This is a genomic window from Grimontia indica, assembly GCF_000333895.2.
Taxonomy (GTDB): Bacteria; Pseudomonadota; Gammaproteobacteria; order Enterobacterales; family Vibrionaceae; genus Enterovibrio; species Enterovibrio indicus.
Window position 1 is genome coordinate 57672 of record NZ_ANFM02000030.1, and the last position, 57671, is coordinate 115342.

The 57671-nt window shown below is 49.1% G+C and carries 54 protein-coding genes and 1 other annotated feature (2 of these 55 cut by a window edge); of the genes, 31 read left to right on the forward strand and 23 right to left on the reverse strand.

Annotated elements, in window-relative coordinates; all coding sequences use genetic code 11:
• Positions 1–1661, forward strand: the 3' portion of a protein-coding gene (locus tag D515_RS16530) for a methyl-accepting chemotaxis protein (protein WP_002540163.1). The gene continues 292 nt to the left of window position 1, outside the view; 1661 of the gene's 1953 nt are visible here — the last part of the coding sequence; its start codon lies beyond the left edge, outside the window; the stop codon is at positions 1659–1661.
• A gap of 22 nt (positions 1662–1683) precedes the next feature.
• Here the strand turns inward: D515_RS16530 and D515_RS16535 are convergent, their stop codons facing one another.
• From D515_RS16535 to D515_RS16560, 6 genes are all read right to left on the reverse strand, one after another.
• A complete protein-coding gene (locus D515_RS16535; RefSeq protein WP_002540164.1) occupies positions 1684–2193 on the reverse strand; it encodes a M48 metallopeptidase family protein in 510 nt (169 codons plus the stop codon).
• Positions 2194–2244: 51 nt separating this feature from the next.
• On the reverse strand, positions 2245–3297 hold the full coding sequence (locus D515_RS16540; RefSeq protein WP_002540165.1) for a LacI family DNA-binding transcriptional regulator: 1053 nt from the start codon (positions 3295–3297) through the stop codon (positions 2245–2247).
• Positions 3298–3509: 212 nt separating this feature from the next.
• On the reverse strand, positions 3510–4478 hold the full coding sequence (locus D515_RS16545) for a sugar ABC transporter substrate-binding protein (protein WP_002540166.1): 969 nt from the start codon (positions 4476–4478) through the stop codon (positions 3510–3512).
• Between the two features lie 123 nt (positions 4479–4601).
• On the reverse strand, positions 4602–5414 hold the full coding sequence (locus D515_RS16550) for an ATP-binding cassette domain-containing protein (protein WP_002540167.1): 813 nt from the start codon (positions 5412–5414) through the stop codon (positions 4602–4604).
• Positions 5415–5449: 35 nt separating this feature from the next.
• Positions 5450–6583: an ABC transporter permease gene (locus tag D515_RS16555; protein ID WP_002540168.1), complete on the reverse strand. Its 1134-nt coding sequence runs from the start codon at positions 6581–6583 to the stop codon at positions 5450–5452.
• Between the two features lie 73 nt (positions 6584–6656).
• Entirely contained in the window at positions 6657–7556 is a 900-nt protein-coding gene (locus tag D515_RS16560) for a TIM barrel protein (protein ID WP_002540169.1), read from the reverse strand.
• 306 nt (positions 7557–7862) lie between these two features.
• On the opposite strand from D515_RS16560, the gene iolD reads away from it, so the two are divergent.
• The 8 genes from iolD to D515_RS16600 all read left to right on the forward strand — a co-directional run bounded on the left by iolD (position 7863) and on the right by D515_RS16600 (position 15793).
• The gene (gene iolD / locus D515_RS16565; RefSeq protein WP_002540170.1) at positions 7863–9716 is read left to right on the forward strand and encodes a 3D-(3,5/4)-trihydroxycyclohexane-1,2-dione acylhydrolase (decyclizing); all 1854 of its coding nucleotides are present in this window, start codon (positions 7863–7865) and stop codon (positions 9714–9716) included.
• 20 nt (positions 9717–9736) lie between these two features.
• Positions 9737–10912, forward strand: coding sequence for a Gfo/Idh/MocA family protein (locus D515_RS16570; RefSeq protein ID WP_002540171.1), 1176 nt, complete (start codon positions 9737–9739; stop codon positions 10910–10912).
• Positions 10905–11936: a 5-dehydro-2-deoxygluconokinase gene (gene iolC, locus D515_RS16575; protein WP_002540172.1), complete on the forward strand. Its 1032-nt coding sequence runs from the start codon at positions 10905–10907 to the stop codon at positions 11934–11936. Before D515_RS16570 ends, iolC begins: the two co-directional genes overlap by 8 nt.
• Positions 11937–11968: 32 nt before the next feature.
• Positions 11969–12829 carry a 5-deoxy-glucuronate isomerase gene (locus D515_RS16580; protein ID WP_002540173.1) on the forward strand — a complete coding sequence of 287 codons (861 nt, stop codon included), beginning with the start codon at positions 11969–11971 and terminating at the stop codon, positions 12827–12829.
• 39 nt (positions 12830–12868) lie between these two features.
• Positions 12869–13708: a class II fructose-bisphosphate aldolase gene (locus tag D515_RS16585; RefSeq protein WP_002540174.1), complete on the forward strand. Its 840-nt coding sequence runs from the start codon at positions 12869–12871 to the stop codon at positions 13706–13708.
• 2 nt (positions 13709–13710) lie between these two features.
• Complete coding sequence (locus D515_RS16590; protein WP_002540175.1) at positions 13711–14880, forward strand: Gfo/Idh/MocA family protein; 1170 nt, start codon at positions 13711–13713, stop codon at positions 14878–14880.
• Between the two features lie 149 nt (positions 14881–15029).
• On the forward strand, positions 15030–15401 hold the full coding sequence (locus tag D515_RS16595; RefSeq protein ID WP_002540176.1) for a hypothetical protein: 372 nt from the start codon (positions 15030–15032) through the stop codon (positions 15399–15401).
• A gap of 50 nt (positions 15402–15451) precedes the next feature.
• Positions 15452–15793: a thioredoxin family protein gene (locus D515_RS16600; protein ID WP_002540177.1), complete on the forward strand. Its 342-nt coding sequence runs from the start codon at positions 15452–15454 to the stop codon at positions 15791–15793.
• Here the strand turns inward: D515_RS16600 and D515_RS16605 are convergent.
• The 5 genes from D515_RS16605 to cobA form a co-directional block, all read right to left on the reverse strand.
• A complete protein-coding gene (locus D515_RS16605; RefSeq protein WP_002540178.1) occupies positions 15790–17589 on the reverse strand; it encodes a bifunctional protein-serine/threonine kinase/phosphatase in 1800 nt (599 codons plus the stop codon). The genes D515_RS16600 and D515_RS16605 overlap by 4 nt on opposite strands.
• A gap of 2 nt (positions 17590–17591) precedes the next feature.
• Positions 17592–19067: a NarK family nitrate/nitrite MFS transporter gene (locus D515_RS16610; protein ID WP_002540179.1), complete on the reverse strand. Its 1476-nt coding sequence runs from the start codon at positions 19065–19067 to the stop codon at positions 17592–17594.
• Between the two features lie 111 nt (positions 19068–19178).
• Positions 19179–19508, reverse strand: coding sequence for a nitrite reductase small subunit NirD (gene nirD / locus D515_RS16615; protein ID WP_002540180.1), 330 nt, complete (start codon positions 19506–19508; stop codon positions 19179–19181).
• Positions 19509–19518: 10 nt separating this feature from the next.
• Positions 19519–22059 (reverse strand): nitrite reductase large subunit NirB, encoded by a 2541-nt coding sequence (nirB, locus tag D515_RS16620; protein WP_002540181.1) that lies wholly within the window; start codon positions 22057–22059, stop codon positions 19519–19521.
• A gap of 9 nt (positions 22060–22068) precedes the next feature.
• Positions 22069–22851, reverse strand: a complete 783-nt coding sequence (cobA, locus tag D515_RS16625; protein WP_039850237.1) for a uroporphyrinogen-III C-methyltransferase — start codon at positions 22849–22851, stop codon at positions 22069–22071.
• A gap of 417 nt (positions 22852–23268) precedes the next feature.
• On the opposite strand from cobA, the gene D515_RS16630 reads away from it, so the two are divergent.
• Positions 23269–25980 (forward strand): nitrate reductase, encoded by a 2712-nt coding sequence (locus D515_RS16630; RefSeq protein ID WP_002540183.1) that lies wholly within the window; start codon positions 23269–23271, stop codon positions 25978–25980.
• 6 nt (positions 25981–25986) lie between these two features.
• Here the strand turns inward: D515_RS16630 and D515_RS16635 are convergent, their stop codons facing one another.
• Both D515_RS16635 and topA read right to left on the reverse strand, forming a co-directional pair.
• Positions 25987–26421, reverse strand: coding sequence for a VOC family protein (locus tag D515_RS16635; RefSeq protein ID WP_002540184.1), 435 nt, complete (start codon positions 26419–26421; stop codon positions 25987–25989).
• Between the two features lie 127 nt (positions 26422–26548).
• On the reverse strand, positions 26549–29170 hold the full coding sequence (gene topA, locus D515_RS16640) for a type I DNA topoisomerase (RefSeq protein ID WP_002540185.1): 2622 nt from the start codon (positions 29168–29170) through the stop codon (positions 26549–26551).
• Between the two features lie 519 nt (positions 29171–29689).
• Between topA and D515_RS16645 the strand changes: the two genes are divergently transcribed.
• The gene (locus D515_RS16645) at positions 29690–29935 is read left to right on the forward strand and encodes a YciN family protein (RefSeq protein WP_002540186.1); all 246 of its coding nucleotides are present in this window, start codon (positions 29690–29692) and stop codon (positions 29933–29935) included.
• A 74-nt stretch (positions 29936–30009) separates the two neighbouring features.
• Here D515_RS16645 and D515_RS16650 read toward each other — a convergent pair whose 3' ends face one another.
• Positions 30010–30426, reverse strand: a complete 417-nt coding sequence (locus D515_RS16650; protein ID WP_002540187.1) for a DUF805 domain-containing protein — start codon at positions 30424–30426, stop codon at positions 30010–30012.
• Positions 30427–30434: 8 nt separating this feature from the next.
• Positions 30435–31493 (reverse strand): protease SohB, encoded by a 1059-nt coding sequence (gene sohB / locus D515_RS16655; protein WP_002540188.1) that lies wholly within the window; start codon positions 31491–31493, stop codon positions 30435–30437.
• Between the two features lie 245 nt (positions 31494–31738).
• Between sohB and D515_RS16660 the strand changes: the two genes are divergently transcribed.
• A complete protein-coding gene (locus D515_RS16660) occupies positions 31739–32479 on the forward strand; it encodes a YciK family oxidoreductase (protein ID WP_002540189.1) in 741 nt (246 codons plus the stop codon).
• 77 nt (positions 32480–32556) lie between these two features.
• On the opposite strand, the gene rluB is transcribed toward D515_RS16660, so the two are convergent.
• From rluB to rnm, 3 genes are all read right to left on the reverse strand, one after another.
• Positions 32557–33552, reverse strand: coding sequence for a 23S rRNA pseudouridine(2605) synthase RluB (gene rluB / locus D515_RS16665; RefSeq protein ID WP_002540190.1), 996 nt, complete (start codon positions 33550–33552; stop codon positions 32557–32559).
• Positions 33553–33776: 224 nt separating this feature from the next.
• On the reverse strand, positions 33777–34397 hold the full coding sequence (locus tag D515_RS16670; protein WP_002540191.1) for an L-threonylcarbamoyladenylate synthase: 621 nt from the start codon (positions 34395–34397) through the stop codon (positions 33777–33779).
• Complete coding sequence (rnm, locus tag D515_RS16675; RefSeq protein ID WP_002540192.1) at positions 34394–35269, reverse strand: RNase RNM; 876 nt, start codon at positions 35267–35269, stop codon at positions 34394–34396. Before rnm ends, D515_RS16670 begins: the two co-directional genes overlap by 4 nt.
• A gap of 122 nt (positions 35270–35391) precedes the next feature.
• Positions 35392–35486, forward strand: a sequence feature (Trp leader region).
• A 54-nt stretch (positions 35487–35540) separates the two neighbouring features.
• Here rnm and aroF point away from each other — a divergent pair.
• The 11 genes from aroF (at position 35541) to gspS2 (ending at position 45150) form a co-directional block, all read left to right on the forward strand.
• On the forward strand, positions 35541–36554 hold the full coding sequence (gene aroF / locus D515_RS16680; protein ID WP_002540193.1) for a 3-deoxy-7-phosphoheptulonate synthase: 1014 nt from the start codon (positions 35541–35543) through the stop codon (positions 36552–36554).
• Positions 36551–38128, forward strand: coding sequence for an anthranilate synthase component 1 (locus D515_RS16685; protein ID WP_002540194.1), 1578 nt, complete (start codon positions 36551–36553; stop codon positions 38126–38128). Before aroF ends, D515_RS16685 begins: the two co-directional genes overlap by 4 nt.
• A 2-nt stretch (positions 38129–38130) precedes the next feature.
• Entirely contained in the window at positions 38131–38730 is a 600-nt protein-coding gene (locus tag D515_RS16690) for an aminodeoxychorismate/anthranilate synthase component II (RefSeq protein WP_002540195.1), read from the forward strand.
• Positions 38731–38752: 22 nt separating this feature from the next.
• Complete coding sequence (gene trpD, locus D515_RS16695) at positions 38753–39754, forward strand: anthranilate phosphoribosyltransferase (RefSeq protein WP_002540196.1); 1002 nt, start codon at positions 38753–38755, stop codon at positions 39752–39754.
• Positions 39754–41121, forward strand: coding sequence for a bifunctional indole-3-glycerol-phosphate synthase TrpC/phosphoribosylanthranilate isomerase TrpF (gene trpCF, locus D515_RS16700; protein ID WP_002540197.1), 1368 nt, complete (start codon positions 39754–39756; stop codon positions 41119–41121). The genes trpD and trpCF overlap by 1 nt, the downstream gene beginning before the upstream one ends.
• An 8-nt stretch (positions 41122–41129) precedes the next feature.
• A complete protein-coding gene (gene trpB, locus D515_RS16705; protein ID WP_002540198.1) occupies positions 41130–42320 on the forward strand; it encodes a tryptophan synthase subunit beta in 1191 nt (396 codons plus the stop codon).
• Positions 42320–43141: a tryptophan synthase subunit alpha gene (trpA, locus tag D515_RS16710; RefSeq protein ID WP_002540199.1), complete on the forward strand. Its 822-nt coding sequence runs from the start codon at positions 42320–42322 to the stop codon at positions 43139–43141. Before trpB ends, trpA begins: the two co-directional genes overlap by 1 nt.
• A gap of 154 nt (positions 43142–43295) precedes the next feature.
• Positions 43296–43841 (forward strand): septation protein A, encoded by a 546-nt coding sequence (locus D515_RS16715; protein WP_002540200.1) that lies wholly within the window; start codon positions 43296–43298, stop codon positions 43839–43841.
• An 85-nt stretch (positions 43842–43926) separates the two neighbouring features.
• Positions 43927–44325 (forward strand): acyl-CoA thioester hydrolase YciA, encoded by a 399-nt coding sequence (gene yciA / locus D515_RS16720; protein WP_039850239.1) that lies wholly within the window; start codon positions 43927–43929, stop codon positions 44323–44325.
• 86 nt (positions 44326–44411) lie between these two features.
• Positions 44412–44714 carry a YciI family protein gene (locus tag D515_RS16725; RefSeq protein WP_002540202.1) on the forward strand — a complete coding sequence of 101 codons (303 nt, stop codon included), beginning with the start codon at positions 44412–44414 and terminating at the stop codon, positions 44712–44714.
• Between the two features lie 34 nt (positions 44715–44748).
• Positions 44749–45150 carry a type II secretion system pilot lipoprotein GspS-beta gene (gene gspS2 / locus D515_RS16730; RefSeq protein WP_002540203.1) on the forward strand — a complete coding sequence of 134 codons (402 nt, stop codon included), beginning with the start codon at positions 44749–44751 and terminating at the stop codon, positions 45148–45150.
• Between the two features lie 26 nt (positions 45151–45176).
• Here gspS2 and D515_RS16735 read toward each other — a convergent pair whose 3' ends face one another.
• The 5 genes from D515_RS16735 to D515_RS16755 all read right to left on the reverse strand — a co-directional run bounded on the left by D515_RS16735 (position 45177) and on the right by D515_RS16755 (position 48787).
• Positions 45177–45431 carry a hypothetical protein gene (locus D515_RS16735; RefSeq protein ID WP_002540204.1) on the reverse strand — a complete coding sequence of 85 codons (255 nt, stop codon included), beginning with the start codon at positions 45429–45431 and terminating at the stop codon, positions 45177–45179.
• 17 nt (positions 45432–45448) lie between these two features.
• Entirely contained in the window at positions 45449–46396 is a 948-nt protein-coding gene (locus D515_RS16740) for a class I SAM-dependent methyltransferase (protein ID WP_002540205.1), read from the reverse strand.
• Positions 46393–46602, reverse strand: a complete 210-nt coding sequence (locus tag D515_RS16745; protein WP_039850247.1) for a hypothetical protein — start codon at positions 46600–46602, stop codon at positions 46393–46395. Before D515_RS16745 ends, D515_RS16740 begins: the two co-directional genes overlap by 4 nt.
• A 38-nt stretch (positions 46603–46640) precedes the next feature.
• On the reverse strand, positions 46641–47312 hold the full coding sequence (locus D515_RS16750) for a TIGR01621 family pseudouridine synthase (RefSeq protein ID WP_002540208.1): 672 nt from the start codon (positions 47310–47312) through the stop codon (positions 46641–46643).
• A gap of 128 nt (positions 47313–47440) precedes the next feature.
• On the reverse strand, positions 47441–48787 hold the full coding sequence (locus D515_RS16755; protein WP_002540210.1) for a sodium-dependent transporter: 1347 nt from the start codon (positions 48785–48787) through the stop codon (positions 47441–47443).
• Between the two features lie 434 nt (positions 48788–49221).
• Here D515_RS16755 and cls point away from each other — a divergent pair, with 434 nt between their 5' ends.
• From cls to D515_RS16795, 8 genes are all read left to right on the forward strand, one after another.
• Complete coding sequence (gene cls, locus D515_RS16760) at positions 49222–50682, forward strand: cardiolipin synthase (RefSeq protein ID WP_002540211.1); 1461 nt, start codon at positions 49222–49224, stop codon at positions 50680–50682.
• A gap of 378 nt (positions 50683–51060) precedes the next feature.
• Positions 51061–51489 (forward strand): MarR family winged helix-turn-helix transcriptional regulator, encoded by a 429-nt coding sequence (locus tag D515_RS16765; RefSeq protein ID WP_046308062.1) that lies wholly within the window; start codon positions 51061–51063, stop codon positions 51487–51489.
• Between the two features lie 220 nt (positions 51490–51709).
• On the forward strand, positions 51710–52012 hold the full coding sequence (locus tag D515_RS16770) for a hypothetical protein (RefSeq protein WP_002540214.1): 303 nt from the start codon (positions 51710–51712) through the stop codon (positions 52010–52012).
• Positions 52013–52125: 113 nt separating this feature from the next.
• On the forward strand, positions 52126–53052 hold the full coding sequence (locus D515_RS16775; protein ID WP_002540215.1) for a LysR family transcriptional regulator: 927 nt from the start codon (positions 52126–52128) through the stop codon (positions 53050–53052).
• A 127-nt stretch (positions 53053–53179) separates the two neighbouring features.
• Entirely contained in the window at positions 53180–53734 is a 555-nt protein-coding gene (locus D515_RS16780) for a porin family protein (RefSeq protein WP_002540217.1), read from the forward strand.
• A 27-nt stretch (positions 53735–53761) separates the two neighbouring features.
• Positions 53762–54250 (forward strand): hypothetical protein, encoded by a 489-nt coding sequence (locus D515_RS16785; RefSeq protein ID WP_002540218.1) that lies wholly within the window; start codon positions 53762–53764, stop codon positions 54248–54250.
• Between the two features lie 152 nt (positions 54251–54402).
• Entirely contained in the window at positions 54403–55323 is a 921-nt protein-coding gene (locus D515_RS16790) for a manganese-dependent inorganic pyrophosphatase (protein ID WP_002540219.1), read from the forward strand.
• A 516-nt stretch (positions 55324–55839) separates the two neighbouring features.
• Positions 55840–57671, forward strand: part of the annotated coding region (locus D515_RS16795) for a beta strand repeat-containing protein (protein WP_338035037.1) (this coding region is incomplete at its 3' end). 1392 nt of the annotated region lie beyond the right edge of the window; 1832 of its 3224 annotated nt are in view.

Genomic DNA, 57671 nt, shown 5'->3' on the forward strand with positions numbered 1-57671 from the left:
CAAATGAGACCGATTCAGAGCGCAAGGCTTGGCTAGAAGAGTCACGGACCTTGCTGGAAGAATACGCACAAACTTTTGCGTTAGTGGTACAAGATTTTCAGGACATGAATAATGTCGTCAAGCAACGCCTAGACCCCAATGGCCTGAGTATGTACCAGACCACCAAACAGATCATGACAAATGCCAAAGCCATCGGTGATGTAGAGGTCATTTTCTTCGCTTCTGAAGTTCAGGAAAAACTGCTCTTGGGACGACTTTTCACCGCAAAATATCTCATCAGCTACTCCCCTCAAGACTTGAATACAGCACTGCTCGAGCTCAATGCAGCACTCCAACCTTTTATTTCGCTAGAAGGCATTTTGGCGGGACAGGAGGACGAACTTTTAAACGCTTTTGCTGATGCCCATATGGACTATATTGTTGCACTACAAGACATCGCAAAAATCGTAAAAGAAGGCACGAACCGCGTCTTTAAAGTCATTGATGTTGTAGGGCCACAAGTCACCGGAAATCTCACTAACTACAAAATGTCGTCGCTCGAGTCTCAGAGTGTTTTAGGCGAACAAACAATAGAAAAAAGTGGCAATGCTTTAACAGCGGTGTTTGTTGTTTCTGGTATCGCCATCTTTGTTGGCATATTACTCAGCATTTTTATGACTAAAACCATCCGTAGACCTATTGGTGGCGAGCCCAGAAAAATTGAGGCCATGGCACGGGAAATTGCTGAGGGTATACTCAAGAAAGAACTCTCACCAGAGAAAAAGGTGACGGGTATATACGCAGCAATGCGGGAAATGACTGTGAACCTTAGGGATATCATTAAGCAACTCTCTCAATCAATGAAATCCCTGAATGTCGCGTCAACCACACTGGTAGAGGTCACCGATGAAACGGCTCGAAACTCAGAGTCACAGGCTGAACAACTCAATCAGACCGCAACTGCGATAAATGAACTTTCCAGTACGGTGAAGGATATCGCGCAGAATGCACAGTATGCTTCTGATCTTTCCAATCAAGCTGACAATGCTGCCCATGAAGGCCAATCCACGTTGGAGGCAACGCAAAACAGCATTGAAAATCTCGTGGGTAACATTGGCGAAGTAAGCCAGGTGATCGCCAACCTTGAAGTTGAAACGAATAATGTGGGCTGCATTTTAGATACCATCCGGGGAATCGCAGAGCAAACCAATCTACTCGCTCTCAATGCCGCTATTGAAGCTGCCCGGGCTGGTGAGCAAGGGCGTGGTTTTGCTGTCGTTGCTGACGAAGTGCGAAGCCTTGCCAGTCGCACTCAGCAAAGCACAGAAGAAATTCAGGAGCTGATTTCACGACTACAAAGCGAGTCGAAGCGTTCTGTTGAATCGATGCAAGTGAGTGCAAACGAAGCTAACGCGACATATGAAAAAGCGAATAAGGCTCGTGATGCCCTCACCACCATCTCCAGCACAGTTGCCAGTATCAGAGACATGAACCACCAGATTGCGGTCGCTGCCGAAGAGCAAAATACTGTCGTAACAAACATTAATCTGTCCGTAGAACATTTAAATGACTTGGGTAAGAGCACAGCTTCGGGCGCTGAGAAACTATCAAAAGAAGCGCATGGCCTCACCGCAATCACCGATAACGTCAATCAGATCGTTGGGCGGTTTTCTATCCAATAATTCCACAGATGGCAAAAACGCGCTATTTCAGCGCGTTTTTCTGGCTTTCCATATGAATCAGATACAAGCGCGCATCAAATTCCAACTGGTGATAATCCGGCTCCATATGGCAACAAAGCTGATAGAAGGCTTTATTGTGGTCTTTCTCTTTCAAGTGCGCCAGTTCGTGAACCACCAGCATTCGAAGGAAAGGCTCCGGCGCGTCCTTGAACATCGACGCTATGCGGATTTCATTCTTGGCCTTTAGCTTTCCGCCATGAGCGCGTGACACAAAGCTGTGAAGCCCAAGCGCATTGTTCACCACATGGATTTTGCCATCATAGGCCACTTTACTGATCGGCGAAGACTTCTTCAGGTATTGGTTCTTTATCTCCTGCACATAATCGTAAAGCGCTTTTTCAGACTTGATGTCGTGTTTGTGTGGGTAGCGCTGTTCCAGCCACGCGCCGAGTTTGCCGGTTTCAATCAAACGGGAAACTTGCTCAATAAGGTTTTCAGGGTAACCACCCAAATAACGGAGTGCAGGGTTCATGCTTTATAGGGTCTGTTGACTTTTGGGAACTGGGCAGAGTTTACACCGATATCAAGTGCGCGTCTTTTGCGTTGAACCGCGCACCACCGCTTCACACGGTAAGGTAATGGACTGTGGCGGTAAATGTGGATCAGCGATGTGCTCGAACAAGGCATCAATGGTACTTTGAATCATCTGCTCGTTCGGCTGACGAATCGTGGAAAGGTTGTAGGAGCGACTTTTCGCAAGGCGAATATCATCGACGCCGACAACACCAATATCTTCAGGCACACTCAGGCCAAGCTCATAACGCAGTGCATCCATACCACCACAGGCCATGATGTCATCGGCATAAAACAACGCGTCTGGCTTTTCTGTGTGCTGGAAAATACGCAAGGTGGCATCGTAGCCAGCGTCGTAGCTGAACTCTCCACCCTCAACGACTTGCCACTGATTGCAGCCGCGCTCCATCAGGCGACTAATAAATCCGCGTTGGCGGTCAATCGTCGCTGATGTACCAATCGGTCCTGCCACAAAAGCCGGTTTGGTATAGCCAGCATCGAGCAGCATATCTGCCGCCATATTTCCTGCCAGCACATTGTCACAACTCACTACAGTGACACTGTTTTCACTGGAGTCGCGACCAAAGATAACTGCCGGTGTATTCTGGGAGTGGCACGCATCAACAAGCTCTTGCGGTAGTGATGCCGACGTGATGATTAGGCCATCAACGTTGTATTCCATCACCAGCTCGACGGCTTCCTGAATATCCATCTCACCATCGACGTGGATAAGAAGGCTATGGCAGTTACGCTTTTGGATTTCAGTGGTAAAGCGGGAAAGAATGGGCAGATAAAACGGGTTGTTGAAGTCGGTCATCAGAATGCCGACAAGACTAGAGCGGGATTTAATCCCCCTCGCCAAACGGTTCGGTTTGTAGTTTAACGACGCTGCCGCTTTAAAGACTTTTTCGCGCAGTGGTCTGGAAATACTCGCATCAGGATTAAACGCGCGGGAGACCGCAGAGACAGAAACGCCTGCCGCTTCAGCCACTTCAACGACAGTGACTTTACGTTTTTTCTGAATCTGTGTTGCTGCAACGGCAACGTTGGTTTCTTTCGTCATACGCTTTCCTGCTTACAATGTCGTTCCTTCGCCCTCAGGTATATAGCCCCAGGCGCAACACCATAATAATGAAAATGTTTTCAGCTGCACAAGCTGGGCCGACGCCTTTTCATTAGAAATGACTAAAAGTGCTGGTCAGGTTCAGACAATTTCAAGTGAAGAAAGTCTGAAAAGAGCGCGCCCGGCGGAGGGTTGCCGGGCGCTTTTCATGGTTAGCGATATTCGCCAGCCAGTTTTTCTACCAACTCAACGTTCTCTTTAGTCACGAAACCTGGACCAGAGTTGATGTTGTTAGATGGAGAAATACCGTAACGGTTGTACAGAGTCAGCACCATAACAGGCACATAACCTTGCAGGAATGGTTGCTGGTCGATACCCCACTGGATATGACCGTCTTTGATGCCCTGAGCAATTTCGCCGCTCAAGTCAAACGTACCGAAGTAAATTTTGCCCAGCTGACGGCTCTTATCCAATGCACGGATAGTTGGGTGAGCAGATGTTGGACCCAGTGTCAGCACGGCTTCTGTATCTGGATTCGCACGCAGGTAAGCAGACACTTTCTTCTCGATGCCTGTTGGATCCTGACCCACATCGATCATCTGGCTGCCAAGCTCAACACCCAGAGCATCAGCAAAACCCTGACAGCGTTCTACAGAAGCTGGGTTGGTGATGTAGTGGTTAACACAGACAAAGCTTTTCACGCCGTCTTTTTTAGCACGTTTACCTGCGCCGTAACCCGCATCATATTCTGGTTGTCCAACGTGGAGAATTGCACCCACGTCTTCACTTTGCTGGTGAGTACCCGAGTTGATGGTGACAACAGGAATACCTTTTTTCTTCGCTTTTTCCAGTGGACCTTTCAGCACTTCATAGTCCGCGATGGTGGTGATAATACCGTCAGGATTGGACGCAACGGCCTGCTCGATGATGCGAGCCATATCAGCCAAGTCGCCGGTAGTAGGGTTACGGTATTCCACTTCTACATTGAGCTGTTCGCCCGCTGTACCAATCGCATTCTTGATGGTGTTCCACCAAGAATCTGAGTCCGGTGCGTGGCTGATCAGGACAAAGCGCTCACCATCGGCGAGTGCAGTACCTGGCAGCATTGCGGCCAAACTGGCTGCCATTGCTAACACAAGGACGGACGCTCTCTTTGCTACAGATTTAAGTAGGGTATTCATCCGGTGTCTCCAAGTTATATTATTTATTGTATCCATAGGGCGAGCTGTACAGCTGCCCACCCGGTTACAGCTAAGGGTTGGGCAGCGAACTGCCCCGTCACGTTAACTCTTCTTACTAAAAGCCTAATTCGCCGTGGCAGCATCTGCCCGCTGGAATTCAGCCAATTCTGCTTCGAGTGATTCCAGCTCTTGTCCACCAGCCATCATCTCGAGGATTTCTTCACGGGTAACATCTTTCTTCAACCAAGTACCCAGACTCTTACCGCGGTTCAGCAGCGTGAAACGGTCAGCGATGGGGTAAGCATGGTGAACATTGTGTGTAATCAGGATCACGGCAAGGCCTTTGCCGCGCGCCCTTGCAACGACTTTGAGCACGTTAGCAGACTGCTTTACGCCCAGTGCTGCGGTTGGCTCATCGAGGATCAGCACTTTCGCACCGAAGTGAATTGCACGCGCAATCGCCAGACACTGACGCTCACCGCCCGACATTGTGCCAATCGGGTGCTCAGGGTCACGCACGTCGATACCCATGTCCTTCATACCTGCCTTGGCAATTTCGTTGGCATTTTTGGTATCGAACACTTCAAAGGGACCGATTTTTTTGGTGAGCTCGCGACCCATGAAGAAGTTACGGGTAACACTCATTAAAGGAACCAGCGCAAGGTCTTGATAAACAGTTGCAATACCCGCATCAAGCGCATCACGCGGTGATTCAAAGGTGGTAGGCTTACCGTTCATCAGAAACTCACCTTCTGACGGTTTGTGCACCCCTGCCAGGGTTTTAATCAGGGTAGATTTACCTGCACCGTTGTCACCCAACAGACAGTGCACCTCACCCATCTTCACCTGCATATCGATATCTTTCAGGGCAATCACCGAACCGAAGTAACGGCTTACCTTTTTCAGTTCGAGGATAAAATTATCGTTCTCTGCCATTGTCTTTCTCCTGAATTCCGTTTCCTGATCCGCGTTTAGCGGGCGCTCGTGACTTTCTTGCGGATGAAGTTGTTAAACAGCACCGCGATAAGAAGCATCACGCCGAGGAATACGCGGAACCAGTCAGAATCCACGCCTGTAAAGAAGATACCCATCTGCACCACACCGAAAATCAATGCGCCGAAGAAAGCCCCAATGACTGAGCCATAACCGCCAGTCAGCAGTGCACCTCCGATAACCGCCGCGATAATGGCTTCGAATTCTTTCAAGAGACCACGGTCAGCCGCTGCGGAGCCAAACTCCAATACCTGACAAGCGGCGAACACCGTTGCGCAGAATGCGGTGAACATGAACAGCAGGATTTTCACGCGGTCAGTCGGTACACCCACATTTTTCGCCGCGTTGGCATCACCACCAGAAGCGAAAATCCAGTTACCGAAACGGGTGCGCAGCAGCACGAAGGAACACACAGCGGTCAGCAAGAACCACCACACCACGACCATTGGGATGCCAGTGACTACTGGCGTACCGTCAGAGTAGGTTTCAATCCAACCGGCGCTACCAAGCCAGTTAAATAGCCCTGTCCCTATCTCGCCGCCAAACATGGCAGCCAGCCAATCACCTTCTGCCAGATTACCTACGCCAGAAATGATAGTTTTATTGGTCAACGCAATAGACAGTGCGATTGTCAGACCACGCAGAATGAAGAGGAAAGCGAGGGAAACAATGAAAGACGGTAGCCCGGTACGAACCACGATGTAGCCATTGATAAAGCCCACGGCCATCGCGCCAACAAAGGCAAATAGGATTGCAGCCCAGACTGGCCAACCCCAATATACGGCAGGGATAGCAATCATCATCCCGGCAAAGCCAATCATTGAGCCGATGGAAAGGTCGAATTCGCCGGCGATCATCAGCAGACATGCACCGACTGCGATAATACCGAGCTGCGCTGACACCACCGTCCAGTTGACGACACCATCAGCGTTGAACATGCCTGAGTCCCAGGCGACGAGTGCGAAGAACGCGAATACCAGAATGGCACCGGATACAGAACCCAGTTCCGGGCGGGATAACATACGATTGAGCGTTGAAACTTTACGAACCCGCTCATCTCCCGGTGCGAGCGGTTTTGAATCTGTCCCTGATTCGGCTTCTTTTACCGACATACTTGCCTCCAAATTCCTTGCTGTATTCGGGCTTTCGCCCGACTCCTTGCTGCCGGATGACAGCTTTTTTCGATTACGCAACTTTCGCGATCACCGCTTTCTCAATGAAAGCTCTGCTCTTCTCGGCATCAGTTTTCGCATCGCTTTTCGCTGCCGGGTCAGTGTCCTGCTCAACCGTGACCCAACCGTTAAAATCAATATCGATAAGTGTTTGTCTTACCTCGTCGAAATCGACACAACCCTGCCCTAATGGACAAAAAATGTTATTCCCTATTGCAGTATAGAAATCCGTGCCAGCCTTGACGGATACCGCATGCACGTCGGCGTTAATATCTTTGAAATGCAGGTACTTAACGCGTTCTTTGTAGGTTCGGAGCACTTCGCTCGGATCCATGCCTGCATAAACACAGTGGCCGGTATCCACACACAGCGACATCAGCTCTGGCGGTAAGTCACGCATGGCTTTGTCCAGCTCGTCGCGGTATTCAATGTAAGTACCAGCATGGGCATGAAGCGTTGGCGTAATGCCATATTCCGCGCACACTGTGCCGACACCGCGTAACGTTTCCATCATTTCCGCCCATTGCTCGTCATTCAGACGTGTTGCCGTTTCTACCTGACCCGCTTGATCGGTGCGTGGTGATGAAACGTGGTCAATCACCACCAGAAAATCCGCGCCCTGCTCCTTGAGGATTTGGCAAGTCACTCGCGTTTTCTCCAGAATCGCATCGCGTTCTTCCGGCTTGTGCAAATGCACGAACAAGGTCCCCGCAATCAAACCCAATGAACGTACTGACAATGCCTCGTTGAGTGCAGCTTTATCGGTCGGCAGGTAACCCAACGGTCCCAGCTCAGTTGCCCCGTACCCAGCACCAGCAATCTCATCCAATACGGTTTGCCATGTTGGGTTTGCCGGGTTGTCAGCAAACTCAATTCCCCATGAGCATGGTGCGTTGGCTATTTTCAGTTCCAAGGCAATGTCTCCTTGATTCAATGTTCCATCCCTGTTTAACGCTTCGCGGCTAAACCCGTTTCAAACGCCAAACGATTTAATCTTTCGATAATCAAACTTTTCGTTAACACTTTTTAAACATCTATGGTAATGATTTCACTTTGTCAAACCAAACGGCGTCTCAAAAGTGGGCTTTTTGCGGGTGATTGGCGTTCTAGAATGAAAAATGAGCGCTAAATCTGATTTTTTAGCTTTCACCATTTGAAAACATTTTCATTACATGACTACTATTTCATCAAACAAGGAAAATTATTGGAGATAGCAAGGATGGGAACCATAAGGCTAACTACTGCTCAGGCGTTGGTGCGCTACCTCGCCGCACAGCAAATCGAGATTGATGGGAAGGTGGAGTCTTTGTTTGGCTGCGCCTTTGCGATATTTGGCCATGGTAACGTGACCTGTCTAGGGCAACAGCTGTATGAGAACCAGTCTGTCTTCCCTACATGGCGGGGACAGAATGAGCAATCCATGGCGCTGGCTGCAGTAGCCTATGCCCGTGCTCACAAGCGCCAGCGCATCGGTATTGCCACCTCGTCGGTAGGCCCTGGCGCAGCAAACATGGTGACAGCGGCAGGCGTAGCACACACTAACCGCCTGCCTTTGCTTTTGCTTTGCGGCGATACATTCCAGTCCCGCTTACCTGACCCTGTGCTCCAGCAAACGGAACACTTTGCCAATCCTTCACTGACGGTGAATGACGCATTCAAATCCGTTACCCGCTTCTGGGATCGCATCAATGCGCCGTCGCAACTGACTGTCGCATTGCCACAAGCGATTGCGACTATGCTGGACCCCGCCGATTGTGGCCCAGCGATGATTGCCCTTCCACAAGATGTGCAAGGTCAGGCATGGGATTTCCCTGAAAGCTTCTTCGAACCCAAAATTCACCGTATCCGCCGTCCACAGCCGGAAGAAGTGGATTTAGATGCAGCCGTTGAAGCGCTGAAAACTGCCAAGAAGCCGCTGATCATTGCTGGCGGCGGTGTGTTCTATTCCGGTGCGCGTGACGCTTTGGTTAGCTTTGCCGAGAAGCACCAAATCCCGGTAGTGGAAACCATCGCAGGCCGTACCTTGTTGCCAGACGATCACCCACTGAATTGCGGCCCGATTGGCGCAACGGGATCAGACAGTGCCAACCACATGTGTAATGAGGCGGATTTAGTGCTCGCCATTGGTACCCGTTTACAAGACTTCACCACAGGTTCATGGACACTGTTCCGCGATCCCGGCATGAAACTTATCAGCATCAACGCTGGCCGTTTTGATGCCAACAAGCACATGGCGCAGTCCATCATTGCTGACGCAAAAGACACCATTGAGCCGCTTGATGCCAAGCTCGGCGATTGGACGACGGAAGCTGCATGGGTTGAAAAAGGTAAGGCTGAAAAAGCGGCGTGGACTGATATCGTTAACGGCCGCACGGCATTTGCGGAGACAACCTTGCCTTCATATGCGCAGGTCGTTGGAAAGGTGAATGGTCTTATCAATGAGGGCGACCGGGTTATTACTGCTGCCGGCGGCTTACCTGCTGAAATCAATATGAACTGGCAGGCGACCTATCCGTATTCGCTGGATGTGGAATTCGGTTTCTCCTGTATGGGCTACGAGGTCGCCGCCGGCTGGGGCAACAAGATTGCCAGACCTGATCATGAATCTATAGTGATGGTCGGTGATGGTTCATACCTGATGATGAATTCCGACATCTACAGCTCTGTACTGACCGGACACAAGATGATTGTGGTGGTGTGTGATAACGGCGGTTTCGCGGTGATCCGCAAGCTGCAAACCAACACAGGTAACACCGCTTTCAACAACCAGTTGGAAGACTGCACCACCGAGCGTGATTACGACCTGCCGCGCGTCGATTTTGTCAGTCATGCAAAAGGCCTGGGGGCACATGCAGAGAAAGTCACCAGCTTGGGCGACTTTGATGCCGCTTTCGAACGTGCCAAAGCCGCAGATCGCACCTATGTATTGGTCGTCGACATCGACGATACCAAATGGTCGTCTTGTGATGCGTGGTGGGAAGTCGGTCTGTCAGAAGTCTCTGACGATCCAAATATCATCGAAGCCCGGGATAACTGGGAACAGGGACGCGTTAATCAGCGTCGTGGCGTGTAATAACAACAAGGAGAACACGCATGTTTAACGAAGAATTCCAGCTAGATGCACCGATCCGTTGGGGAATGGTTGGCGGCGGCCGCGGTAGTGAGATTGGTTACTCGCACCGCGCTGCAGCCCAGCGTGACCGTCTGTTTACCTTTGTTGCAGCGGCACTGGATTTGGATGCAGAACGTGGACGCGACTTCGGGACCAAGCTGGGTCTTGCTCCCGAGCGCTGCTATCCCGATTACAAAACCCTGTTTGAAGAAGAAGCCAAACGCGAAGACGGCATTCAGGCTGTGTCTATCGCCACACCGAACTCTACTCACTATGAAATTGCCAAAGCGGCGCTGGAAGCGGGTTTGCATGTGATTTGTGAAAAGCCCGCCACCATTCATGTTGAAGATGCGCTTGAACTGAAAGCCTTGGCGGAAAAACAAAACAAGATGCTGGCGGTGATGTACGGCTACACCGGATTCCAGATGGTGCATCAGGCACGAGAAATGGTGCGTCGCGGTGACATCGGCGCCGTGCGTGTTATTCAGATGTCTTTCGCCCACGGTTTCCACAACACCGAGATTGAAAAAAACAGCCCGGGCGCAAAATGGCGCATGAACCCTGAAGTATCTGGCCCAAGTTTCATCATTGGCGATTGCGGTACGCACCCATTTTACATGGCAGGCATGATCACGGGGCTAAAAGTGAAATCCCTGATGTGCTCACGCCAAAGCTTTATCGAATCCCGCGCGCCATTGGAAGACAACGCCCATGTGGTGTTCCAATTTGAAGGTGGAGCAGTCGGCACACTGTGGGCGAGCGCCATCAACAGCGGCTCGATGCACCAGCAGAAAGTCCGCATTGTCGGCGAGAAAGCCAGCCTCGAATGGTGGGATGAATATCCAAACCAACTTCGCTATGAAGTTCAGGGAGAACCTGTCCGTATTCTTGAGCGTGGTATGGGCTACCTACACAACGATGATCCTGGCGTTTCAGCCAACCGTCAAGGCGGTGGTCATGCTGAAGGTTTCTTCGAGTCCTGGGCAAATCTTTATCACCGCTACGCACTTGCGATTGATGCCTACAACCGCAATGACAAAGCCTTCCTTGAAAGCCATTGGTACCCAGATATCGACGGCGGTATCGATGGTGTGAAGATGGTGAATGCCTGTGTGAAATCGGCCGATAACGGTTCCGTTTGGGTGGACTATGACTGATTCCATTCACCTTTCAGATTGGCAGGCCAACAGGGACCGTCCGATAGACGTGGTTTGTCTGGGCCGCGCTGGGGTCGATTTTTATGGCAATACGGACGGTGCAGACTTCAACGCTGAATCCAGCTTCAAAAAATGCGTCGGCGGATCACCTGCGAATGTAGCGATTGGTCTTACGGAACTTGGCGCCAAAGCAGGTTTTATTTCCTGTCTGACGGATGACGCCCAGGGGCGTTATGTTCGCACTTACATGGAAGGGAAAGGGATTAACCTGGATGGTGTGGCAACGCTCACGGGTGAATACCGCACCAGCCTTGCTGTGGCAGAGTTGCGTCCAGAACCCGAAGTGGTGATTTACCGTAATAACGCGGCTGACCTTGCGCTCTGTGTTGAACACATAGACAGCAGCTACCTCAGCAACGCCCGATGTCTGTTTGTTTCAGGTACCGCGCTGTCCACCAGTCCTTCACGGGAAGCGACCTTCTGTGCCATGCAAATGGCGCAGCTGGCGGGCACTCTGGTGGTGCTCGATCTCGACTATCGTCCCTACTCTTGGGCGTCGCCGGAAGATCCCCCGCACTTTTATCGCCTCGCCACCTCCTTCAGTGATGTAGTGATCGGTAACCGCGAGGAATTCGAAGTCATGGGCATTCCCCATGACATCGAAGACAGCCATGTCAGCGCAGCGTCAGAGCTGTTAAGTGGCAGCACTGAGCTGGTCATCGTAAAAGGCGGCGCTGAAGGGTGTGATGTCTTTGGGTTGGATAACGATAATAATCTCGCCAGCCTGTCTCAACCTATATTCAAAGTAGAAGCGCGCAAGCCTTACGGTGCTGGTGATGCCTTTGCTGCCGGCCTGCTTTTTGGTCTGCTAAATCAATATTGTCTACAAGACGCCGTGGCCATGGGGGCAGCCAATGCTGCCATTAATGTCACGGGCGATACCTGCGCAGATGCGATGTCTTCTCTCGCACCACTTCAGGCGTTCATGCGCAGCCGGGACTATCACTTCGCTGATGATAAGTGACAGTTCCACTAATTGGGTAAAAGGAGTTAACCATGGGAAAACACATAGCGCCATTTGATAACCGTAACGAGCCAGTTATCGGTATCAATGACGACACCACACCCCTCTGCTATTTCAACCCGGTCAAACTGGCTTCGGGCGAGCAGTACAGCTACCAACTTAACGAATACGAATCAGCCGTTGTCTTGGCTGGAGGCACCTGCGATATCACCGTGGATGGTGAAACATTCAGCAGCATAGGCAAACGTGCGTCAGTTTGGGATGGTGATCCCGCCGCTGTCTATGTGCCTGCAGGTAGCCAAGCCACCATTACCTGTGTTTCAGAGAATGCCGATGTATTGATTGCCGGAGGACGTTATGAGCCGGAAGAAAACAGCGAAAAACTCACCCCATTCGCCATCCAGCCCGAAGACACAGACAAAGTGCAATACGGCAGCGATGACACCAAAACACACAGAAAAATCAAACATATCCTCGGACAGAAAAACGCAGACCAACGCGGAAGATTGCTCGTCAGCGAACTGTTTACTGTCGGCGCAGGAGGTTGGTCAGGATTTCCTCCCCACAAACATGATGAAGAACGGCCGCCGCAAGAAACGCGTTACGAAGAGGTGTACCAGTTCAGATTCAATCCGGGTCACGGGTTTGGGGCACAATTCCTATATGAGCACGAAGACGACTACGGACCTGTCTACCACGTCAGAACCGGAAGCGTCATCGCCATAGACAAAGGCTACCACCCTTCCGTCGCCGCACCGGGTTATGAGATGTACTACTTCACCATCATTGTCGGTGAAAAGAGTAAGTCTCTCGTGCAGTACTTCGACCCTCACCATGAGTATCAGGTACACACGATTCCCGGCATCAAGGACATGGTCGCCAAGTTCAAGTAACGCTTTGGGTCTGTTTACCCTGCAATAACGGAGACAAGGATGCTAGTTACCCTGAACGACCTTATGCTGGAAGCCGCGTCGTCCCAAGGCGCGGTGCCTTGTTGTAACGTATTTGGTATTGAAGAAGCGCAGGCGATTATCGCCGCCGCTGAAGAACTGAATTTGCCCGTGATACTCGCCGTGAACAAAGACATGGTGGATCTCGCCGGTGTGGAATCCATGGCGGGCATGCTGCTCCCCATGGCACATGCCAGCTCTGTACCTGTGGTGGTTCACCTCGATCATTGCTATGACGAAGCCATCGTGTACCGCGCCATTCACTCCGGATTCAGTTCGGTGATGTTTGATGGTTCACAATTACCTCTCGAAGAAAATATCCGCCGAACAAGAGCGGTTGCTGATGCCGCCCATGCTGTTGGTGTTTCCGTCGAAGGTGAACTTGGCTCTGTGCCTTATCAGGAAGGTCGCGACCACATCAAATCCGAATTTACCGACCCGGAAGAAGCACGTATTTACGCCGAACAAAGCGGTATCGATGTGCTTGCGATTTCAGTCGGTAATGTCCATCGCATGACAGAAGCGGGAAGTCCTATTAATTTCCCCCTGCTTGATGAGATCGAAGCGGCTACCAGCTTGCCTCTGGTGATTCACGGCACCACAGGTATCACTGAAGCTGATCTTCGCGAACTCAAAACCCGCCGAATCGGTAAATTCAACGTAGGAACGACACTTAGAATGGCTTTTGGCAACGCCATTCGTGAAGCCATGGCTGAAGAACCGAATAAATTTGATAAACAATATTTCGCGGGCAAAGCAATGCCTGCACTGAAGCAAGAAGCCATGCGAGTGCTCACGCTCCTGGCAGCAGATAAGGAGTGACGATGAGCAAGGCGTATAAGAAGCTCGGGCGACGTTTAAGACTCGGCGTAATAGGCGGCGGGCCAGATTCCTTTATCGGTTCCATTCACCGCTCATCTGCCACCATGCATGAAGAGTTTGATGTTGTCGCGGGTGTGTTTTCCTCAAATCCTGAGCGCTCAATTGCTGCTGGTAAATCCATGGGTATTGCGCGTCCTTATGGTGACCCAGATGCCTTGTTTGCCGGAGAAGCAGCGGCGGAAGAGCCTATAGATGCGCTCGCCATCATGACGCCCAACAACAGTCACTATGAGCTGTCATGCCGCGCATTAGACGCTGGATTCAACGTGTTCTGCGAAAAACCTCTGACCATGACTGAAGATGAGTCTGCTGACTTGGTGAAGCGGGTGAAAGCGTCGGGTAAGCGTTACTGCGTCGCCTACGGCTACAGCGGCTATGCAATGGTGCGTCAAGCGCGTGAAATGGTGGCGCAGGGTTTGATTGGTGACATCACCATGGTGCAAAGCAATTACGTTCAGGGACACTTGGCAGCGCTGACAGAATCTGAGCTTGCTGGCTCTAACTGGCATATGAAGCCTGAGCTTGCTGGTCCTTCTTTGATCCTTGGCGACATCGCGACACATAGCTACCACCTGACCAGTTATGTCGCTGGTATGGAAGCCAGTTCATTGAGCGCAGACGTGACCGCATTGGTCGATGGACGCACAGCAGATGATTACTGCGGTATATTACTTCGCTACCCCAATAACGCACGTGGCATCTTCTGGGTCACTCAAGCCGCAGCAGGCGGTGTGCATGGTTTGAGCTTTACCATTTACGGCACCAAAGGCGGCCTGGAATGGCATCAGGAACAGCCTAACGAGCTGACAGTCCGCCCTATCGATAAACCTGCTTATGTGCTGACAAAAGGTGGCAAAGGTCTTTCAGGTGCGGGAGAGCGTGTTTCCCATGTCGCTATCGGTCATCCGGAGGGCTATCGCGAGGCATTTGCCAACCTCTACTACGACTTTGCCTCCAACATCGTTGATGATCTGACAGGCGAAACTCCTGAACCACTGAGCCTGTGGAACCCAACCGTCCAGGACGGCGCATACGGTATGGCATTTGTTTATGCAGCGGTTCGCTCACGCGACAACGACGGTGAGTGGGAACCCCTTCGAGACCTCACTTAGTTCCATATCAAACACACACTGTTTAAACCCAAACAACCTTGCGAGCAGGTAGCCAGTCGTCGGTCTGCTCGCTTTTTTTATCGTATTTAGAACAGTGTATGTTCTTCTCCCACGATACATTAGCAAAGGACGATACAAGGAGAGATACGATGGATAACAAGAAAGTGGCACTGTTTGGCTGGCACCCGGATGTGGTGAACTACGATAAATGGCCTGGTATGACAGCGGAAAAGCTCCGCGCAGCATTGGAAGGTGACCGACATAACTTACTCGAACTGGGCTATGCCGTTGACCTTCACTACATTCGTGACGGTGAAACTGCATTTGATGCGGCGACTGAAGCACTCAATGGCAAACCTTATGACTGTGTGCTGATCGGCGCAGGTGTACGTCGCGATGAAGACCATTTTCTGGTGTTTGAAAAGCTGGTGAATGCCGTTCATAAAGCCGCGCCACAGGCGACGATTTGCTTCAATACCAATCCAAGCGACACGGCGGATGCGATTAAACGCTGGACGTAATATCCTAGGGACTTGGCTCAGCCCTTTTTCAACATGTCATGGAGGACAGCATGTCGATACGCGCGACCGAAACGGGATTCAACCCAGAATACAGTGAAGACGCCCCCTCTTTTGAAGACATCACCGACCAGAAGGGTGTGTCTATTTTGGAGTTTGGTGCACCATGGTGCGGGCACTGCCAGGCAGCTGAACCCGCAGTAAAAGCCGTGCTGGAATCAGCCTCCTTCCCTCACACCAAAGTTTATGACGGTAAGGGAAAGCCTTTAGGGCGAGCCTTTAAGGTGAAGCTCTGGCCAACTCTGATCCTGCTTCAGGATGGGTTGGAAGTTGACCGCATTGTTCGCCCGATTCATGAAGACGAAGTCGAAGATTTGATTTCACAGGCGAGCTAACCGATCAGAAAAACAAACTGCACCAGAACAATCAGGAACAGGATAAGGCTTAGCCCTTTCCAGAAACGCAACGGGTCACTTTCTAAAAGCGGCCTGTTTTCATTGGAAGATTTGAACGTGGGGTTAGGCTTCATCAAATCCTGTTCAAATTCTGAAAGTGCCTGATAACGGGCTTTCGGGATCGGATGACAGGCTTTTTTAAGCGCCTCATCAAACCAATCCGGGGCACCGGGACAATAGACCGTTGCTGGCACATAGTTTTGTCGGTTTGCCGCTCTGGGGTTGGAGGCATTCACTGCTTTGTAAGGCAGATGTCCGGTCAAAAGCTCGTAAACTGTCATACCTAATGAAAATAAGTCAGAAGAGAAATTGGCTTTGTTGCCTTTGAGGTATTCCGGTGCCGCGTAGTTTAAGTCACCGACTGGATACCCTTCTTCCTCACTCCCCATTAGTTCTTCCAAGCCTGCTGATTGCGCAGTGCCGTAGTCAATCAAAGTCACATTCATGTCTTTGTCGACCATGAGATTATCCGGTTTGATATCGCGATGAACCACCGAAAGACGTTGAAGCACCCGAACCGCTCGAATAGCCCCTTTTGCCAACGTACGAACCTGAGTGAGCGTCGGCGTTGGATTATCGATCATCCATTGTCTGAGCGTGACACCTTCGATGTAATCGCAGACATGATAGAGGTATGGCGAATAACTCGATGGCGGATGAATCTTCATCACGCCGGGTGATTTCACCTGTTCACCAATCCACCCCTCCCGGATAAAGCCAGCAAGGTAAACCGCATCATCCGCAAAGTTGAGCGATGGCATTTTCAATACATACTGACGGCCATCCAAATCACTGCGCGTCAGGTAGATATGGCTCCGGCTTCCGCTGTAAAGCACCCTCGCCACTGTGTAGTGATCAATCTTCTGTCCTTCTTTCAGAACAGGCGGAATTTTTCTTTCTGATAAATCGCGGAGCGCTTCGCCATAGGTCGCAGCGGGAAGCGAATCGACAGCTAACAACAGGCAAGTGATGTTGTCATCGCTGCCCAGCTTATAAGCATCATCAACAAACGATGCCGCTAAATGCTCGAGATCAGACGTGGTATCGGAAGCGTAGAGACGCTGGGCGATTTCCCGCTCTGTCATGGTGTCATGAATGCCATCTGTCGCGAGAAACAACAGATCACCACGCTCTAGTGCAACGGGCTGATAATCCACATTCAAGTGGCTATCAATACCCAGCGCGCGGGTTAAGTGATGTTGGGTTTTGCTTTGGTAGTGTCGATGATCCTGCGTAATCTGGGTCAGTCTGTGCTGACGCCAAAGGTAGACGCGGCAATCGCCGATATGAAAAACATGGGCAGTATTCGATTTCACAATCACCGAGCAAAAAGCCGCCACCATGGCACTGGCTTGCGTGCCTGCTTGTTGTCCATGGTGGTAAAGCCAGTAATTGAGGGATTTCATCACCTTGCCAGCGGCATCTTTCACTGGCCAGGTAATCGGCGTGTCGAGGTAGTTGTTGACGAATTCAGTCACGCCCATTTCACTGGCTTTCTGACTGACTTCACTGGTGCTGACACCATCCGCTATCGCGGCTACCACACCTTTGTGTTTCAGCTCGCTTGCCTTTTTTGGTAAGTAAACAGCAAAAGCATCCTGATTAGGTGGCTTGCGCCCGGCAACCGAGCTGCCACCCGCACGAACGATCAAACGGGAAGCTGCTTCCTGCGTCTCCCCGTTTTCAGTACTGGCAGCGCCATACGACGCTGCCTGTTCATGAAACTCTGGTTTCATACTTATGCTTTCGCCACATCAATCATGGTGATTGAACCATCATCATTCACTTCAGCAATCTGGCCTGACGGCTCTTCCATAAAGAGTAGCGTCACAAAGCCCACAACTGCGGTGCCTGCAATGATGTAAAAGAAAGTGCTGTAATCAACAAGGGACAAAATCGTCAGATAAGTTACTGCACCCACGTTACCATAAGCACCTGTCATACCAGCGATTTGGCCTGTCATGCGACGCTTGATCAGTGGCACAGCCGCAAATACTGCACCTTCACCGGATTGTACGAAGAAAGAACAACCCATTGCCGCTACAACCGCCAGCCAAACTGGCCACGCGCTGTCGACTTGACCCATCACGAAGTAACCCAATGCCAGACCCGCAGTGAGGATAAGCAGTGTTGGTTTACGGCCGAATTTATCAGACAACCAGCCGCCACCAGGACGTGACATCAGGTTCATAAATGCATAAGCGGATGCCACCATACCCGCCACTACAGGGGTCAGTTCAAAGGTTTCAGAGAAGAACAATGGCAACATTGAAACCACAGCAAGCTCAGAACCAAAGGTCGCAAAGTACAGCACATTCAGCACAGCAACCTGCTTAAATTGGTAGCGGTGAATTTCTGGCACCTCTTCTTTAAAGACGTGCTTGTTCACTTTCCAAACTTGGGAGGCATCAAACAGGTAGATGCCTGCAAGTACCGCATAGATTCCGTACACGGCTGCATCAGAGAACATGCCAATACCGCTTGGCGAAAGTTTCCAAGCCAACAGTGCCAGTGCGCCATACATTGGGGTTTTCATGAATAGCAGCAGGTAGAAGTCGCCTTTTGAGGTGACTTCCATGGCGCCGCCGTTCTTTGGTTTGTAGTAGGTTGCACCTTTTGGCGTGTCTGTCACGTTGCGATAAAACACGAAAGAGAAAGCCAGGCTCATCAAGCCAGTGATACCCATAGCGTAACGCCAGCCATCTTCACCACCGAACATCACAGCCACGGTTGGCAGGGTGAATGCTGCGGCTGCTGAGCCGAAGTTCCCCCAGCCGCCGTAAATGCCCTCTGCAGTGCCCAGTTCATTGTGTGGGAACCACTCAGATACCAGACGGATGCCGATAACAAAGCCTGCACCGATAAGACCCAGGGCAAAACGGGCAATGGCAGCCTGAACAAAGCTATCTGAAAGTGCAAAAACAAAACAAGGGATGGAACAGATAGCAAGCAGTAAGGAGTAGATTAGCCGCGGGCCATATTTATCCGTAAGCATGCCGATTAAAACACGCGCTGGAATGGTAAAAGCAACGTTGAGAATAAGCAGAGTTTTAATTTCTGCGGTGGTTAAGCCGAGCGATTCTTTTACCGATTGCAGCAATGGCGCAAAGTTAAACCACACCACAAAGGTAATAAAGAATGCGAACCAACTTAAATGGAGAATTTTCATTTTTCCGGTAAAGGAAAATATATTGAACTTGTCACTAGATGACATTATTGACTTCCTCTTCAAACAAACAATCCCTGTGCCGCGATGTTTTAATCACAGCAAACTTAATTTGAAAATTTTTAACTTCCCCTGATTGGGTAATCAGGGGAAAAATATTTAAACCAGACTCAGTTGCACAGCACCTTCATGACAACGGACTGGGTAGGTGGTGATCGATACGTTTTCGTCTTCCAGACAAATACCGCTATCCAAGCAAAAATGCTGTTTATAGAGCGGTGAGGCGATCACTGTTTTGTCACCTATCGAGCCGATCATTCCGCGAGAAAGCACATTGGCTTTTCCGATTGGATCATAATTATCAACGGCATATAGCGAGTCTGTTCGGCCACAAAGAAATACCGCCACCTGCTTGTCTTCCAACAATGCGCACACGCCGGTGTTTTTGACCAAGTCAGACTTTTCACAAATGGTTTGCCACTGGCTCATTGCTTTCTCCTTAACTTTCCAGCGTGACGATATCAATACTTTGCGATGCAAGTTCAGCAGGAATACGCTGACCACGAACAGTTTGATATTTCAAACTCTCATCCTGCGCTTCGCTATTAACGAAGTGTTTGAAGCGCTTGAGTTTCTCAGGCGATTCAATGGTGGTTTTCCACTCGCATTGATAGTTACCCAGGCTTGCCGCCATTTCTGCTTCCAGCTCTTCACCAATGTTGAGCTTGTCTTCGATCACCACTTGACGCAGGTAGTCCAATCCTCCTTCGAGGTTTTCTAGCCAAACTGACGTGCGTTGCAAGCGGTCTGCGGTTCGGATGTAGAACATCAACACTCGGTCGATGTATTTAATCAGGGTTTCACTATCCAGGTCTGATGCGAACAGGTCAGCGTGGCGCGGACGCATACCACCATTGCCGCACACATAGAGATTCCAGCCGTTTTCTGTCGCGATAATACCAATGTCTTTTGATTGCGCTTCTGCACACTCGCGGGTACATCCCGATACAGCGAACTTCAGCTTGTGCGGCGATCTCAGGCCTTTGTAGCGGTTCTCGATATCAATCGCGAAGCCAACGCTGTCATCCACACCGTAACGACACCAGGTAGAACCAACGCAGGATTTCACGGTACGCACAGATTTCCCGTAGGCATGGCCTGTTTCGAAACCCGCATCGACCAGAATTCGCCAGATCTCAGGCAGTTCATGAAGTTGCGCGCCGAAAAGGTCGATACGCTGACCACCAGTCACTTTGGTGTAGAGATCAAACTGCTTAGCCACCTGACCAAGCACAATCAGTTTATCCGGCGTGATCTCACCACCAGCCACGCGCGGAACGACGGAATATGTCCCGTCTTTTTGCATGTTACCGAGGTAGATATCGTTGGTGTCCTGCAATCCCATGTGCTCTTCTTTCAACACATAGTCATTCCAGAAAGACGCCAGAATTGAACCGACAGCAGGTTTACAGATGTCACAGCCCAGACCCTCGCCATGACTGTCTAACAGTTCGTCGAACGTTTTGATTTTCTTGATTCGAACAATGTCTGCCAGTTCCTGACGGGTGTAATGGAAATGCTCACAAAGGTTGTTGTTTACTTCATGACCAAGCGCTGCCAGCTCTGCGTCCATCACCTGCTTGGCAAGTGCTGAACAACCGCCACATCCGCTTGATGCTTTGGTTTCCGCTTTAAGATCTGCCATGTTGGTGCAACCCGCGACAACGGCTGCTTTGATGTCTGCTTTCGTGACGTCATAACAAGAACAGATTTGTGCTTCATCAGGAAGGTTTGCCACACCAGCCGTGCCAGAGTCTGAGGAAGCCGCACCGTCAGACAGAAGCAACACTGAGGGATATTCCGGCAGTGGCATGTCGTTCAACATGGTTTGCAGAAGAGTCGGATAGCTCTCGGTATCCCCGACCAGCACAGCCCCCAGCAGTTTGGTGCCGTCTTCAGAGACGATAATGCGTTTGTAGATTTGCTCCACACTGTCGGCGTATGTGTATGATTGCGCGCCAGGCGTGTTGCCTTGCGCATCACCAATACTTGCCACATCAACACCCAGCAACTTGAGTTTGGTGCTCATATCAGCGCCTTTAAAAGCCGCCTCTTCACCGCAAATGTTGGCGACAGCCACCTTGGCCATTTGATAGCCCGGCGCCACCAAACCAAAGATCTTGCCCTTCCACAGCGCACACTCACCAATGGCGTAAACATCCTCTTCATTGGTCTGACACTGATCGTTAATCACAATCCCGCCGCGCTCACCAATCTCAAGGCCAAACTCCCTCGCAAGCTCATCCTGCGGACGGATACCCGCAGAGAAAACAATCATGTCAGTTTCAAGCTCGGAGCCGTCCGCAAACATTAGTTTGTAACGTGAAGTGCTACCTGCCGTAATGCACTTGGTGGCTTTTTCGGTGTGGACTTTAACGCCCAGAGATTCGATTTTTTCTTTGAGTAATTCACCACCGCCCTCATCCAGCTGAACGGCCATCAATCTCGGCGCAAACTCCACCACATGGGTGTCAACACCCATACATTTCAGGGCGTTTGCGGCTTCAAGCCCAAGCAAGCCACCACCGATAACGACGCCTGATTCGCTTTGTTTACCAGAAGCTTCAATCGCCTCTAAATCTTCTATGGTGCGATAAACATGACAATGTGGCTGATCGTTACCTTCAATAGGCGGAACAAAAGGGTAAGAACCGGTAGCGACCACTAACTTGTCGTAAAAAACTTCTCTGCCTTTGTCTGTCACAACGCAGTGATTTTCAGCGCGAATAGCGGTGACCTTTTCATTCAGGAAGTAGTGAACACCTTTTTCGTCGTAGGCTTCTTCACTGGTCAACATCAAATCATCCGCGGATTTCCCACTGAAATAGCCACTGAGCTGAACCCTGTCATAAGCCAGTCTTGGTTCTTCTGAGAAGGTCGTAATTTCAAAGGTGCCTCCAGCATTTTTGTCGCACAACTCCTCAATAAATCGGTGCCCAACCATGCCATTACCAATGACAACGATGCGTTTCTTTTCCATTGTTATTCCCTATGCAGAAAGCTTCTCTAGCTGTGTTTCAGCCTGAGAGATAAACCAGTTGAGCTCATCAGCAAGTGTGACGACCTCACCCACCACAACAAGCGCAGGGGACTTGACGCCCTCTCCTTGAACGGTGGCTTCAATTGAATGCAAATCGGCGGTAAAAACCCGCTGCTGCGGCGTGCAGCCATTCTCAATAATGGCGACCGGCGTGCTGGTAGAAAGGCCATGCTGGCTAAGTGACCGGGCAATTTGCCCAACCTTCGACAAGCCCATGTAAAACACCAGCGTGTGATTCAGCGAGGCCAGCGCCTGCCAGTTGATGGAGAGCTCTTTTTCCGCATGCGCCGTGACGAAAGTTGCTCCTTGGGAAAGACCCCGATGTGTCAGAGGTATACCTGCGTAGCTGGTGCATCCAGACGCTGCGGTAATACCCGGCACAACTTCTACAGATATACCCTCGCGGTGCAGCTCTAACATCTCTTCACCACCGCGACCAAACACAAAGGAATCACCGCCTTTTAAACGACAAATTCTTTTGCCGCGGCTGGCGAGTTCAATCAATAGCTGGTTGGTTTCACTCTGAGGAACGCTGTGCTTTCCTTTTGCTTTACCCACATACACCAGCTCGACCCCCTCTGGGATCAGTCCAATGATTTCTTTGCTGACGAGTCTGTCGTAAACCACCACATCGCTATTCTCGATACAGCGAAGAGCCTTAATGGTCAGCAAGTCTGGATCACCTGGTCCTGCCCCTACCAATGAGACGTGCCCTCGTTTGAAAGATGTCATTTTAACGGTGGACATCCTTGCCCCTCATGTCGCGTGTTATTCGTTTCGCTAGAGCAATTAGAGTGCCATTAGGAAAACCTAGATTTAAAATCTTGATATAAAGTCATGTTTTTAAAAGTTATATATTTATTGACAGGCTTAAGAGAACCGGAGAATAAAATAGATTTCAAATAGATCTTTCGCTTCGAAGTAGTGCATTGGACCTTCATTAATGCACTGTTATTGCGCAATTTATCAATGAAATTTATTTGGCACCATTTCAGTGAAAGGTAATATTTAAAACTTTTCTCATGCTTATTAATTAGTTTTCATTAAATAAAAACTCAAATGCGAAAAATCATATTTAGCACCGAGTAGTTGGCGTGAGAGTTGCTTTATTCCCCTCAATAGAGATAAGAGAATCTCAAGAGGAATAAAATGACTAAAAATAATGATTCCAGTTGGATAAAGTCGACATGTGCATATTGCGGAGTAGGCTGTGGCATTGAGGCCAAAGTACAAGCGAATGGAAAACTGGAAGTTCGTGGCGATGAAGAGCATCCGGCAAATTTAGGAAAGCTTTGTTCAAAGGGCTTAAAGCTAGGGGAAACCGTCACTACTCAAGGGCGCATGCTCTCCCCTTCCATTCACGGCGAAGATTGCTCATGGGATGACGCGCTCTCCCATGTAGCCTCCACCTTCAGCGATACCATCGCTAAGTACGGACAGGACTCGGTCGCGTTTTATGTGTCAGGACAACTGTTGACCGAAGATTACTATGTCGTCAACAAGCTGATGAAAGGCTTTATCGGCAGTGCCAATATCGATACCAATTCCCGACTGTGTATGGCTTCCTCTGTCGTCGGACACAAACGCGCATTCGGTGAAGATGTCGTCCCTGGCAACTATGAAGATCTGGAGCTTGCTAACCTTGTGATTCTCACGGGCTCAAACCTCGCATGGTGTCACCCGGTTTTGTATCAACGCCTTAAAGCGGCAAAAGCACGTCATGGCACTAAGATCGTAGTCATCGACCCACGCGAAACAGCAAGTTGCGAAATTGCTGACCTCCACCTTCCCTTGTTCCCGGGCTCTGATATTGCGTTGTTCAACGGCTTGCTCGCCTATATGGCCAAGCTGAATCAGATTAACCAGCGATATGTCGATCAACACACCGAAGGCTTTGATGAAGCATTAGCGCTCGCCAAGCGTTTCTCAAACATCACGTCTGTGTCTTTGGCTACTGGCCTCAAAACTGCCGACATAGAAACCTTCTACCAGTGGTTCCGCTCAACACCGAAGACAGTGACTGTCTATTCGCAGGGTGTGAATCAATCTACCAGCGGTACAGACAAGGTAAACAGCATTCTCAACTGCCATATAGCAACAGGTCGGGTTGGTCAGCCGGGTTCCACGCCGTTTTCCATCACTGGACAACCTAACGCCATGGGAGGCCGTGAAGTTGGCGGTCTGGCCAACACGCTGGCCGCACATATGGAATTTGGTCATCCAGAACAATCCGAACTACTCAGTGAATTTTGGGATACCTCTAACCTTGCGACAAAGCCAGGTCTCAAAGCCATGGACATGTTCGAAGCGATTGAGACAGGCAAGATTAAAGCTCTCTGGGTGATGGCAACCAACCCAGCCGTCAGCCTCCCGGAAAGTAACCGGATTAATGCGATCCTCGCCAGTTGTCCCTATGTTGTTGTCTCTGATTGCGTTGAAAGTAATGACACTCTGAAGTACGCCCACGTTCGCCTCCCTGCACAAGGTTGGAGCGAGAAGTCAGGCACTGTCACCAACTCCGAACGCCGGATTTCCCGTCAGCGTCGCTTGTTGCCTACGCCAGGTATGGGCAAACCCGACTGGTGGATAGTCAGCGAAGTCGCAAAGAAAATGGGATTCGAACAGCAGTTCAGCTACCGCTCGGAACTGGATATCTTCAACGAGTATGTAGAACAAACCCGATTGGGAAATGAAGTCGGCACATCAACCGCACGTGCCCTGACGCTGGAAAGCCTTTCAGATATGACACCAGAAAATTACCAATCTTTCCCACCTAGGCAATGGCCTGCAAAAGATGGTGTTTGCCCAGAACGTCTATTTGGCGATGGAAACTATGCGACGCCGAATGGTAAAGGCAGATTTGTTGCCGTTGATTTCAAGCCACCCGCACTCTCTTTAAGCGAGCGCTACGGGCTTATATTGAATTCTGGGCGAATTCGAGACCAATGGCATACCATGACCCGCTCTGGGCTCTCTCCGTCGCTTTCAGAGAACGACAGCGTGCCTCAGCTTGAAATCCATCCCTTTGATGCAGCCGATCGAGGCATCAAAGACGGAAATTTGGTAAAAGTCGTGAGTGCCATTGGAGAACAGATGTTCATTGCCAAGGTCACTAGCAAGGTTTCCGTCGGGCAATGCTATGCCCCTATTCATTGGACACATACCAACTGTTCAGATGGCAAGGTGTGTACCGTCATTCCTTCCAACACGGATCCATTCTCTGGTCAACCTGAGTTCAAAGCGACGCCTGTTGAGGTGAAATCGGTAAAAACCTATCTCGATGCGCAGATTGTTTCTAGATCCCCGTTGGATAAAACAAAACTCAATGCTATCCCCGCTGCCTTCTGGGTATCACAGCAATGTGATGCCGGCGTTTTGTATTCACTCAAGCTAACTGTCAAAACATTGGAGTTGGAAGATCTATTAGCTGTATTGATGGATGATGGGCAGCCTACCCTGGTCACTGCATCCAGTGGCGAAGCACAACGGGTAGTCTCTCTTAAGTCAGGAGAGTTCGAACTTGCTGCTGCGATATATCCATCATCGCTAGCCGGGTCTCAACCCGATATTTCCCAGTTAATTTCAGCGGAAGCAGAGCCGGAAGTCATGCATGGTTTTCTTGCCGGCACGCTGAAAGCCAAATCACGAACCATCTGCACCTGTAAAAATGTCACCAAAGCAGACATTGAGAATGCCATCGATAACAGTGGCGTTTGTTCTGTGAAGTCGCTGGGTGAGTTAACTGGCGCAGGAACCGGTTGCGGCTCCTGCGTGGCGGAATTAGAGCAATTTATTGGGAACGCAAAGCCGATATCAATCACGTCGTATGAGCGTCAGGTTGAAAGCGCGTGCGGCAAGTAGTCGGGCTTATTTGGCAAACAGCTGGCCTTCGATATCTTTGAAGGCTTTAAACTCTAACGCGTTACCAGTTGGGTCAAGGAAAAACATCGTGGCCTGCTCACCGGGCTGGCCAACAAAACGGATGTAGGGCTCAATCACAAATTCGACGCCTTTGGATTTCAATCTATCCGCCAGTTGTTGCCAGTCTTCCATTTCCAGCACAACACCAATGTGCGGAACAGGCACTGACTTGGCATCAACAGCATTGTGATGAAGCTTGAGTGTGTTGTTTTCGCCAATGTTTGGATCATGATGAATCACCAGTTGGTGACCATAGAGATTGAAATCAACCCACTCATCGCTACTGCGCCCTTCTCCACAATTGAGGATATCCGCATAGAAACGTCGGGATTCTTCCAAGTGTCGCACTGGAATGGCGACATGAAATGGGGTTAATGCCATGACTTTCTCCTTGTCAAAGTATTGCTAGATAGCATAGGCCATAGAAAAGATAGAGATTGCCTTAAGGCTCGGAATGGACACACAAAAAAAGCACCCGTAGGTGCTTTTTCAATTTGGCGTGAAGAGATTACTTCTTCTTGCGTTTGTCAGTGATTTCCCACTTACCGTCGATAAACAGACCCGTCCAGCCAGAAGGCTTGCCGTCATCTTCGGTACGCACGTAGTTCTCTTTGCTCTTACGGCTAAAGCGAACCACTGCTTTGCGACCATCTGGATCTTCTGATGGTGCATCTGCCAGATATTTGAACTTCTCAGGCAGGCGTTCTTTGAAACGTGCCAGTTCTTCAACCAATGGTGCACGGGTTTCGCGCGATTTCGGGAAGTTACTTGCCGCCAGGAATAGACCTGATGCACCGTCACGAAGCACAAAGTACGCGTCTGAATTCTCACAAGGCAGTTCAGGGAAGTGAACTGGATCTTCTTTCGGTGGCGCGACTTCGCCATTCTTCAGGATCTTACGGGTGTTTTTACAGGTTTCGCTGGTGCAATCCATGTACTTACCGAAACGGCCGTTTTTCAGCACCATGTCGGAGCCACACTTGTCATACTCGACCACTGGGCCGTCGTAACCTTTCAGCTTGAACTCACCTTTCTCAACCACATAGCCATCACAACTTGGGTTGTTACCACAAACGTGCAACTTGCGGTCTTGGTCGATGAGGTAAGCATCCATCGCCGTTTCACACTTCGGACAACGTTTCTTCGCACGCAGCGCTGCGGTTTCAACGTCTTCTTCCAGAACGTTAACGATGCCTTCTTCATCCATCAGGTTGATGGTGGTTTTACAGCGCTCTTTCGGCGGCAGTGCATAACCAGAACAACCCAGGAATACGCCAGTCGAAGCAGTACGGATACCCATCTTGCGGCCACAGGTTGGACAGTCGATGTCGGTCATCACGATGCTGTTAGGCTTCATGCCACCTTCACCTTCTTCCAGCTCTGCTTTTTCCAGATCGCCGGTGAAGTCTTTGAAGAAGTTGTTCAGAACATTTTTCCAATCTTCTGAACCCATCGCGATTTGGTCGAGGTGCTCTTCCATACGCGCAGTGAAATCGTAGTCCATCAGATCAGCAAAGCTGTCATCCAGACGGTCTGTCACAATCTCACCCATCTTCTCTGCGTAGAAGCGACGCTGCTCTACACGCACATAGCCACGATCCTGAATCGTCGAAATGATCGCTGCATAAGTCGATGGACGGCCGATGCCACGCTTCTCAAGTTCTTTAACCAGCGCGGCTTCTGTGTAGCGCGCAGGTGGTTTGGTGAAGTGTTGCTTCGGATCCACTTTTTCCAAAGACAGAATCTCGCCCACATCAACATGCGGCAGTGTGGTGTCTTCGTTTTTACCCATTGGACGTTGAACACGTGTCCAACCATCAAAGCGCAAGGTACGGCCTTTTGCTTTCAGGGTAAATTCGCCAGCTTCCACGGTAATGGTGCTGGAGTCGTACTTCGCTGGCACCATCTGACAAGACACAAACTGACGCCAGATCAGGTCGTACAGACGATGGGCGTCTGGGTCCATGCCCTGAAGATCATCGGCTTTCACATCCACGCTTGAAGGACGGATCGCTTCGTGCGCTTCCTGTGCATTACCCTTTGAGCCGTAGACATTTGCTGATGAAGGCAGATAGTTGTCACCATACTCTGAGCCAATGAAACTGCGCGCAGCCTCAACCGCTTCTTTACTCAGGTTGGTCGAGTCAGTACGCATGTAGGTGATGTAACCTGCTTCGTACAGACGCTGAGCCAGCATCATGGTCTTCTTAACGCCGAAGCCCATGCGGGTGCTCGCCGCTTGTTGCAGCGTCGAGGTAATAAATGGTGCAGACGGCTTACTTGAGGTTGGACGGTCTTCACGGTCAACCACTTTGTAAGTCGCTTTCTGCAGCGCAGCCGTTGCTGCCATTGCCTGCTCTTCGTTCAGCGGTTTAAACGCTTCACGATTTTGCTGGGCAACAACCAGACGCAACGCATTTTGGCTCGCCGTGGTGGTGTCAGTGTGAATGTCCCAGTATTCCATTGGAATAAAGGCTTTGATTTCGTGCTCACGCTCAACCAGCAGCTTCACAGCAACTGACTGAACACGGCCCGCAGACAAACCACGCGCGACTTTTTTCCAAAGCAACGGAGACACCATAAAGCCCACAACACGGTCGAGGAAACGACGCGCCTGCTGAGCATTTACGCCATCCATGTTCAGCTCGCCCGGTGCTTCGAACGCCTGCTGGATTGCGTTTTTGGTTATTTCGTTAAACACAACGCGCTTGAAACGGCTTTCGTCACCGCCAATGATTTCCCGCAAGTGCCAGGCAATCGCCTCTCCCTCGCGGTCCAAATCCGTTGCGAGATAAACGTGGTCAGCTTTCTCTGCCAACGTTTTCAGTTCCTGCACGACTTTTTCTTTGCCCGGCAGGATTTGATAATTCGCTTTCCAGTTGCGGTATGGGTCAACACCCATTTTGTTGATCAGCGCGTTTTTGTCTTTCTCTTTTTTGATGCGCTCTTTCTCTTCCGCACTCAACCCTTTGGTTGAAACTGGCGTTGCTTTCTTGCCGCCTTGCGCGGCACCGGTAGGCAGATCTCGGACATGACCTACGCTCGATTTAACGATGAAGTCTTTGCCCAGATATTTATTGATCGTTTTTGCCTTTGCCGGGGACTCCACGATAACGAGAGATTTACCCATAGTGACCCAATACGCCCTCGCGTTTCTCATTCATAAAATTCATTCAGATCGCTGGCAATCGATGAGCTTTCCAACTCCAGTGCCATGCTGACGCTTTTTTTAATATTGAGCGACTCGATCCGAATATCAACCAGTTTCTATCTAATTTCCCCTGATTGGTCGCTGCTTCCCCAGTTGTTGTTCATTTGTTAACAACAAGTCTGCACTATCAGGGAAATGTTGCCGTCTCACTTTTATTAGTCGAGGATATCTTAGACCGCTAGCCCTTTAGCGCCGCACTTTTACCCTCTATTCGTCATTGCTAAGAAAGCATGACTGAAAGTGCAGCCTAAAGCAGACAGGCGCGCTAATCATTACCATTGACCGAAGCATCTTTACCATTTCACATCGAATTTTTCTGGCTTGGCTCACAATAAGTAGCGGAAGCCGCAAAATAATGAGGCTTTGTTCAAACCTACTGTTTTTTCCTTTCCCGGCGCTATAATGCCCCTTCATTTCACTACCCGAATCGAGAAGAGAATGGCTGAGAAAACACCTATCAGCGCTAACGATTTACTGAAAATCGCAAACGAAATGATCCGTGAGCATGATGCTTACATCGAAGGCATGAACACTGACTCTGTCGAAGAAAAAGCCGGCGTCATGATCTTCAAAGGGGAGTATTTTTTAGACGAAAACGGACTGCCAACCCCTAAAACCACTGCCGTATTTAATATGTTTAAGTACCTGGCACACCAGTTGTCAAAGCAATATACGATTCAGTAGTTTTATAAACTTAAATGACCTAAAAATGCTGGGTTCAGTGATAAAAATGCCACCTTTCGGTGGCATTTTTATCTTTAACCTTCAAACACTGCTGTGTCTTTTTTCTCGTCCTGATGGACATCATCACCGCCACCAGAACCCGGCTTCTGACCGCGTCCTTTCGGATCTGGGCCAAACTGATTTGGACCCGGTGTACCATCAAGAATGCCTAACTCCACCAGCGCGAAGATAGGACCTACCAACGGCAGAAAAGTCACAATAATCCACCAAGGGCTCTTGTTTCTGTCTTTCAGCCGTTTGATGTTCAGCGCGATAGAAGCATAAATGGCAAATAGTGAAATCGCCAATGCCAGTGCATCAAGCACCACATTCCCGCCCTGATAGAAGAAAGTTGGCAACACCATAATCAATACCGGAACGCTGTACAGCCAGTAATCTCTGCGTCGCATCCGGCCTTCAAACGAGAGCAGTGCCCACTTTTGATTGTTCATTTTTACTCCTAAACGATTGGTCGCTGACCGCGGCTAATCCACTTCAGCAGCACACGGTCTAGCGCTTCTGCCGACGCACCGGCCAATTTTTCTGCCAGTTTCTTGCGTTGAACATAACGCACGCCCAGCACATCTTTTTCTTTCACTGCCGACACCAGATAATCGTCACTGGTACCAATGCTGTCAATTAATCCCAGTGGCAGTGCCTGATTGCCAAACCAATGCTCACCAGTGGCCACTTTTTCAAGATCCAACGATGGACGGTGGTCAGCAATAAAGTCTTTGAACAGTGTGTGAGTTTCTTCCAGCTCACTGACAAATTTCTCACGCGCCTTGTCGGTATTTTCGCCAAACATGGTTAACGTGCGTTTGAATTCACCTGCAGTCAATTGCTCAAATTCAATGTCATGCTTTTTAAGCAGTTTGTTGAAGTTTGGCAACTGTGCAATCACACCGATAGAACCTACTACGGCAAAAGGCGCTGCAACGATCTTGTCTGCCACACATGCCATCATATAACCGCCACTTGCAGCTACTTTATCCACCGCAGCTGTCAGCGGTATGCCTGCTTGCTTGATGCGATCAAGTTGTGAAGAAGCAAGGCCATATGCGTGAACCATGCCACCACCACTTTCAAGGCGCACCAGCACTTCATCACCCTCTTTGGCAACAGCCAGAATTGCCGTCACTTCTTCTCGCAAAGAAGCCACTTCACGTGCATCGATACTGCCTTTAAAATCCAAGACGAAAACATGTGGTTTACGGCTTTGTTCCAGCGTTGCCGTATCTGTCATTTTCTTCGCTTCATTCTTGGCGTCTTTAGCCTTCGCTTTCTCCGCTTTTTTATCTGCTTTGTCGCGCGCTTTTAATGCCGCTTCATCGTAGAGATGCGATTCCATCGAATGCACTAAATCTTTATGTTTTTCAGTCAGGTTAGTGATTTCTAACTCACCTTTTTGAGACTGTTTTCCGCCAGCGCTTTTAGCAATAATAAGCACGACGATCACGGCGACTGCAAAGGTCAGCACTTTCGCCAGGAAAAGGCCGTAATCAAGCAAGAATTCCAAACTTAGTTCCTCGTTTATTGTTGTTTCTGTGTACTTTTATTGAGCACAGATTTATGTGAATCCCGTCATTCTACTAGACATGAATACCCAAACAACCTCGTATGTCGCTTTCTTTACATCACCAGGTTGTTTCTTCCTCCCAAGCAGCCTTAAAATGCGAGCTTACAACAGTGTCTTTCACTCGCATGATGACGAGTGGCAAGTTTAGCAGGCACGCAAGATCAAAATGAAAAGGATATTGTAACGTGGAGTATCAAGTAGCAGCCGACGCATTGAATGGCAAAGTAATTCTGGTTACCGGCGCAGGCGACGGTATTGGTCGCCAGGCTGCCATCAGTTACGCACAACACGGTGCAACAGTGATTTTGCTGGGACGCACAGTGAAGAAGCTGGAAAGCGTTTACGACGAAATCGAAGCCGCAGGTTACCCGCAACCAGCGATAATTCCGCTCGATATGATGGGTGCAACCCGCCAGCATTATTTGGATATGACCGACACCATCGAGCAGCAATTCGGTAAGCTGGACGGTGTTTTACACAACGCAGGCATGCTGGGCGTGCTGAGCCCATTCGATCAAATCGAAGAAAAAGCCTACGACGAAGTCATGCAGGTGAACGTGAAAGCGACTTTCATGATGACTCAGGCACTGATGCCTTTGATTCAAAAGTCTAAAGATGGCCGTATCGTTTTCACTTCATCGACAGTAGGGCATTCAGGACGTGCGTTTTGGGGCACCTATGCTATCTCTAAATTCGCGACTGAAGGTATGATGCAAGTGCTGGCTGATGAGCTCAGCAACACCACGGTGAAGGTCAACGCCATCAATCCAGGTGGTACACGCACTAAAATGCGTGCATCGGCTTTCCCTGCTGAAGATGCCAACAACCTTAAAACACCATTGGATATCATGCCGCTGTACCTTTACCTGATGGCACCTGAAGGCAAAGACGTGAATGGTCAGTGTATTGATGCTCAGCCGAAATAAAGCATCTAGGCTCTAGATGCTAGAAAACGACAAAAGCCAGCATCTCTGCTGGCTTTTTCTTTATATATTCCAAACCATTAACGTGGCTTGCGGTTTCCACCTGTCTTCTTCTGACGGGTAGAAGGCTGACCGGAACGGTTTGCACCAGGTTTACCTGGACGACCACCACCTGTGCGGGTGCGGTTACCAGCTGGTTGACCACCACGACGGTTACGTGGTTTGCGGGTTTCACCAGACTCAACACGCTCTTCATAACGGCGTACTGCACGGCGAATCTTTTGCGCACGCGCTTTACGTTTCTTGGTTTCTGGGTCGATCATGGTTTCTTGTTCTGCACGCAGTTCTACCATCTCACGAAGGTAGTTCACATCGTTCAGTTCAAGCTCCATCCAGCCGCCACGTGGCAATTCTTTGCTCAGGTAGATATCACCGTAGCGAACACGCTTAAGACGGCTCACAGTCACGCCCTGAGTTTCCCACAGACGACGTACTTCGCGGTTACGACCTTCAGTGATCACCACGTAGAAGGTGTGATTTGAACCTTCACCACCTGCGTAAACCACGTCTTCGAAACGTGCTTCACCGTCTTCCAGTTCAACACCGCGAACCAGATTACGAACCATCTCTTCGTTAACTTCGCCGAATACACGAACCATGTATTCGCGCTGCACCTGACGGCTTGGGTGCATCAAACGGTTTGCCAGTTCACCATCTGTGGTGAAAAGCAGAAGACCCGAGGTATTTGCGTCCAGACGGCCTACTGCCACCCAGCGTGCGCCATTCAGGCGTGGCAGGCGGTCAAACACGGTGCGGCGACCTTCTGGATCGCTGCGGGTACACAATTCGCCTTCCGGCTTGTTGTATGCCAGAACACGACAAACTTGTTCAGAAGACGCAGAAATTTGCACATGGTGACCATCAACACGTACGTTAGCATTCAGGTCTTCCAAACGGTCACCCAGTTTTGCTACTACACCGTTAACACTCACTCGGCCGGACTGAATCATGCCCTCGATTTCACGACGTGAACCAAGACCTGCACGGGCCAGCACCTTCTGTAATTTTTCGCTCATTGACTAACTACCTTACTGTCGCCTTCACAGGCGTCGATGTCGGAAAGAAAACCTTTGGAGGCGCGACTGAGCGCGGATCTAAGGCAACGGCGTATTATGCCAAAATGCACACAATGACACCACATAATTTCACGGAATCGATAATGGCTGAATCTGGCAATTTTCGTTTGCACTCAGCCATTTTATTTAACTGAGAGTTTTTGCCCAATTGCCCCTCTTCTAGCCTATTCAAAAGGAGAGGTATCGCCTGTACCACGACGGAGAATTTCAGGCTCATCTTCGCTGAGATCGATGACTGTAGTTGGCTGCTCGCCCAGGTAACCACCGTTGAGAATACAGTCGACGGCATGTTCCAACTGGTCACGGATCGCCTCCGGATCAGACTCTGTATGCTCATTCCCCGGTAAGATTAGCGAAGTGGACATCATCGGCTCGCCCAACGCCTCAAGTAAATCCAGCGCAATTTGGTTGTCCGGCACACGGATACCGATGGTTTTACGCTTAGGATTCATCAGTCGGCGAGGTACTTCTTTGGTCGCTTTCAAGATGAAAGTGTAACAACCCGGCGTGTTGTTACGAATCAGGCGGTAAGCACTGTTGTCGACGCGGGCATAGACCGAAAGTTCAGACAAATCACGGCACATCAGCGTGAAGTTATGTCTGTCGTCCAGTCGACGAATGCGACAGATTCGCTCAAGTGCTTGTTTGTTTTCCAACTGGCAACCCAGCGCATAGCCAGAATCCGTTGGATAGATAATCACACCACCGTTGCGAACAATCGCAACAGCTTGATTGATAAGACGTGCTTGCGGGTTTTCAGGATGCACGTAAAAGAATTGGCTCACACTTCCTCCTCATGAGACATTTCTGCCTCGGCAATCTCGGGCAAAGACCAGTTTTCCCAGACTTCCTTACAACCTTTCGGTAAGTATAAGTTACGACCCAACTCCAGCCACGGTGAAGGGTAATGAAAATCAGAGCCTTGGGAACCGGCTAACCCGAACTGAATAGCGTAGTCGCCCAGCAGACGACGTTCATTGGGCGATTGTTGTGGCTGTGCAACTTCCATTGCATCACCACCTGCATCAACAAAAACCTGAAGCAGGCGTTTCAGCCATTTAGCGGTAAGTTTATACCGACCAGGATGAGCCAGCACGGCTTGACCACCCGCTTTGTGAATAACATCAACGGCTTCCTGAATCGTACACCAGTTTGGTGGTACATAACCTGGGTTGCCGCGGGTCAGATATTTTTTGAATACGGCCTGCATGTTTTTCACATGCCCCTGCTCCACCATCCAACGGGCAAAGTGGGCGCGTGTAAGCGCGACATCGCCTGCCAGCGCTTTTGTGCCTTCGAGCGCGCCGGGCATACGCTGCTTTTCCAAGCGTTCTGCAATTTGTACTGCACGTTCATCGCGGCGTGCTGACTGCTCAACGATCAGTTTCTGCAATTCAGGAGATTCTGGGTCGATGCTGAGACCGACGACATGGATGTCTTTGTTTTCCCAAACCGTCGATATTTCAATACCATTGACGATGTGTAATGGCAGATTGTCACGGGCAACCACTGCTTTGGCTTCTTCCAGCCCTGCCACCGTATCGTGATCGGTAATCGCAAGTACATTGACGCGAAAATCAACCGCGCGCTTGACCAAGTCTTCCGGTGTGAAGCGCCCATCCGACGCTGTTGTGTGGCTATGTAGATCAAATAGCATTCATTTTCTTCTATTTGTTGCTTGACTTCGCCACCATATACTAGTTAACTAGTACACGATTACTTATTCAAATGGATTTCGTCTTCATGGTACAGCATAACCTCATCCAACAAACAGCACTGATTAACTGGTGGTGGCACTCCCAATAGCGGGCGGTGTGATGAGTGATATCTCAAGGAAAGACGACACCAAGCCCGCATAACGCGGGTTTTTTTGTTCCTATTTTTTTCCCGGGAACTGGATTGGGAATGACAAGCTAAGGACTCAGATTATGATCATTGTGCTAAAGCCTCAGGCAACAGAACAAGAAGCAAAACACATCCTGAACAAGATTGAGAACGCTGGCCTGAAGCCACTTTACATGCCGGGTGTAGAGCGCATTGTTTTGGGCGCACTGGGTGATGAACGCGTATTGCAGAAGCTTCATCTGGACAGCGATCCACTGGTTGAAGAAGTCAAACCTATCCTGACCAAATACAAAATGGTGTCCCGCGAAGTACAGGCACACAACAGCGTGGTCCGCATCGGTAATGTGCCAGTTGGCGGCGACAAATTCGCGGTTATCGCAGGTCCATGCTCTGTAGAATCCGAACAACAATTGATGTCTGTTGCAGATGTCGTCAAAGGTCATGGCGCAGTTGCCCTTCGTGGCGGCGCTTACAAGCCCCGCACCAGCCCTTATGACTTCCAGGGCATGGGCGTTGAAGGCCTGAAACTGCTTAAACAAGCAAGTGAAGCTGCCGGCATGCCAACCGTTTCTGAAGTCATGGAAGTCGGTCAAGTTGATTCATTGTGTGAATACATCGACTGCTTGCAAATTGGCGCACGCAATATGCAGAACTACGGATTGTTAAAAGCAGTTGGCGAAACAGGTAAACCGGTCTTGTTAAAACGCGGACTTTCCGCCACTATCGAGGAACTGTTGCTGGCGGCAGAATATATCTATGATGCTGGCAACCCGAACATTATTCTCTGTGAGCGCGGCATTCGTACATTTGAAACAGCAACGCGTAATACTTTGGATTTAAATGCAGTCGCTTACATCAAACAGCGCAGCCACTTGCCAGTGGTCGTCGACCCAAGTCATGGCACCGGCGTACGTGAGCTTGTCATTCCATTGTCTCGTGCGGCAGCAGCGGTAGGCGCCGACGGTATCATCGTTGAAAGCCACCTCAATCCAGCAGAAGCGCTGTCAGATGGGCATCAAGCACTGACAGGGGAAATGTTCGCGCAGTTAATGCAAGAATTGAAACCATTTGTAGAAGCAGCAGGGAGAACGCTGTGAAAAACCACGCTTTAAATAAAGGCGAACTCGACGTATTGAGCCTGGATGTGCCATACGTCGCTGCACCCACTGAACTGTATGCGGCGATCTGTCAGGATCGCCCACATAGCCTGTTACTTGAATCTGCCGAGATTGATTCCAAACAGGATCTCAAAAGCCTGATGTTGGTCGATGCAGCTGTGCGTATCGTTTGTCGTGGCCGCACGGTTGAACTCGAAGCTAAGAGCCAAAACGGCCACAACGTGCTTGATGCCGTTGAAGCTGAACTCACCAGCCAACAACTTGCTATTGAAAGTGAACGTCAGCCAGAGCTGCTGACCTTACACTTTGCTGAAGAAAACCGCACACTGGATGAAGACGCCCGTCTGCGCCAGCCATCCCCTTTTGATGCGCTGCGTTTGGTTCAGCATGCTTTCAAACTGGATGGTCTGCCAGACGAAGCATTGTTTGTCGGTGGTTTGTTTGCCTACGACTTAGTCGCACAATTTGAACCGTTGCCAGAAGTGGAATCCGGTAACCGTTGTCCTGACTACCTGTTTTATGTTGCGGAAACCCTTTTGGTTATCGACCACCAACGTCGCAAAGCCAAGCTTCAGGCAACCCAGTTTGGTGGCAACGAAAACACCGAAACCTACTTTGATTTAAGCCGTCGCTTACAGGCAATTCGGGAAAGCTGCCTGAATCCAACCGAAATGCCTTCTGCGAAGCAACTGGACAGTGTTGATGTGGCAGTCTCTGTCAGCGACGAAGATTTCTGCAATGCTGTCGATGAGCTCAAAGGCTATGTGGTAAAAGGCGATGTTTTCCAAGTCGTGCCTAGCCGTCGCTTCACTTTGCCATGCCCTTCTCCACTGAACGCTTACCTGAAACTCAAACAAGGCAACCCGAGCCCTTACATGTTCTACATGCAGGATGAGGAGTTCACCCTGTTTGGCGCGTCTCCGGAAAGTGCACTGAAATACAGCAAAGACACCAATCAAGTTGAAATCTACCCGATCGCAGGTACACGCCATCGCGGTAAAAACAGTGATGGTTCCATCAACCTTGATCTGGATGGTCGTATAGAACTTGAACTTCGCAACGACATCAAGGAAAAAGCCGAGCACATGATGCTGGTTGATTTGGCGCGAAACGATGTGGCTCGCATCAGTGAACCTGGTACCCGCTATGTTGCTGATCTTCTTCAAGTTGACCGTTACAGTCACGTGATGCATTTGGTGTCGCGCGTTGTCGGACAGCTTCGTCATGATTTGGATGCTCTGCATGCTTACCAAGCCTGCATGAACATGGGTACCTTGACGGGTGCTCCGAAAATCCGTGCCATGCAATTGATTCGCGAGTTCGAGCAAAGCCGTCGCGGCAGCTATGGTGGCGCAGTCGGTTACATTACCGGTCACGGTGATATGGATACCTGTATCGTTATCCGCTCCGCCTATGTAGAAGATGGTATTGCACAAGTTCAAGCCGGTGCCGGTGTGGTGTTTGATTCTGTGCCTCAGGCAGAAGCAGACGAAACCCGCGGCAAAGCCGCTGCCGTTCTTACCGCGATTCGCGCAGCACATACAGGAGCATAAGCATGAGCAATCAGGTCAATGCACATATTGTGCTCATCGATAACTTCGACTCATTCACTTACAATCTGGTCGATCAATTCCGCTCACTCGGTTACCCGGTCACGATTTACCGAAACAGCCTGAGTGCAGACCAAATCGAACAGGCACTGTCTGAGCTCAACAACCCAGTGGTTGTATTGTCGCCAGGCCCTGGTGCACCTTCAGAAGCAGGCTGTATGCCAGAGCTGATTCTAAAACTGAAAGGCAAAGTGCCAATGATTGGTATTTGCCTCGGCCAACAAGCGATTACCGAAGCTTACGGCGGTACTGTTGCCGGCGCAGGTGAAATCGTTCATGGCAAAGCGTCACTCATGACACACAACGGCCACGATGTATTTGGAAGCATCGAAAGCCCGCTGACGATTGCCCGATACCACTCTTTGGTTGCGACCAAGGTACCAGACTCACTGGATGTGATTGCGGATGTGGATGGGCTGGTGATGGCAGTTGTTAACGACAACGACAAAGTCGTGGGTTTCCAATTCCACCCGGAATCCATTCTCACAACAAAAGGCGCAGACCTTTTAACCAATACCATTAACTGGGCTACACAAGCGCGCTGATCGACAGGACAAGGAGAGCATTATGGAAGCGATTATTAACAAACTTTACGACCAGACATCTTTGTCGCAGGAAGAAAGCCATCAGCTGTTTGATACCATCATCAAAGGCGAGCTTGACCCAATTCTGTTGTCAGCAGCGCTGACCGCATTGAAAATCAAAGGCGAAACGCCAGAAGAAATTGCGGGTGCAGCGTCTGCACTCACTGAAAACGCCAACCCATTTCCAACTCCGGATTACGATTTCGCTGACATCGTTGGCACCGGTGGTGATGGCGCAAACACCATCAACATTTCAACCACCGCAGCATTCGTTGCTGCAGCATGTGGCGTGAAAGTCGCCAAGCACGGCAACCGCGGTGTTTCGAGCAAGTCGGGGTCTTCAGACCTGTTAGCGGCATTTGGTATCGATCTGGCAATGAGCCCTGAAACCGCGCGCGGTGCACTGGATGATTTGGGTGTGTGCTTCCTGTTCGCGCCTCAGTATCACAGCGGTGTTCGCCATGCGATGCCGGTTCGTCAAACCATGAAAACCCGCACCATCTTCAACTTGCTGGGCCCACTGATTAACCCTGCGAAGCCAACGCTGGAATTGATGGGTGTGTACGATAAATCACTGGTTCGCCCTATTGCTGAAACCATGCTGAATCTCAACATGAAGCGCGCAGCCGTTGTTCACGGCAGTGGTTTGGATGAAGTAGCGATTCACGGTGAAACAACCGTCGCGGAAATCAAAGACGGTGTCATCACCGAATATACACTGACGCCGGAAGACTTTGGCGTTCAGACCTACCCGCTTGAATCCATCAAAGGCGGTACGCCGGAAGAAAACCGCGAAATCATTTCGCAAATTCTGCAAGGCAAAGGCACCAACGCACAGCAATCTGCTGTCGCTGTTAACGTGGCATTACTGCTGCGTCTGTTTGGACAAGAAGATCTCAAAGCTAACACGCAAAAAGCGCTGGATGTGATGAATAGTGGTAAGCCATTCGAACTGGTTCAGCAACTGGCATCTCGGAGCAACTAATGGAAACGGTACTGGCAAAAATTGTTGAAGACAAAAAAGACTGGGTAGCGGCGCGTAAAGAGTCGCAACCACTAGAGAGTTTTATTAACGACGTGGTACCCAGCGATCGTAGCTTCTACGACGCACTTTCCGGCAATCCGGCGAAGTTCATTCTCGAGTGCAAAAAGGCGTCACCGTCCAAGGGCCTGATTCGTGACGACTTTGATCTAAACTACATCGCGAGTGTTTACGGCAAACATGCCGCTGCGATTTCAGTATTGACGGATGAAAAGTACTTTCAGGGCAATTTTGACTTTCTGCCGGTTGTTCGTTCGCAAGTGCCTTGTCCTGTGCTTTGCAAAGATTTCATGGTCGACACCTATCAGGTGTACCTTGCGCGCCATCATCAAGCCGACGCCATTCTGTTGATGCTGTCTGTGCTTAACGATGAAGAATACCAAACACTTGCAGCGGCGGCGCATGAGCTGAACCTCGGTGTATTGACGGAAGTCAGCAACGAAGAAGAACTGGAGCGTGCTATTGCTCTCAATGCCAAAGTTGTTGGCATCAATAACCGCAACTTGCGTGACCTAAGCATCGACCTGAACCGTACCAAAGAACTGGCACCTCGCCTGCCTGATGATCGCATTGTGATTTCAGAGTCGGGTATTTATACCCACCAGCAAATCCGCGAATTGGCACCGTTTGCGAATGGCTTCCTGATTGGTAGCTCGCTGATGGCAGAAGCCGATGTTGAGCAGGCGGTTCGCCGTGTGCTTTACGGTGACAACAAGGTGTGTGGTCTAACCCGTGCCGAAGATGCCAAAGCGGCTTACGATTCTTATGCCAACTATGGCGGCCTGATTTTCGTTGAGAAGTCTCCACGTTATGTGGATTTAGACGCAGCGCGAAAAGTGATGGAAGGCGCGCCGCTGCAATACGTTGGCGTGTTCCAGAACCACGACCTGAACCATGTCGCTGACACCGCAAAAGCGCTAGATCTGGCAGCGGTTCAACTCCACGGCAATGAGAACAGCGAATACGTGAAACAGCTTCGTGCCGAGTTGCCGAAAGGTACCCAGATTTGGAAAGCGCATGGCGTAAGCGACACGGTTCCTCACATTGAACCTGACGCTGACCGCAATCTTCTGGACAGCCGCGTCGGCAACCAAAGTGGCGGAACAGGGACACAGTTCGACTGGTCTTTGGTGCCGGACGAACAAAAAGAAAGCCTGATGCTTGCCGGTGGCCTGTCATCAGAGAACGCAAAAGAAGCTGCGCAAATCGGCTGTGCGGGACTCGATTTTAACTCGGGCGTGGAAAGCGAACCGGGTATCAAAGATAAAGACAAATTGGACGCTGCATTTACGGCGCTGAGAGATTACTAAGGACTGTTATGACTAAGTTGAACGCCTATTTTGGAGAGTTTGGCGGACAGTATGTTCCTCAAATTCTGGTTCCAGCGTTAGACCAACTGGAGCAAGCGTTTATTGACGCACAGAACGATCCAGCTTTTCAGGAAGAATTCATTTCTCTTCTTAAAGAGTATGCAGGTCGTCCTACTGCCCTCACCCTTTGTCGCAACCTGACCAAAGGGACGAAAACCAAACTTTACTTGAAGCGTGAAGATCTGCTTCACGGCGGTGCACACAAAACCAATCAGGTGTTGGGTCAGGCGCTACTGGCTAAGCGTATGGGCAAAAAAGAAATCATTGCCGAAACCGGCGCTGGTCAACACGGCGTTGCTACGGCGCTGGCTTGTGCCCTGCTTGACCTGAAATGCCGCGTATACATGGGCGCGAAGGACGTTGAACGTCAAAGCCCGAACGTATTCCGCATGAAACTGATGGGCGCAGAAGTCATCCCTGTTCATTCTGGCTCTTCAACTCTGAAAGATGCCTGCAACGAAGCGCTGCGTGACTGGTCTGCAAGTTACGAAGAAGCCCACTACCTGCTGGGCACGGCTGCAGGTCCTCACCCATTCCCGACGATTGTTCGCGAATTCCAGAAGATGATTGGTGAAGAGACCAAGCAGCAAATTCTGGAAATCGAAGGCCGCCTGCCTGATAACGTGATCGCCTGTGTGGGCGGTGGTTCTAACGCCATTGGTATGTTCGCTGATTTCATCGAAGAAACCGATGTAGGCCTGATTGGCGTTGAGCCTGCAGGTCTGGGTCTGGACACAGACCAGCATGGTGCACCGCTTAAACACGGTAAACTCGGCATCTTCTTTGGCATGAAAGCGCCACTGATGCAGGATCCAAATGGTCAGGTAGAAGAGTCTTACTCTGTGTCTGCAGGTCTCGACTTCCCATCGGTTGGCCCTCAGCATGCGCATCTGAATTCTATTGGCCGCGCCGAATACGTGGCAATAACCGATGACGAAGCGCTGGACGCCTTCCAAGAACTGGCTCGTCACGAAGGCATTATTCCTGCACTGGAATCTGCTCATGCTTTGGCGTATGCGCTGAAGATGGCAAAAGAAAACCCAGAAAAAGAGCAACTGCTTGTAGTGAACCTGTCAGGCCGCGGTGACAAGGACATCTTTACTGTCCACGACATTTTGAAAGAAAAAGGAGTGATGTAATGGCTGCTACCTTGTCTCACCGCTATGAAGCGATGTTCGAAAAGCTGGATGCTAAAGGTGAAGGCGCATTCGTTCCTTTTGTCACCATTGGCGATCCAAATCCAGAGCAATCACTGCGTATCATTGAAACGCTGATTGAAAATGGTGCTGACGCGCTGGAGCTGGGTATTCCGTTCTCAGATCCACTGGCCGATGGCCCAACCATTCAGGGCGCAACCATTCGTGCGTTGGAATCTGGCACTACGCCGGACAATTGCTTCAGCATTCTGAAGGAGGTGCGTGAGCGTCATCCTGATATTCCTGTTGGCCTTCTGATGTATGCAAACCTGGTTTTCGCTAACGGCATCGATAACTTCTATGCAAAATGCGCAGAAGCTGGCGTAGATTCGGTGCTGATTGCTGATGTACCAGCAGGCGAATCTACCGAATTCCGTGAGTCCGCTGCCAAACATGGTGTTCACGCTATCTTTATCGCGCCACCGAACGCGAACGAAGAAACCCTGAAAACCATTTCTGAACTTGGCGGTGGCTACACTTACCTGCTTTCCCGTGCTGGCGTTACCGGTGCAGAAACCAAAGCCGGTAAGCCAATTGAGCACCTGCTCGCTCAACTGTCGGCGTTCGATGCACCTCGTCCTTTACTGGGCTTTGGTATTTCAGAGCCAGCTCAAGTTAAAGAAGCTATTACTGCAGGCGCTGCGGGGGCGATTTCAGGTTCAGCTGTGGTGAAAATCATCGAGCGTAATGTTGCTGATGAAGCAAACATGCTGAAAGAGCTTGGCGAGTTCGTTGCAAACATGAAAGCCGCAACAACCAAGTAAGACGAAGCCGTCCCAGATCTCCGATATTTAAGGCCATCATCCGATGGCCTTTTCTTTTCTCTGGCTCCTTTGCGTTTTAACTGCCAGAAGTTTTCGGTAAACTTTGGGTCTTATTGAGCAAGCCAAAAGCTCTGCCACAAGGATCACTCTCTGAATGAAACAGCTTCTCGACTTTATCCCGCTCATTATCTTCTTCGCACTTTACAAGATGTACGACATCTACACGGCAACGGGAGCGCTGATTGTCGCGACAATTATTCAGGTCGCCGTTACCTGGGTGCTCTACAAAAAAGTCGAGAAGATGCAGATTGTCACAGCGGTATTGGTGGCTGTTTTCGGCGGCATGACGCTGTTTTTCCAAGATGACAATTTCATCAAATGGAAAGTAACGATTGTTTACGCCCTGTTTGCCATTGGGTTGATGGTTTCTCAGGTTCTGGGTAAACCACTTATCAAAGGCATGCTTGGCAAAGAAATTACGCTGCCAGACAATGTGTGGCGAAACATCAACTCAGCCTGGGTTGGTTTTTTCACGGCGTTGGCGATACTCAACGTTTATGTCGCCTATCAGATGCCACTGGATGTTTGGGTGAATTTCAAAGTGTTTGGTTTGTTAGCACTGACGTTGGCATTTACCATAGTGAGCGGTGTTTACATCTACAAGCACATGCCAAAAGAAACCGATTCAGAAGAACAATAACTCGCACAAAAATCACTCTGAGGGTGTTACGGGCTGTTGACCCTAGGCTCACCCTTTTTCAATTTCATTTCCCGGAAGTCGTATCATGTCGGAAACGAATAATTGCCCTCGCGGTCAACTCTTACTGCGAACGCTTGCTATGCCCGCTGACACCAATGCTAATGGTGATATTTTTGGCGGTTGGATTATGTCCCAGCTTGATTTAGCTGGTGCCATTTTGGCGAAGGAGATCTCCCTCGGTCGCGTGGTTACCGTCTCTGTTCAGGAAATTGTGTTCAAAACCCCTGTCTCAGTGGGCGATGTCGTTTGTTGTTACGGTGAATGTACCCGTATTGGCCGCACTTCTATGAGTGTAAGCCTGGAAGTATGGGTGAAACCCGTGGCAACAGACGGCATTGGAACCCGCCGCAAAGTCTGTGAAGCAACGTTCAATTATGTTGCTATTGATGGTGATGGGCGCCCAAGACCGATAAATAAGTCATAAATCAGAAAAACTTGCCTGCGCAATCGTGTAGCCTTGCATACAATAGGCCGAAGACACTAGGCGAGAAAAACTCGGAGAAAGCACGGATGTGGTACGTCATTTTTTCACAAGATGTTGAAAACAGTTTGCCGTTAAGAATGCAAGTGAGGGAACAACACCTCGCCCGTTTACGCGATTTGGAAGCTCAAGACCGTCTTCTGGTGGCAGGCCCAAATCCAGCTGTCGACAGTGAAGACCCAGGCGAAGCGGGTTTCACTGGCTCAACCGTGATTGCTAAGTTTGATAGCTTGGAAGATGCCAAAGCATGGGCAGATGCAGACCCTTATATCGAGGCGGGCGTCTACAAAGACGTTATCGTGAAGCCATTTAAAAAAGTTTTGCCCGCGTAATTTCAGCGGCAGATTAAACGCACAGGAATGTTCAATGCGAAAGACTCTTAAAACAGGACGTATCGCGCTGATGAGCGCCGCAGCACTGGTGCTCTCGGCCTGTTCAAGCACTTCAGATCTCGAGATAGCGGAATCCTTCGCTTCACAGCGTGCAGACATGCTGAGCAAACTCGTACCGATTCAAATGAACGGATACAACTTGGTGCGCGCGAAATCTAACAGCACTGAAATTGAACTGACGTTGCTGTATTCAGGTAGCGGAGATGTCGCCCCCGCAGCACTGGCTGAAGGTTTGGAGAAAACCTATTGTACGGATAACGAAATCTATTCGCTGATGGAGAAAGGCGTGCACTACAAACTGCTTTTCCGCGATGCACGCGGGCGCCCGGTTTTAGAACGAATCATTCGCAGTGAAGATTGCGAAAAACACCTATAAAACAAAGCCCGCAAACGCGGGCTTTGTTATTTTTGAAGCTCGAAGCCGAGGATAAATGACATCACTTTCTCTCTCGGCATTTCGCAGGGTTTCAACGACCAGATCTCATCAACGAGATACAAATTCCCGCTGATAAAATCAGATCCCGCCAGAGACTCTGCGTAAACTTTTACCGCATGTCCGTTGCTGTAGCGCTTCACTGAAAGTCCCCAACGCTCATCTTTGTACCGAACGTCATAATGACCTGAGTCTAGTGTTTCTATCCGTTGAAATGCATCCATAAAGCTTCGAACCTAAATTAAGACCTATGTTTAAAATGCATCACTTTCAGCGCACTGTCAGTATCAATATCTTCAAATTCCGGTGGATTGGTAAGGCGTGAGACCAAAGCAAACTCAGGAGCCAACTCAGCCATTTGCTCTGTCAAGAATTCTGGTTTCACGTCTGGCGCATTCACACAAGCTAGTACATCACCACCATCAGCGACCAATTCTGGTAAACGTCTCAGGATCTTAGCGTAATCTTTGGTCAACACGAAGCTGCCTTTCTGGAATGAAGGCGGGTCGATGATCACTAGATCGTAAGGACCAAACTTCTTCACCTTACCCCATGATTTAAAAAGCTCGTGACCGAGGAAACTTACCTTGCTCAAATCGTGCTGATTCAGGTGATGGTTTTCTCGGCCTCTAGATAGCGAAGATTTCGCCATATCCAGATTAACGACTTTTTCTGCGCCACCTTCAATAGCCGCCACAGAGAAACCACAGGTGTAGGCAAACAAGTTCAATACGCGTTTGCCAGCTGCATTTTCTTGCACCCATTGACGGCCAAGGCGCATATCCAGAAACAGACCGTTATTCTGGCGCTTACCCAAGTCCAACTTGTAGTTAAGGCCGTTCTCAACCACTTCAATCTGGTTTGGCATTTCGCCCACCAAGGTTTCGGTTTCTGAGCCTTCACGGTCGCGATGCTGAAGAATGACCGTCGTACCTTGGCATTTCGTCCACACATCACTTGCTACCAAAGCGCTTATGCCTTCTTGCAACGCTGCATAGAATTCACTATCTGATTCTTTGAATATCGCAATCTGAAGCACGCCTTTACCCAGCCAATCTGCGGTTAGCTGCTCTAAACCTTCGTAGCAACGCCCACGTCCATGGAAAACACGGCGTACTTCTTGGTTACACTCAGCAAGGCGAGCGCTAAGCACGTCAAAAAATGTAGGCAGCGCGGCGGCATTCATCATTCAATCGTTTCCTTTGCGTTTTCGGTAAAGACATTCTGTTCGACAATCTGACTGCTCAACTGCAAGTTATAAAATTCACAGTTGCGGCGGTTACACCCGCGCGCTTTTTTCTTTCTCAGTTGGCGACGAAAGTTCGCCAAGCTCCAATAACGACTCGAAGAGCCTGACTTTCTAAGCGTGCGTGTTTTCTTTTGTTTAAGTGCCATTTTCGACTCCATACTTCCATCCTTGGAGTACTTAATTACTATTTTTGGTGCGGCAACTTCGGCCAGTTTAACGCTTCCGGTGTTTGCCATTCTTCTGGCAGTTCAGGCCATTCGTTACCAATGCTTGGCTTTTGTTGGAATAAAAATGCCTCGCCACCGTGATTGAACCTAAGGGCAAACGCATGAAGGTATCCCCTGTCTGCCCCCGCCCCGCTGTATGTTTCATCACCCATAATTGACGACCCAACACTTTTCAGCGCCACACGGATCTGGTGAGTTTTTCCTGTGTAAGGCTTGCAGAGAAATAAGCGTTTACCTTCACCACCAGACGTGGAAAAGAACTGGGTAATAGCAGGATTGCTTTTGGTGGATAGAAGCTTCCACATTGAGCGGCGACTTTTGGTCATATCACCAATAATGGTTCCCTGCTTTTTACTCGGCTTCTTTGCAGACACAGCCAGATAAAACTTCTGCACCGTTTTATCAGCAAACATTGAAGAAAGCTCAGAGGCCGCTTGTTGATGACGTCCTAATAGAAGCAAGCCAGAGGTCATTTTGTCCAGTCGATGGATCAGGTAGAGTTTTTCGTCGCCCGTTTGCTTCGCCACTTCACTCAAAAGAGGCTGATCATCATCGTCTTTGTGAACACTAATGCCGGGATGTTTATCGATGACCAGAAAGTCATCATTCTGAAAAACCAGACTGAACATGGGTAAACCTGTCGCTACAGAAAAATAAGCGCAGAGTGTAAACCCAATCGCCCCAAATTTCTCTAATCAGAAAAGAAAATCCCCGGTATTTACCGGGGATACGAGGTTGAGTTTGCGCTTGATGAGGATTACTTAATCACGGGCCATAGGAAAACCAACGCCATAAGGATTGGACACACAATACGAACGTAGGTTGGCCACACTTTCCAGAACAGACTCTCCGATATTTCTGGGTTACCTTGACGCAACTCTTCCAGTACCTGATTACGCTTCCAAATCCAACCAGCAATCAGCGCCATGATAAGCCCCAGAATTGGCTGCATGTACTCTGTGGTAATGCTGATCACCAGACCAAACAGTGAACCAAAGTTGAAGATAATAACGGCAGAAAACACAGCGATTGCACCACCAATCCACCACACAACTGTCTTACGATCTTTGTTCAGTTCTTCAGAAGCACAAGACACTGGCACTTCAAGCATAGAAATCGATGAGGTCAGGGCTGCAATGACCATCAGCGCAAAGAACGCCACGCCTACAATCAGACCTGCACCACCCATGGTGTCAAACATCGCTGGTAACACACTGAATACCAGCGTATCACCATCCAAGAGGCCACCGGCTTCGTTGTAAATCTGCACACCGTTGTGTTGAGCCGCGAACATTGCAGGGAGGATCAGAAGGCCCGCAACAAAGGCAACGCCAGTATCAAGCAAAGCAACCTGCGCCGCTGTTTTAGGCAGATCCGCATCTTTGCGAAGGTATGAGCCGTAGACCATCATGGTGCACACACCGATAGACAGAGAGAAGAATGCCTGCCCCATCGCACTGACCATCAGATCAGGAGAGAAGTGCGAAGTATCCGGAACCAGATACATCTTCAGGCCATCAACAGCACCCGGTTGGAAAAGGGTATAAATCACCATCAAGATGAACAGCACAAACAGCACCGGCATCAAACGGCTTGACCATTTTTCAATACCGTCTGCAACACCATTACGAACCACCAGAATCGTCAACACCATGAACAGCAACATCAATACCAGATTGCGTTCAATGCTGAAGCCTTCCAGCCAAGCCGCTGCTGCATCCATTCCCACCGCACTCAGCAACGGGCCCACGAGAAAGCCGAAGAACCAGCCAGCTACAATGGCATAGAAGCTGAGAATACCACTCACGCCCAACATACCAGCGATACCTACCGCAGAGCCAAGCACTTTTTGTTTTGGTGCAACAGAAATCAGGGAACGAATAGGGTTAGATGCACCGTAACGACCGATGGTCAGTTCAGCCACTAACAGTGGGTAAGCCAGAATAAATACCATTGCGAGGTAGGTCAGTAAAAAGACGGCACCACCATTGCTAGCCGCTTGCGTAGGGAAACCCCAAATGTTGCCAAGGCCCACCGCAGAACCTGCGGCGGCAAGAATAAACCCTAAACGGGAAGAAAATTGGGCTCTATTACCGCTTGCCATAATCACTCTCTAAAAATTTTTAATGTTGTTATACCCAATTCGTCCCTGACAGCCTCATTCAGCGAGAGTTAACTGGGTGGTTCTTTTCCTGGTAATGTTCGACCTTCCTTGGGAAGCGATCGCCAGACTGTAAACTTATAATTACAGAACTCAAAACTCCTGTTTGATGCACAGGCATGGCAAGTAAACCAGTTAGAGAATAAAATTTGAAGCGATCGCGCTATATTTTTCGATCAGCCAACATAATTCCCCATTTCCGCCCTCCTTCTGATTACTTTATAAACACTTAGTGACAAAGATTTATTAACAACTGTCTGTTGAGTTGGAAAATACTTCCCGTCTGCCTCGCGATTGGGAATATGCATAGCTAAATACAGTGCATACTGTTTCTTAACAGCCTATATTGGGGATGTTTTGGGTCTAAGTGGATTGAAATGGATAAGATTTATCAGTTTTTGGTGTGGGCAAGCGTCTTCTTTTATTGGTTGCTTATCGCTGGTGTGACTATTCGCGTGGTGCTCAAACGTCGCGCACTCGGTGTTTCCATCGCCTGGTTGATGATCATCTATATCATTCCTATTGTTGGTGTCATTCTTTACCTGCTTTTTGGCGAGCTCAACCTTGGCAGGAAAAGGGCCGAACGCGCCAGATCTATGTTTACGCCTTATGGTAAATGGCTTGAAACCATCAATGAATGTGAAGCTCACCGACCACAGCACCAAAGTTTCCTCGCTCGCCCTGTTCACGATTTATGCCTGCGACGGGCAGGTATCCCTGCGTTGGCGGGTAATCAACTCACGTTGTTCAATGAAACCGCAGACATTCTCCGGAACATAGCTCAAGACGTCAGGGAGGCCGAACACTCAGTCAATATGGTCTTCTATATCTGGCATCCTGGCGGACATGCAGACGATGTCGCCAAAGCGGTGTGTGATGCAGCGAAACGCGGCGTTACGGTGCGAATTCTGCTTGATTCCGCTGGAAGCAAAACCTTTTTCAGAAGCCATTGGCCTGATGCGATGCGTAAAGCCGGGGTGGAACTCATTGAAGCCCTTGCCGTCAGTCCAGCGCGTATGTTCCTTCGCAGACTGGATATCCGTCAGCATCGCAAAATCGTTATTGTCGACAATAAGATTGGCTATACAGGCTCGATGAACTTGGTCGACCCTCGTTTCTTTAAACAGAATGCAGGTGTAGGCCAATGGGTCGACATTATGGTCAAAGCCGAAGGTCCATCCGTGCCTATTCTCAACAGTATATTTGCCTGGGACTGGGAGGTGGAAACCGGCCTTCGCTATCTGCCCGATTTGCCTCAGTGCAGCTTGATTGAAGAACATCGCCATGCAAACCACTCGGTTCAGGTTGCACCTTCCGGACCCGGTATGCCGGATGGCATTATTCAACAGGTATTAATGCTGGCGATTCATCAGGCGAAAAAGAGTCTGACAATCACCACACCTTATTTAGTACCCAGTGAGAGCCTGCTTAGTGCACTGCAAACGACTGCCCAGCGCGGGGTCACAGTAAATATTATTATTCCGGCCAAAAACGACAGCCTGATGGTGGAATGGGCCAGCCGCTCTTTCTTTAACGAGCTGTTACGCGCGGGCATTAATATCTATCGTTTCAATGGCGGACTTTTGCATACTAAGTCAGTGATGGTCGATGACAATTTCTGTCTTATCGGGACGGTGAACTTGGATATGCGCAGCCTTTGGCTCAATTTTGAATTGACGCTCTGCGTAGATGACCCTGAATTTTGCGACGATTTAGTTGCGCTGCAAAATGGCTACATGGCGAACTCTTCTCTGGTTGACCGAACCGAGTGGTCTAGACGTTCTGTGTTTAATCGTCCGATTGAGCAGTTCTTTTATATGTTTAGCCCTTTACTTTAACTTATACCCCACTCTATCCAGAAAATTGTTACTAATACTTGCGTTAAAAGTATTCAAAAAGTTGAGCTTTATATATATTCATAAAGTTTTACAAAATAATAGAATGTGACCTGGAACTTTCTTTCAGGTCTTTTTTGGTTATTAAATAATCTCCCTGCTTAAAATAAACTCAAAGCAATAAGTGACAGGTATCACACTTGCTACAAGTCATTTCACACGCCTATTATAAGTTCTTAATTTTCATCATGTTATATTTACAAAAACAATAAACTCATTGCGATACATTCTTATAACACAACTGCCTAGCGGATTAGACTTTATTTCATTTCCAGTTGTACTATGCATGCCACTTATAACACCAATAAACTAGTGATAATCGTGTATATTCAATCGGAACTGAGTTTTTTATGCCGACTCGTTGCTCTCAAATCAGCCAAGCGTCATCACGATTGGTTGGAACAGCAAGGCGTCACATTAAGTTCTGAACAGGCAATTACTATCGCCGCAGTGGCAGACAAAGGTGAACTGCGCCAAGGCGATCTGATGGGGTTGCCATATTTAGCCAGTGAAAAGTCGAAAGTCAGTCGTGTCGTGCAAGGCTTGGTGATGGAGGGTTATATTGACCGTCGTGATGACATTCATGACCGCCGATCCAAAATCTTGACCTTGTCTGAAAAAGGACAAATGATGGCCGACATGATGTCTCAAGCAGAATCCAACAATAAGTTGATTTTGTCTTCATTGCTTTCCAATGAAGAGATGTCTTCATTGCAAAAAGCACTGGAAAAAATTGTACGCGCAATGTGATGCCCGTAAAGCCCGAGCCCTGCTCGGGTTTTTCTTTTTTAGCCCACCTAAAGCCCGCAACTCCTTAAAAATTACCGTATTTAATACGTGAAAAAAGATCCATATACGCATCAGTATCTTGATCAATGTTTGTGCATTTTTACGCATTTTTTTGCGATCCATATACATCTAGTTGACTACACTTGAAGTGCGGAATGGGGACGCAGCTAAGGGGTGGTTTATGTTGGCTCGACACAGAAACTATTTGCTCAAAGACACAAAGCAATTACACGCTCACGTACAGGTTAATCCTACCGGCCTGTTAGAAATTGAGATCGTTGAGAAACGTCAATGCCACGCTGCAGAGTTTGAACACTTAAGGTTCGAACGCAGCGGCAGAGTGACGAAGTTGGTAGGCAAACACACGTCAAATGGCAAACCAGTCCATTGGCAATTGCCACTTGCAAATGATGACGCCAAGGAACTGGAGCATCTCATCGAAGAAGCCACGGAAGAGCTTGAAATACTGATGAGAGATCTATAACAATTTCATAGCACCATAGTGCCCATTGACGCTGCTCCGGCAGCGTTTTTTCTTTTTAAAGTCACCATTGATCCTGCATAATGGCTACTGGTTTCGAGCTGGCTTAACGCTTCATGTCTAAAGATATTTTTAATACTATCGACCTTAATCTTCTCAGAGTTTTCCTTGTCTTGTTCCAAGAGAAAAACACGAGGAAAGCCGCCGAGCGTTTGTATGTAACACAACCTGCCGTCAGCCAAAACCTTAAAAAGCTCCGTCATTTTTTCAATGATGAGCTATTTATAAAAGTCCCAGAGGGGCTACAACCAACATCCAAAGCGGAAGAATTAGCCGCAAAAATTATTCCGGCTTTAAACGATCTCCAATCTTCTTTGAATGAACTGGAAGCGTTTGAACCTCTCACCCTGAAGAAAAAAATCAGGATCGCATTTGCCCCTCAAGTCATGATACGTCTGTCCGGCACTTTTATTCTTGAGCTCAGGGAAAAAGCCCCCTTCCTCGAGGTTGAAGTTGTTAATTGGACTTCTTCTACTATTACAGACATTGAAAGTGGCCAACTTCTAATGGGTATTTCATATGGCCTTGATGTTAAGCCTAAACATATTCGGGAGCAGAAGTTAGTCGACCTCACGGGTTGTTGCGCGGTAAGAAAAGACCACCCAATTCAATCAAAATCCGCGACACCGAACGAATTTTCTAAGTACGAGCTTGCCTCTCTTTTCATCCCTGGTTGGAGTGAAGACCTTCCCGTTGCAGCCAAGAAGATGAAAGAATTATCTCTCCCTTACAAAGTTGGCTTTCGCTCTGCCTACCCAATGGCGATAGTCGATGTTTTACATAAATCAGACATGTTTTTCGCTACCAGCAATCTCTTTCCCTTCAGTTCATACCCTTCTCTGCGTCGTATAGATATTGATACCCAAGATTTCGAACTAACCTACTCCCTCAATAGTTTCTTCCACCAAAGAAACGGTAACGACCCTCTAACTCTATGGCTCAACAGCCTTGTAAAAGAAGAACTGGAACTCGCTATCCAATAACCAGACCTAATCACCGACATAACTGCTGCTAATTGGGGGTTATCACATTAATCCCCTATTCTGGTCTCGCCACTTAAGGACTGGCTCACGTAATTAGCAAGGATGCTCCCTTATAAAGAGAGCAATCATGAAAAAAGCAGTGTTAGCAGGTTCCATCTTCCTCCTTCCTTTAAGCGCTTTGGCAGCCGATTTCTCAGGCCACCGAGCAGGCGTTGGCTTTATCAGTGCTGATATTGAAAATATTTATGGTGAGCGCGTTGATTGGGGTAATGGTTTCAAACTCGAATATGGCTATGACATTAACCGAATAGTTGGTGTCAACGTGTCATATAGCAACACAAGCGACAGTGTCGAGCTCATTGCTGATGGGAAACGATACGGTACGAACTTGAAAACCAACACATACAAGTTAGATGCGGATATCGGCTATACCTTCGATCTCAATCAATTCCATGTAAAACCTTACGGCGTCATTGGCCTTGCAAGCTACAAAGACAAGTACGAATTTCATGCTGGTGATGCGGGAAGTGCTTCCAGCTCTTACTCAGACAGCGCGATTTACGTCGGTGCGGGTGTAAGAGCAACTTTCAATGACACCATCTATACCGACCTGCGCATTGACCGCCTGACAGACGATGCCTTCACTGACCACTTTTCGCTTTCCATCGGCTATAAGTTCTGAGCCATTCGCTAACAGGAAGAAGTAACGATGAAAAAATTAGTATGCTCTGTAGCACTAGCATTCAGCTCAATGGCAACCGCAGATATCCATTTTTCTCCTGACCTGAAAATCGGAATGCAGTGGGGCTTGGGTGCTCAACTTGGCGTTAACGATGTCATGGGGTTTGAAGCCGTGTATGGCAGTTTCGGAATTGCCGATTCCTACTGGTTCTCTGACAAAGAGTCAGTTAAACACTACCGTTTAGGTGTTCAATATTTAGAAAGTAAACACCAAGCGTATTCGGTTCAGCTCGAAGCTGGTATTGCTGAGTACAAAGGCACAAGAAACTACTTTGGCCGTGATAGAGAAGATCTGAAGGCCTATGGACCAAGTGTCGGCGCAGCATTGGTATTTGATTACAATCTACCTATCAAAGTCAGATATGGTCTTGAAATGGGATACTTCCGACATCAGGACACCTTTCTACCTAGCGGCTTAGCGCCTCAACTCAACGTCGGTGTGATCCTCCCACTTTGATGGCTGCCGTTTTTCAGCATTTTTCGCCGTAACTTTAACGCTCGACGCATGTTGGGCGTTTGTTACATCCTCATACTATGGATGAATGTACATTTAAGGCCACTCTGGTAAAATGCGCCAAAATTCAAATGTGAGCATGACGAGAGCCAAATATGCCAATGTATGTTGTGGGTCATAAGATCCCTGATTCTGATTCTATCTGTGGTGCAATTGCACTTGCATACCTGAAAAACCAAATCGGTGAGCCAGCAGTAGCAGCGCGTCTTGGAGAACCTTCTCCAGAGACTGCTTTCATCCTGGAACGCTTTGGTTTCGAAGCTCCTGAGCTGAAACTGAGCTATGCAGGCGAAGAAGTTTACATCGTTGACCACTCTGAACTGACTCAAGCACCTGACGACATCGCAGAAGCAACGATCGTCGGTATCGTTGACCACCACAAACTGGGCGACCTAACTACTTCTACCCCACTGGAATGTTGGATCCGTCCTGTTGGCTGTTCTAACACCGTCATCAAAATGATGTATGACTTCCACGGTGTAGAAATTCCAAAAGAGATCGCAGGCATCATGATGTGCGCGATTCTGAGCGACACCGTTATCTTCAAATCTCCAACCTGCACCACCGCAGACATTCGTTGTGTTGAAGACCTAGCGAAGATTGCTGGTATTGAAGACTACGAAGCCCTTGGCCTGGAAATGTTCAATGTGAAATCAGCAGTCGCTGGCACACCTATCCGTGATCTGGTGATGCGTGATTACAAAGACTTCAACATGAACGGTAATCTGGTAGGCATCGGCCAATTGGAAGTAGTCGATCTATCAGTATTCGACGACATTAAATCAGAACTGGAAGCAGACATCGCTACTCTAAAAGCAGAAGGCGAGCGCCATACTGTGATGTTGCTACTGACTGACATCATGAAAGAAGGTTCTGAGCTTCTGGTTATCTCTGATGACGTTTCTGTTGTTGAGCGTGCATACGGTAAAGAAACCGAAAACGGCCGCGTTTGGCTTGATGGAGTTCTGAGTCGTAAGAAGCAGGTCGTTCCACCGCTTCAAGACGCATTTGCTTAATTGCGCATATCGATTAAAAAGGGCGGATTTCCGCCCCTTTTTAATACACTTAAGTGACAGATTTTCTGGCTATAAATAACAGCCAATATATAATCATCTAGTCAAAGTGACTTTGTTTTGTGATCGGCATAATAATAAAGCTCCCAACATCATTATTTGATGAATAATAAGTACCACCCTTTATTAATACACCACCTTCAAAACCAACATCCTTACGTTGTCGTTTATTTATCTAAAGAACAGCCGCTAAGCTCCACACCTTAAAAACTGCGATATCAACCGATGTCACTGCAACTACATGTCTAATCAACCCATTGAATTTGAATGAGCTCTGCATCAAATATTGAAGAATGAATTAATTCTCAATATTAATACACTTTTAAATAATAATTAAAAAATCATCATATCCATAGTCACAAAGCCTTAATTAAGCCCTACTCTATTCAGGTGATTATTCTTATAAAAGACTGGTAGATAATTGAGGGTTCATGGATGTCCGAAGAGACTCTAGATCAGATGGCTAATAAAAAAGTATTTATTTCTAAAAATGGACGAGTTGAATATGCACAAAGTGGAATAAAAATAAATCAGGGTGACGTTATTTTTATTCCACTGCAAAATGAAGAAAACAATAGCTCTGCAACTGGGGATGATATAGCTTCGCATACCGTACTGCTTGTGGACGGTGACGTTTCGCCGGACATGGTACTGACGGATGATCTCGAGGAAATTCTTAAGGCAATCAGCGAAGGTAGAGACCCTTTACTAGTTGCAGATGTGGATCCACAAGCTGGCGAAGCTTCACCAGGTTCTTCACTTTCGCCACAGGCTGTCATTCTCGCCAATTCACTTTCAGTATTGACTTCAGCGGGATTTGATACCGATTACACTTTCGGTAACCGCTCCCCCTTTCTTGACGTTTTTGGAGAAAGCGCTTTATTAAACACTCAAGAATCAGGGGCATCTTCGCCAAGTGTCCCTTCTCTCCTTCAAGCGACATTAAATGGCAGTAACTCTGTATTTGAAGGAGGCACTGCGACATATACCATTACATTATCAGAGCCTGCAACGTCGGACATTGTGATCACTATTAGTGTGCAGCATAAAACATCAGAATCCGGCGATATAACACCTATTTCCCAAGAATTGGTGATCCCTAAAGGCCAAACTCAAGCCATCTTTGTCGTTGATATATTAGACGACTCCCTTGATGAAAGTGACGATGATGACAGCTTTGAAGTTTCTATTATCAAAACTGAAGTCAGCGATAACCAACAGTTAGTCGATTTATCCGCCCCCTTAACGACTACCATTTTGGATGAAGACACTGAAGATCTGAAGGCTGGTGAAGACACTCCAATACTTTCATTGAGTGGCGATAGCGTCGTGGATGAAGGCTCTGACGCGACCTACACATTGGAGCTTTCTGAGGCTCCATATTCAGACATGGAAATAGTCGTTACTATTAGCCACATTTCCAGTGAAACTGGAGATATAACAGTTTCAGAAAAGTTAGTCGTCATTCCTGAAGGCAGCACAACAGCAAGCTTTACTGTAGAAGCCCTTAATGATGTTTATGATGAACGTGCTGACGAAGATACCTTTAAAGTTGAAGTAACAAGTTCCGCGGGGGGATCCTTTGAAGGACTACCTGCTGTACCTAATGCGGTGGAAACCACCATCGACGATGGCACCACCACGGATGCACCGACGCTCACCTTAACTGGCGATGCCTCGGTCAATGAGGGTGAGAACGCCAACTACACCTTGACGCTCTCGGATGCACCTACTTCTGACTTCACCATCACTGTGGTAGTTGGCCACAAGACGACAGAAGAGGGTGATATCACCCCGGTGACTCGTGATGTGGTGATCACTGCCGGTACTACTTCAGTCGACTTCACGGTAGACACTCTTATCGACAGCCTCAATGAATCGGCGGATGATGACGTGTTTACCGTCTCGGTGAATGCCACCTCCGGTGGTGACTTTGAGGCGCAGCCCACCGCGCCAGCAGCCGTGGAAACCACCATCAATGATGGCACCACCACGGATGCACCAACCCTGACACTGACGGGTGATGCCTCAGTGAATGAAGGCGAAGCGGCCAGCTACACCTTGACGCTCAGTGAAGCGCCAACCGCGGATTTCACGGTCACTGTCGTTATCGGCCATAAGACCACGGAAGATGGCGACATTCAGCCAGTGACCCGCGATGTCGTGATCGCTGCGAACACCACTTCCATCGATTTCACCGTGGATACCCTGGACGACAGCCTGAATGAATCCGACGATGATGATGTGTTTACCGTCTCGGTGAATGCCACCTCCGGCGGTGACTTCGAAGC

Bases quoted from the DNA above. Each gene is read 5' to 3' on its own strand.
- iolC (WP_002540172.1), top strand. From the start codon at position 10,905: ATGACTGATTCCATTCACCTTTCAGATTGGCAGGCCAACAGGGACCGT.
- rnm (WP_002540192.1), bottom strand. From the start codon at position 35,269: ATGCTATTTGATCTACATAGCCACACAACAGCGTCGGATGGGCGCTTC.
- D515_RS16635 (WP_002540184.1), bottom strand. From the start codon at position 26,421: ATGGCATTAACCCCATTTCATGTCGCCATTCCAGTGCGACACTTGGAA.
- topA (WP_002540185.1), bottom strand. From the start codon at position 29,170: ATGGGTAAATCTCTCGTTATCGTGGAGTCCCCGGCAAAGGCAAAAACG.
- D515_RS16745 (WP_039850247.1), bottom strand. From the start codon at position 46,602: ATGGCACTTAAACAAAAGAAAACACGCACGCTTAGAAAGTCAGGCTCT.
- D515_RS16535 (WP_002540164.1), bottom strand. From the start codon at position 2,193: ATGAACCCTGCACTCCGTTATTTGGGTGGTTACCCTGAAAACCTTATT.
- D515_RS16650 (WP_002540187.1), bottom strand. From the start codon at position 30,426: ATGAACAATCAAAAGTGGGCACTGCTCTCGTTTGAAGGCCGGATGCGA.
- D515_RS16540 (WP_002540165.1), bottom strand. From the start codon at position 3,297: ATGACGAAAGAAACCAACGTTGCCGTTGCAGCAACACAGATTCAGAAA.
- D515_RS16715 (WP_002540200.1), top strand. From the start codon at position 43,296: ATGAAACAGCTTCTCGACTTTATCCCGCTCATTATCTTCTTCGCACTT.
- D515_RS16580 (WP_002540173.1), top strand. From the start codon at position 11,969: ATGGGAAAACACATAGCGCCATTTGATAACCGTAACGAGCCAGTTATC.
- cobA (WP_039850237.1), bottom strand. From the start codon at position 22,851: ATGACATCTTTCAAACGAGGGCACGTCTCATTGGTAGGGGCAGGACCA.
- rluB (WP_002540190.1), bottom strand. From the start codon at position 33,552: ATGAGCGAAAAATTACAGAAGGTGCTGGCCCGTGCAGGTCTTGGTTCA.
- D515_RS16545 (WP_002540166.1), bottom strand. From the start codon at position 4,478: ATGAATACCCTACTTAAATCTGTAGCAAAGAGAGCGTCCGTCCTTGTG.
- nirB (WP_002540181.1), bottom strand. From the start codon at position 22,059: ATGGAAAAGAAACGCATCGTTGTCATTGGTAATGGCATGGTTGGGCAC.
- trpA (WP_002540199.1), top strand. From the start codon at position 42,320: ATGGCTGCTACCTTGTCTCACCGCTATGAAGCGATGTTCGAAAAGCTG.
- D515_RS16755 (WP_002540210.1), bottom strand. From the start codon at position 48,787: ATGGCAAGCGGTAATAGAGCCCAATTTTCTTCCCGTTTAGGGTTTATT.
- D515_RS16735 (WP_002540204.1), bottom strand. From the start codon at position 45,431: ATGGATGCATTTCAACGGATAGAAACACTAGACTCAGGTCATTATGAC.
- D515_RS16775 (WP_002540215.1), top strand. From the start codon at position 52,126: ATGTCTAAAGATATTTTTAATACTATCGACCTTAATCTTCTCAGAGTT.
- D515_RS16585 (WP_002540174.1), top strand. From the start codon at position 12,869: ATGCTAGTTACCCTGAACGACCTTATGCTGGAAGCCGCGTCGTCCCAA.
- D515_RS16725 (WP_002540202.1), top strand. From the start codon at position 44,412: ATGTGGTACGTCATTTTTTCACAAGATGTTGAAAACAGTTTGCCGTTA.
- D515_RS16595 (WP_002540176.1), top strand. From the start codon at position 15,030: ATGGATAACAAGAAAGTGGCACTGTTTGGCTGGCACCCGGATGTGGTG.
- gspS2 (WP_002540203.1), top strand. From the start codon at position 44,749: ATGCGAAAGACTCTTAAAACAGGACGTATCGCGCTGATGAGCGCCGCA.
- iolD (WP_002540170.1), top strand. From the start codon at position 7,863: ATGGGAACCATAAGGCTAACTACTGCTCAGGCGTTGGTGCGCTACCTC.
- D515_RS16690 (WP_002540195.1), top strand. From the start codon at position 38,131: ATGAGCAATCAGGTCAATGCACATATTGTGCTCATCGATAACTTCGAC.
- D515_RS16570 (WP_002540171.1), top strand. From the start codon at position 9,737: ATGTTTAACGAAGAATTCCAGCTAGATGCACCGATCCGTTGGGGAATG.
- D515_RS16605 (WP_002540178.1), bottom strand. From the start codon at position 17,589: ATGAAACCAGAGTTTCATGAACAGGCAGCGTCGTATGGCGCTGCCAGT.
- D515_RS16645 (WP_002540186.1), top strand. From the start codon at position 29,690: ATGGCTGAGAAAACACCTATCAGCGCTAACGATTTACTGAAAATCGCA.
- D515_RS16740 (WP_002540205.1), bottom strand. From the start codon at position 46,396: ATGATGAATGCCGCCGCGCTGCCTACATTTTTTGACGTGCTTAGCGCT.
- D515_RS16610 (WP_002540179.1), bottom strand. From the start codon at position 19,067: ATGTCATCTAGTGACAAGTTCAATATATTTTCCTTTACCGGAAAAATG.
- D515_RS16785 (WP_002540218.1), top strand. From the start codon at position 53,762: ATGAAAAAATTAGTATGCTCTGTAGCACTAGCATTCAGCTCAATGGCA.
- aroF (WP_002540193.1), top strand. From the start codon at position 35,541: ATGATCATTGTGCTAAAGCCTCAGGCAACAGAACAAGAAGCAAAACAC.
- D515_RS16780 (WP_002540217.1), top strand. From the start codon at position 53,180: ATGAAAAAAGCAGTGTTAGCAGGTTCCATCTTCCTCCTTCCTTTAAGC.
- cls (WP_002540211.1), top strand. From the start codon at position 49,222: ATGGATAAGATTTATCAGTTTTTGGTGTGGGCAAGCGTCTTCTTTTAT.
- D515_RS16550 (WP_002540167.1), bottom strand. From the start codon at position 5,414: ATGGCAGAGAACGATAATTTTATCCTCGAACTGAAAAAGGTAAGCCGT.
- trpD (WP_002540196.1), top strand. From the start codon at position 38,753: ATGGAAGCGATTATTAACAAACTTTACGACCAGACATCTTTGTCGCAG.
- D515_RS16630 (WP_002540183.1), top strand. From the start codon at position 23,269: ATGACTAAAAATAATGATTCCAGTTGGATAAAGTCGACATGTGCATAT.
- yciA (WP_039850239.1), top strand. From the start codon at position 43,927: ATGTCGGAAACGAATAATTGCCCTCGCGGTCAACTCTTACTGCGAACG.
- D515_RS16790 (WP_002540219.1), top strand. From the start codon at position 54,403: ATGCCAATGTATGTTGTGGGTCATAAGATCCCTGATTCTGATTCTATC.
- nirD (WP_002540180.1), bottom strand. From the start codon at position 19,508: ATGAGCCAGTGGCAAACCATTTGTGAAAAGTCTGACTTGGTCAAAAAC.
- D515_RS16770 (WP_002540214.1), top strand. From the start codon at position 51,710: ATGTTGGCTCGACACAGAAACTATTTGCTCAAAGACACAAAGCAATTA.
- D515_RS16590 (WP_002540175.1), top strand. From the start codon at position 13,711: ATGAGCAAGGCGTATAAGAAGCTCGGGCGACGTTTAAGACTCGGCGTA.
- D515_RS16555 (WP_002540168.1), bottom strand. From the start codon at position 6,583: ATGTCGGTAAAAGAAGCCGAATCAGGGACAGATTCAAAACCGCTCGCA.
- trpB (WP_002540198.1), top strand. From the start codon at position 41,130: ATGACTAAGTTGAACGCCTATTTTGGAGAGTTTGGCGGACAGTATGTT.
- D515_RS16750 (WP_002540208.1), bottom strand. From the start codon at position 47,312: ATGTTCAGTCTGGTTTTTCAGAATGATGACTTTCTGGTCATCGATAAA.
- trpCF (WP_002540197.1), top strand. From the start codon at position 39,754: ATGGAAACGGTACTGGCAAAAATTGTTGAAGACAAAAAAGACTGGGTA.
- D515_RS16600 (WP_002540177.1), top strand. From the start codon at position 15,452: ATGTCGATACGCGCGACCGAAACGGGATTCAACCCAGAATACAGTGAA.